The sequence below is a fragment of the Kitasatospora sp. RG8 genome, assembly GCF_017813315.1.
In the GTDB taxonomy this organism is placed as follows: Bacteria; Actinomycetota; Actinomycetes; order Streptomycetales; family Streptomycetaceae; genus Kitasatospora.
Window position 1 is genome coordinate 338,854 of sequence record NZ_JAGIYX010000001.1, and the last position, 55,653, is coordinate 394,506.

50 protein-coding genes are annotated in these 55,653 nt (G+C 74.8%); 20 read left to right on the forward strand and 30 right to left on the reverse strand.

The genetic code is table 11. The features are described from left to right. Nucleotides 1–54: 54 nt before the first annotated feature. The 4 genes from J5Y04_RS01495 (at nucleotide 55) to J5Y04_RS01510 (ending at nucleotide 5,275) form a co-directional block, all read left to right on the forward strand. Nucleotides 55–1,203, forward strand: a complete 1,149-nt coding sequence (locus tag J5Y04_RS01495; protein WP_209409981.1) for an MFS transporter — start codon at nucleotides 55–57, stop codon at nucleotides 1,201–1,203. After that, complete coding sequence (locus J5Y04_RS01500; RefSeq protein ID WP_209409254.1) at nucleotides 1,200–2,915, forward strand: IucA/IucC family siderophore biosynthesis protein; 1,716 nt, start codon at nucleotides 1,200–1,202, stop codon at nucleotides 2,913–2,915. Before J5Y04_RS01495 ends, J5Y04_RS01500 begins: the two co-directional genes overlap by 4 nt. Before the next feature lie 154 nt (nucleotides 2,916–3,069). Continuing rightward, on the forward strand, nucleotides 3,070–4,287 hold the full coding sequence (locus J5Y04_RS01505; protein WP_209409257.1) for a type III PLP-dependent enzyme: 1,218 nt from the start codon (nucleotides 3,070–3,072) through the stop codon (nucleotides 4,285–4,287). Nucleotides 4,288–4,477: 190 nt separating this feature from the next. Next, nucleotides 4,478–5,275 carry an inositol monophosphatase family protein gene (locus tag J5Y04_RS01510; RefSeq protein WP_245204091.1) on the forward strand — a complete coding sequence of 266 codons (798 nt, stop codon included), beginning with the start codon at nucleotides 4,478–4,480 and terminating at the stop codon, nucleotides 5,273–5,275. 58 nt (nucleotides 5,276–5,333) lie between these two features. Here J5Y04_RS01510 and J5Y04_RS01515 read toward each other — a convergent pair whose 3' ends face one another. The 4 genes from J5Y04_RS01515 to J5Y04_RS01530 form a co-directional block, all read right to left on the reverse strand. After that, nucleotides 5,334–6,521: a cytochrome P450 gene (locus J5Y04_RS01515; RefSeq protein WP_307852874.1), complete on the reverse strand. Its 1,188-nt coding sequence runs from the start codon at nucleotides 6,519–6,521 to the stop codon at nucleotides 5,334–5,336. A gap of 250 nt (nucleotides 6,522–6,771) precedes the next feature. Continuing rightward, entirely contained in the window at nucleotides 6,772–7,545 is a 774-nt protein-coding gene (locus tag J5Y04_RS01520; RefSeq protein ID WP_209409263.1) for a tRNA-dependent cyclodipeptide synthase, read from the reverse strand. Between the two features lie 501 nt (nucleotides 7,546–8,046). Continuing rightward, the gene (locus tag J5Y04_RS01525) at nucleotides 8,047–9,492 is read right to left on the reverse strand and encodes a pyridoxal-dependent decarboxylase (RefSeq protein WP_209409999.1); all 1,446 of its coding nucleotides are present in this window, start codon (nucleotides 9,490–9,492) and stop codon (nucleotides 8,047–8,049) included. A gap of 83 nt (nucleotides 9,493–9,575) precedes the next feature. Continuing rightward, on the reverse strand, nucleotides 9,576–11,042 hold the full coding sequence (locus J5Y04_RS01530; protein ID WP_209409266.1) for a diaminobutyrate--2-oxoglutarate transaminase family protein: 1,467 nt from the start codon (nucleotides 11,040–11,042) through the stop codon (nucleotides 9,576–9,578). Between the two features lie 159 nt (nucleotides 11,043–11,201). Here J5Y04_RS01530 and J5Y04_RS01535 point away from each other — a divergent pair, with 159 nt between their 5' ends. From J5Y04_RS01535 to J5Y04_RS01545, 3 genes are all read left to right on the forward strand, one after another. Beyond that, on the forward strand, nucleotides 11,202–11,828 hold the full coding sequence (locus tag J5Y04_RS01535) for a class I SAM-dependent methyltransferase (protein WP_209409269.1): 627 nt from the start codon (nucleotides 11,202–11,204) through the stop codon (nucleotides 11,826–11,828). Between the two features lie 28 nt (nucleotides 11,829–11,856). After that, a complete protein-coding gene (locus tag J5Y04_RS01540; RefSeq protein ID WP_209409272.1) occupies nucleotides 11,857–12,168 on the forward strand; it encodes a hypothetical protein in 312 nt (103 codons plus the stop codon). A 65-nt stretch (nucleotides 12,169–12,233) separates the two neighbouring features. Beyond that, on the forward strand, nucleotides 12,234–12,560 hold the full coding sequence (locus tag J5Y04_RS01545) for a DNA-binding protein (protein WP_245204095.1): 327 nt from the start codon (nucleotides 12,234–12,236) through the stop codon (nucleotides 12,558–12,560). 3 nt (nucleotides 12,561–12,563) lie between these two features. On the opposite strand, the gene J5Y04_RS01550 is transcribed toward J5Y04_RS01545, so the two are convergent. Both J5Y04_RS01550 and J5Y04_RS01555 read right to left on the reverse strand, forming a co-directional pair. Further along, nucleotides 12,564–13,289 (reverse strand): response regulator, encoded by a 726-nt coding sequence (locus tag J5Y04_RS01550; RefSeq protein ID WP_209409275.1) that lies wholly within the window; start codon nucleotides 13,287–13,289, stop codon nucleotides 12,564–12,566. Then, a complete protein-coding gene (locus J5Y04_RS01555; protein ID WP_209409278.1) occupies nucleotides 13,286–14,968 on the reverse strand; it encodes a sensor histidine kinase in 1,683 nt (560 codons plus the stop codon). Before J5Y04_RS01555 ends, J5Y04_RS01550 begins: the two co-directional genes overlap by 4 nt. Nucleotides 14,969–15,153: 185 nt before the next feature. On the opposite strand from J5Y04_RS01555, the gene J5Y04_RS01560 reads away from it, so the two are divergent. After that, complete coding sequence (locus tag J5Y04_RS01560; protein WP_209409281.1) at nucleotides 15,154–16,596, forward strand: cation:dicarboxylate symporter family transporter; 1,443 nt, start codon at nucleotides 15,154–15,156, stop codon at nucleotides 16,594–16,596. Nucleotides 16,597–16,810: 214 nt separating this feature from the next. Here the strand turns inward: J5Y04_RS01560 and J5Y04_RS01565 are convergent, their stop codons facing one another. Both J5Y04_RS01565 and J5Y04_RS01570 read right to left on the reverse strand, forming a co-directional pair. Then, nucleotides 16,811–17,767, reverse strand: a complete 957-nt coding sequence (locus tag J5Y04_RS01565) for a hypothetical protein (RefSeq protein WP_209409283.1) — start codon at nucleotides 17,765–17,767, stop codon at nucleotides 16,811–16,813. Nucleotides 17,768–17,812: 45 nt separating this feature from the next. Then, the gene (locus J5Y04_RS01570; protein ID WP_307852875.1) at nucleotides 17,813–18,472 is read right to left on the reverse strand and encodes an RNA polymerase sigma factor; all 660 of its coding nucleotides are present in this window, start codon (nucleotides 18,470–18,472) and stop codon (nucleotides 17,813–17,815) included. A 317-nt stretch (nucleotides 18,473–18,789) separates the two neighbouring features. Between J5Y04_RS01570 and J5Y04_RS01575 the strand changes: the two genes are divergently transcribed. Beyond that, the gene (locus tag J5Y04_RS01575) at nucleotides 18,790–19,164 is read left to right on the forward strand and encodes a hypothetical protein (RefSeq protein ID WP_209409287.1); all 375 of its coding nucleotides are present in this window, start codon (nucleotides 18,790–18,792) and stop codon (nucleotides 19,162–19,164) included. 172 nt (nucleotides 19,165–19,336) lie between these two features. Here the strand turns inward: J5Y04_RS01575 and J5Y04_RS01580 are convergent, their stop codons facing one another. The 7 genes from J5Y04_RS01580 to J5Y04_RS01610 form a co-directional block, all read right to left on the reverse strand. Next, nucleotides 19,337–19,927, reverse strand: a complete 591-nt coding sequence (locus J5Y04_RS01580) for an ATP/GTP-binding protein (protein ID WP_209410003.1) — start codon at nucleotides 19,925–19,927, stop codon at nucleotides 19,337–19,339. Nucleotides 19,928–20,090: 163 nt separating this feature from the next. Further along, a complete protein-coding gene (locus tag J5Y04_RS01585) occupies nucleotides 20,091–20,420 on the reverse strand; it encodes a DUF742 domain-containing protein (RefSeq protein WP_307852895.1) in 330 nt (109 codons plus the stop codon). 101 nt (nucleotides 20,421–20,521) lie between these two features. After that, nucleotides 20,522–20,932 carry a roadblock/LC7 domain-containing protein gene (locus J5Y04_RS01590; protein ID WP_209409293.1) on the reverse strand — a complete coding sequence of 137 codons (411 nt, stop codon included), beginning with the start codon at nucleotides 20,930–20,932 and terminating at the stop codon, nucleotides 20,522–20,524. Next, nucleotides 20,929–23,661, reverse strand: coding sequence for a nitrate- and nitrite sensing domain-containing protein (locus J5Y04_RS01595; protein WP_307852876.1), 2,733 nt, complete (start codon nucleotides 23,659–23,661; stop codon nucleotides 20,929–20,931). The genes J5Y04_RS01590 and J5Y04_RS01595 overlap by 4 nt, the downstream gene beginning before the upstream one ends. Nucleotides 23,662–24,004: 343 nt before the next feature. After that, complete coding sequence (locus tag J5Y04_RS01600; protein ID WP_209409296.1) at nucleotides 24,005–24,823, reverse strand: MHYT domain-containing protein; 819 nt, start codon at nucleotides 24,821–24,823, stop codon at nucleotides 24,005–24,007. A 376-nt stretch (nucleotides 24,824–25,199) separates the two neighbouring features. After that, nucleotides 25,200–26,564: a cytochrome P450 gene (locus tag J5Y04_RS01605; protein WP_209409299.1), complete on the reverse strand. Its 1,365-nt coding sequence runs from the start codon at nucleotides 26,562–26,564 to the stop codon at nucleotides 25,200–25,202. Between the two features lie 171 nt (nucleotides 26,565–26,735). Continuing rightward, nucleotides 26,736–27,803, reverse strand: coding sequence for an RNA ligase (ATP) (locus J5Y04_RS01610; protein WP_209409314.1), 1,068 nt, complete (start codon nucleotides 27,801–27,803; stop codon nucleotides 26,736–26,738). Between the two features lie 445 nt (nucleotides 27,804–28,248). On the opposite strand from J5Y04_RS01610, the gene modA reads away from it, so the two are divergent. The 3 genes from modA (at nucleotide 28,249) to J5Y04_RS01625 (ending at nucleotide 31,203) form a co-directional block, all read left to right on the forward strand. Continuing rightward, complete coding sequence (modA, locus tag J5Y04_RS01615; RefSeq protein ID WP_209409318.1) at nucleotides 28,249–29,100, forward strand: molybdate ABC transporter substrate-binding protein; 852 nt, start codon at nucleotides 28,249–28,251, stop codon at nucleotides 29,098–29,100. A gap of 29 nt (nucleotides 29,101–29,129) precedes the next feature. Beyond that, nucleotides 29,130–29,951 (forward strand): ABC transporter permease, encoded by an 822-nt coding sequence (locus J5Y04_RS01620; RefSeq protein ID WP_307852896.1) that lies wholly within the window; start codon nucleotides 29,130–29,132, stop codon nucleotides 29,949–29,951. Nucleotides 29,952–30,135: 184 nt separating this feature from the next. Next, entirely contained in the window at nucleotides 30,136–31,203 is a 1,068-nt protein-coding gene (locus J5Y04_RS01625) for an ABC transporter ATP-binding protein (protein WP_307852877.1), read from the forward strand. A 151-nt stretch (nucleotides 31,204–31,354) separates the two neighbouring features. On the opposite strand, the gene J5Y04_RS01630 is transcribed toward J5Y04_RS01625, so the two are convergent. Both J5Y04_RS01630 and J5Y04_RS01635 read right to left on the reverse strand, forming a co-directional pair. Beyond that, nucleotides 31,355–32,017 (reverse strand): response regulator transcription factor, encoded by a 663-nt coding sequence (locus J5Y04_RS01630; protein ID WP_245204108.1) that lies wholly within the window; start codon nucleotides 32,015–32,017, stop codon nucleotides 31,355–31,357. Further along, nucleotides 32,017–33,276 carry a sensor histidine kinase gene (locus J5Y04_RS01635; RefSeq protein ID WP_209409340.1) on the reverse strand — a complete coding sequence of 420 codons (1,260 nt, stop codon included), beginning with the start codon at nucleotides 33,274–33,276 and terminating at the stop codon, nucleotides 32,017–32,019. Before J5Y04_RS01635 ends, J5Y04_RS01630 begins: the two co-directional genes overlap by 1 nt. Before the next feature lie 205 nt (nucleotides 33,277–33,481). On the opposite strand from J5Y04_RS01635, the gene J5Y04_RS01640 reads away from it, so the two are divergent. From J5Y04_RS01640 to J5Y04_RS01650, 3 genes are all read left to right on the forward strand, one after another. Next, nucleotides 33,482–34,390 carry an ABC transporter ATP-binding protein gene (locus tag J5Y04_RS01640; RefSeq protein ID WP_209409343.1) on the forward strand — a complete coding sequence of 303 codons (909 nt, stop codon included), beginning with the start codon at nucleotides 33,482–33,484 and terminating at the stop codon, nucleotides 34,388–34,390. Further along, nucleotides 34,387–35,154, forward strand: a complete 768-nt coding sequence (locus tag J5Y04_RS01645; RefSeq protein ID WP_209409346.1) for a hypothetical protein — start codon at nucleotides 34,387–34,389, stop codon at nucleotides 35,152–35,154. The genes J5Y04_RS01640 and J5Y04_RS01645 overlap by 4 nt, the downstream gene beginning before the upstream one ends. A gap of 78 nt (nucleotides 35,155–35,232) precedes the next feature. Beyond that, nucleotides 35,233–35,973, forward strand: coding sequence for a hypothetical protein (locus J5Y04_RS01650; protein ID WP_209409350.1), 741 nt, complete (start codon nucleotides 35,233–35,235; stop codon nucleotides 35,971–35,973). Between the two features lie 103 nt (nucleotides 35,974–36,076). On the opposite strand, the gene J5Y04_RS01655 is transcribed toward J5Y04_RS01650, so the two are convergent. The 3 genes from J5Y04_RS01655 to J5Y04_RS01665 form a co-directional block, all read right to left on the reverse strand. Continuing rightward, nucleotides 36,077–36,790 carry an aminoacyl-tRNA hydrolase gene (locus tag J5Y04_RS01655; protein ID WP_209409353.1) on the reverse strand — a complete coding sequence of 238 codons (714 nt, stop codon included), beginning with the start codon at nucleotides 36,788–36,790 and terminating at the stop codon, nucleotides 36,077–36,079. Between the two features lie 230 nt (nucleotides 36,791–37,020). Beyond that, entirely contained in the window at nucleotides 37,021–38,112 is a 1,092-nt protein-coding gene (locus tag J5Y04_RS01660; RefSeq protein WP_209409356.1) for an inosamine-phosphate amidinotransferase 1, read from the reverse strand. A 484-nt stretch (nucleotides 38,113–38,596) separates the two neighbouring features. Further along, nucleotides 38,597–40,534 (reverse strand): ATP-binding protein, encoded by a 1,938-nt coding sequence (locus J5Y04_RS01665; protein WP_209409359.1) that lies wholly within the window; start codon nucleotides 40,532–40,534, stop codon nucleotides 38,597–38,599. Between the two features lie 159 nt (nucleotides 40,535–40,693). Here J5Y04_RS01665 and J5Y04_RS01670 point away from each other — a divergent pair, with 159 nt between their 5' ends. From J5Y04_RS01670 to J5Y04_RS01680, 3 genes are read left to right on the forward strand one after another with little or no spacing between them, the layout of a single operon-like run. Further along, on the forward strand, nucleotides 40,694–41,659 hold the full coding sequence (locus J5Y04_RS01670) for a CoA ester lyase (RefSeq protein WP_209409361.1): 966 nt from the start codon (nucleotides 40,694–40,696) through the stop codon (nucleotides 41,657–41,659). Beyond that, complete coding sequence (locus tag J5Y04_RS01675) at nucleotides 41,656–42,900, forward strand: aminotransferase class I/II-fold pyridoxal phosphate-dependent enzyme (RefSeq protein WP_209409369.1); 1,245 nt, start codon at nucleotides 41,656–41,658, stop codon at nucleotides 42,898–42,900. Before J5Y04_RS01670 ends, J5Y04_RS01675 begins: the two co-directional genes overlap by 4 nt. A 19-nt stretch (nucleotides 42,901–42,919) precedes the next feature. Continuing rightward, on the forward strand, nucleotides 42,920–43,465 hold the full coding sequence (locus tag J5Y04_RS01680) for a MaoC family dehydratase (protein ID WP_209409371.1): 546 nt from the start codon (nucleotides 42,920–42,922) through the stop codon (nucleotides 43,463–43,465). Between the two features lie 122 nt (nucleotides 43,466–43,587). On the opposite strand, the gene J5Y04_RS01685 is transcribed toward J5Y04_RS01680, so the two are convergent. From J5Y04_RS01685 to J5Y04_RS01700, 4 genes are all read right to left on the reverse strand, one after another. Further along, a complete protein-coding gene (locus J5Y04_RS01685) occupies nucleotides 43,588–44,583 on the reverse strand; it encodes a zinc-binding dehydrogenase (RefSeq protein WP_307852879.1) in 996 nt (331 codons plus the stop codon). Next, nucleotides 44,580–45,905, reverse strand: a complete 1,326-nt coding sequence (locus tag J5Y04_RS01690; RefSeq protein ID WP_209409374.1) for a peptide ligase PGM1-related protein — start codon at nucleotides 45,903–45,905, stop codon at nucleotides 44,580–44,582. The genes J5Y04_RS01685 and J5Y04_RS01690 overlap by 4 nt, the downstream gene beginning before the upstream one ends. Nucleotides 45,906–46,058: 153 nt before the next feature. After that, nucleotides 46,059–46,574, reverse strand: a complete 516-nt coding sequence (locus tag J5Y04_RS01695) for a hypothetical protein (RefSeq protein WP_209409376.1) — start codon at nucleotides 46,572–46,574, stop codon at nucleotides 46,059–46,061. A gap of 181 nt (nucleotides 46,575–46,755) precedes the next feature. Then, a complete protein-coding gene (locus J5Y04_RS01700; protein ID WP_209409378.1) occupies nucleotides 46,756–47,691 on the reverse strand; it encodes a hypothetical protein in 936 nt (311 codons plus the stop codon). Between the two features lie 297 nt (nucleotides 47,692–47,988). On the opposite strand from J5Y04_RS01700, the gene J5Y04_RS01705 reads away from it, so the two are divergent. Then, complete coding sequence (locus tag J5Y04_RS01705) at nucleotides 47,989–48,360, forward strand: YbjQ family protein (protein WP_148641848.1); 372 nt, start codon at nucleotides 47,989–47,991, stop codon at nucleotides 48,358–48,360. Between the two features lie 121 nt (nucleotides 48,361–48,481). Continuing rightward, nucleotides 48,482–49,654: an NAD(P)-binding domain-containing protein gene (locus J5Y04_RS01710; RefSeq protein ID WP_209409380.1), complete on the forward strand. Its 1,173-nt coding sequence runs from the start codon at nucleotides 48,482–48,484 to the stop codon at nucleotides 49,652–49,654. A gap of 129 nt (nucleotides 49,655–49,783) precedes the next feature. Here J5Y04_RS01710 and paaE read toward each other — a convergent pair whose 3' ends face one another. The 6 genes from paaE to def form a co-directional block, all read right to left on the reverse strand. Further along, complete coding sequence (paaE, locus tag J5Y04_RS01715) at nucleotides 49,784–50,926, reverse strand: 1,2-phenylacetyl-CoA epoxidase subunit PaaE (protein ID WP_209409401.1); 1,143 nt, start codon at nucleotides 50,924–50,926, stop codon at nucleotides 49,784–49,786. Next, on the reverse strand, nucleotides 50,927–51,499 hold the full coding sequence (paaD, locus tag J5Y04_RS01720; protein ID WP_374105933.1) for a 1,2-phenylacetyl-CoA epoxidase subunit PaaD: 573 nt from the start codon (nucleotides 51,497–51,499) through the stop codon (nucleotides 50,927–50,929). Next, the gene (paaC, locus tag J5Y04_RS01725) at nucleotides 51,493–52,521 is read right to left on the reverse strand and encodes a 1,2-phenylacetyl-CoA epoxidase subunit PaaC (protein WP_209409404.1); all 1,029 of its coding nucleotides are present in this window, start codon (nucleotides 52,519–52,521) and stop codon (nucleotides 51,493–51,495) included. Before paaC ends, paaD begins: the two co-directional genes overlap by 7 nt. 17 nt (nucleotides 52,522–52,538) lie before the next feature. Next, the gene (gene paaB, locus J5Y04_RS01730; RefSeq protein ID WP_030234269.1) at nucleotides 52,539–52,832 is read right to left on the reverse strand and encodes a 1,2-phenylacetyl-CoA epoxidase subunit PaaB; all 294 of its coding nucleotides are present in this window, start codon (nucleotides 52,830–52,832) and stop codon (nucleotides 52,539–52,541) included. After that, nucleotides 52,829–53,869, reverse strand: a complete 1,041-nt coding sequence (paaA, locus tag J5Y04_RS01735; protein WP_209409407.1) for a 1,2-phenylacetyl-CoA epoxidase subunit PaaA — start codon at nucleotides 53,867–53,869, stop codon at nucleotides 52,829–52,831. Before paaA ends, paaB begins: the two co-directional genes overlap by 4 nt. A 987-nt stretch (nucleotides 53,870–54,856) precedes the next feature. Continuing rightward, nucleotides 54,857–55,555, reverse strand: a complete 699-nt coding sequence (gene def / locus J5Y04_RS01740) for a peptide deformylase (RefSeq protein ID WP_209409410.1) — start codon at nucleotides 55,553–55,555, stop codon at nucleotides 54,857–54,859. Nucleotides 55,556–55,653 lie beyond the last annotated feature (98 nt).

A 55,653-nucleotide genomic window follows, 5' to 3' on the forward strand; every position in this document is an offset into this window, starting at 1 on the left:
TCCGGCAGCGGCACCAGCGGCCCGCGGAGAATCGGCCGGCGCCAGGTGCACGCGATGGCCGCCTGCTACTTCGTCGCCTCCTTCGCCGCGCTCGGCCTGCCGCCGTTCCTGACCGACATCCTGCCCGCGCTCGGCGACCCGCAGGGCCGCTGGGCCGGGGTGCTCTACGTCGTGCCGACGGTGTTCAGCGCGCTCGGAGCCCCGCTCTGGGGGCGGCTCGCCGACCGGTTCGGCCGCAAACGGCTGCTGCTGCGCGCCCAACTCGGGCTCACCGTCTCGTTCCTGCTCGCCGGGGCCGCCGACAGCCTGCCCGCGTTCACCCTGGCCCTCGTCCTCCAGGGCTTCCTCGGCGGCACCTTCGCCGCCACCAACGGCTACCTGGCCGCCGCGCTCGACGGCGCGCAGCTCTCCCGGGCGCTCACCCTGATGCAGGGCAGCGCGCGGGCCGCGCTGGTCGCCGCTCCGGTCCTGGTCGGGGCGCTCTCGCCGTGGATCGACCCGCACCGGCAGTACCTGCTGATGGCCGTGCTGCCGCTGGCCGCCGCGGTGCTGCTCTCGCTGCTGCCGGAGCCCGCACGGCCGGCGCGCGCCGCGGCCGGGGAGCCGGCCACCGCGGCGGCACCGGCGGCGGCCGGACGGGGCCCGCTCACCGTCCTCTACGCGTTCGAGTTCGCCTTCGTGTTCGCGACCGTCATCTCCTTCCCCTACCTGACATCCCTCGCGCAGGAGCGCCTGCCCGGCGTCTCCGGTACCACCACCGGCGTGCTGTTCGCCCTGCCGCACCTGTCCTACCTGGCGTTCGCCGCCCGCACCCACACCGTGTTCCTCACCCGCCCGCACGCGGGGATCGCACTCGGCTTCGGCCTCGTCGCCCTCGGTCTGGCCGGGCACGCCGCCGCCCACTCGCTGGCCGCGTTCGTCGCCGTCCGCCTGCTGCTCGGCGCCGGACTCACCCTCGGCCTGGTCTGCCTCTCGGTGCTGGCCGCCGAGGCCGCCCGGGGCCGGGAGCCGGGCCGGATGTTCGGCACCCTCGAATTCGTCTCCAAGGGCGGCGCCGTGGCCGCCGGCGCCGTCGCGGCGCTGGCCAACGGCCGGTTCGGCGCCGCCTCCCCCGTGCTGGCGGGCACCGCCGCCGCACTGCTGGCCGCGGTCACGGCCGCCGCACTCGCCGTCCCGTCCCGCAAGCGTTGGAGTCGCCGATGACCCACGAACTGCCCACCGCCGACCACGCGGTGGCCCACACCCTGCTCAACTGCCTGCTGCGCGAGGTCTCCGCGCCCGAGCACCAGACCGCCGTCGCCGACGGCCGCCTGCTGCTGCGCCTGCCCCGGCGCGGCGTCCTGCTCCGGATCGCGCTGCGCCGCACCTCGCTGCTCGGCGCCCACCGCTTCACCGGCCCGGTGGAGGAGGAACGGCCCGACGGCTGGTCCGAGGTGGACTGGCACGTGCTGGCCGGGTACGTCCGGGACGAGCTGGAGCTGCGCACCGGATCGGTCAACGAGGAGTTCCTGGACCAGCTGACGTCCAGTCACGACGTGGTCCGCGCTGGGCTGGAGGACCGCCCGGCGCCCGGCGCGGACCGCTACCTGGAGTCCGAGCAGGCCCTGCTCCTCGGCCACCGGTTCCACCCCGCGCCCAAGTCGCGCTCCGCCGAGCGCGGCGACTGGCGGTCGTACGCGCCCGAGTCCCGGGCGGCGTTCCGGCTGCACCACCTGGCCGTCCGCGAGGAGCTGGTCGCCGAGTCCTCGGCGGACCCGGCGGCGACCGCCCTGCTGGACGGACTACGCGAGGTGCCGGACGGCCACCGGCTGCTGCCCGCCCACCCCTGGCAGTACCAACTCATGGCCGGACACCCGCTGTTGCGCGGCGCACTGGAGAGCGGGGACGTCCTGGACCTCGGCCCGGGCGGCGAACCGTTCACCGCCACCGCCTCGGTCCGCACCCTGTACGGCGCGGGCGCGTTCCTGAAGTTCAGCCTCAATGTGCGGATCACCAACTGCCTGCGCAAGAACGCCGCCTACGAGCTGACCGGCGCCGTGGCCCTGACCCGCCTGCTCGGCCCCGCACTCGCCGACCTCGCCGAGCGGTTCCCCGGCGCCGCGATGCTGCGCGAGCCCGCCTTCCGCACGCTGGCCCTGCCCGGCGCGGACGGCCGCCCGGACCGCTCGCTCTACGAGGGGTTCGGCCTGATCGTCCGCGAGGGCTTCGCGGACGCGCTGCACCCCGGCGTCACGCCGCTGCTGGCCGCCGCCGTCGCCGACGAGCACCCGACCAGCTCGGCGCACGTCTCGGCGCTGCTCGGCCCGGACGCGGGCGTGCAGGAGGCGCTGGACTGGTGGACGGCCTACCTGCGCCTGCTCGTTCCGCCGGTGCTCGCGGCCTACTTCGACCACGGCGTGGTACTCGAACCGCACCTGCAGAACGTGCTGATCGGCGTGGACGCCGCCGGCCGGCCCGCCCAGGTGCTCTTCCGCGACCTGGAGGGGACCAAGCTCGTCCCCGACCGCAACGCCGCCCTGCTCGCCGCCCTGCCGCCCGAGGTGGCCGGCCCGATGGCCTACGACGCCGAACGCGGCTGGGACCGGGTGGTCTACTGCCTGCTGGTCAACCACGTCGCCGAGCTGCTGGCCGCCCTCGCCGACCGCCACCCGCAGGCGGAGGGCGCACTCTGGGAGGCCGTCCGGCGCGTCCTGGAGGAGTACGCCGCCGCCCACGGCCGTCCGCCCCGGCTGCGCGCCCTGCTCGCCGGGGTGCCGCTGCCCGCCAAGGCCAACCTGCTGACCCGCTGGGAGCGCCGCCCCGACCGCGAGGCCGGCTACGTCCGGCTGCCGTCCCCGTTCGCCCGCACCGTCCTCGCGGAGGCCGCACACCTGCCGCCGCAGGGCGCGCGGACGCCGGCCCGGAGCGCGCGGTGACCCCGCCCCGCCTCCACCGGCGGCCACCGCCTCCGCGTGCGCAGGATCCAGCGCCGGCCTTCGGCGGCCAACGGCCCCGCGCGCATGACGACTTGGAGGGTCCGACGATGGGAGTGTCCGATGACCTGGAGCAGCCGATGAAGTGGAGCAGTCGATGACCGAGGCCGTCCGCCGGCACGTCGCCGGGCTGGCGCCGGGGGCGCTGCCCGCCTTCGTCCACGACCTCGCGGCGCTGCGCTCGCACGCCGCCGCCGTGCGGGCCGCGCTGCCCGCACGCGTCGAGCTCTACTACGCCGCCAAGGCCAACCCCGACGCGCCGCTGCTGGCCGCCCTTCGTGACGCGGTCGACGGCTACGAGGTGTCCAGCGGGGGCGAGTTGGCGCACGTCCGGCAGGCCGTGCCGGGGGCGCCGCTGGCCTTCGGCGGGCCGGGCAAGACGCCCGCCGAGATCGTGGCCGCCGTCGACGCCGGGGTGCACCGCTGGCACGTCGAGAGCGAGCAGGAGCTGCACCGGCTCGCCGCCGTCCTGGCCGACGACCGGCCGCAGGCCTGCGTGGACGTGCTGCTCCGGGTCAACCTGCCGGTGGGCCCGGGCGCACTGGACGCGGTGGCGCTCGCCATGGGCGGCCGCCCGACCCCGTTCGGCCTCGACCCCGACCGCGCCGAGGCGTGCGCCCGTCTGCTGACCGATCCGCTCGGCCCGTTCGCCCCGCTCCACCGGCGGCTGCGGCTGCGCGGCGTGCACGCCCACCTGGCGAGCGGGCTGACGGCGGCCGGGCAACTGGCCGTCGCGGAGCAGGTCGTCGACTGGGCGGCCCAGCTGGCGCGACGGCACGCGTTCAGGCTGGACGAGGTCAACGTGGGCGGCGGCATGGCCGTCGACTACGCCGACCCGCAGGCGCGCTTCGACTGGGCGGCCTTCGGCGCGGGCCTGGCCGGGCTGCTCGACCGGCACCCCGGGCTGACCCTGCGGATCGAGCCGGGCCGCGCCCTGACCGCCTACTGCGGCTGGTACGCCACCGAGGTGCTGGACGTGAAGCAGAGCCACGGCGAGGACTTCGCGGTGGTCCGCGGCGGCACCCACCACCTGCGCACCCCGGCCACCCGGGGCCACGACCAGCCCTTCACCGTGCTGCCGGTCGACGCCTGGCCGCACCCCTGGCCGCGGCCGGCGGTCACCACCGGCCGTGCCACCCTGGCCGGCCAGCTCTGCACCCCGAAGGACGTCCTCGCCCGGGCCGCGCCGGCCGCGGAGGGCCTTCGGACGGCGGACCGGGTGCTCTTCGCGATGGCCGGCGCTTACGGGTGGAACATCTCGCACCACGACTTCCTGATGCACCCCCGTCCGGGGTTCCACTACCTGGGCGGGTGAGACCCGGCCCCGCCGGCCCCGTGCGGGCGGCGGCCGTGGCCCTTCTGCCGACAGATTGCGGAATCTGTCAGCAGAAGGGCCGCAGCCCCGGGCCGTCGGCCGCCGCTCCCCCGTCGGAGGGGGCTGCCGCAGGTCAGCACCGCACAGGCGTGCGAGAGTGGTAGCCAGCGAAGGGAGCGCGGACGTGCTGATGGACAGGGTGGCGGAGATCCTCGCCGAGGCGTCGGCCGAGGTGGTGGAGCCGCGGTTCCGGGCGCTGGCCGCCGGCGAGGTGATGGAGAAGGCCCCCGGCGAGGTGGTCACCATCGCCGACCGCGAGGCCGAGGTGATCATCGAACGACGGCTGCGCGAGCTCCTGCCCGTCCCGGTCGTCGGCGAGGAGGCCGTCGCCGCGGACCCCGGACTCGCCCGCGCACTGCACTCCGAGCCGGCCGTCTGGCTGGTCGACCCGGTGGACGGCACGGCCAACTTCATCGCCGGCCGCCCCGAGTACGCCGTGATGGCCTCACTGGTGCGCTCCGGGGAGACCGTCGCCGCGTGGATCTGGCAGCCCGAGACCGCCACCTCCTACACCGCCGAGCTGGGATCCGGCGCCTGGCGCAACGGCCACCGCCTCACCCGGACGCCCGCGCCCGGCGACCCCGCCGACTGGCGCGGTTCCGTCAAGAGCCGCTTCCTGAGCCCGGACCGGCGCCGGACGCTGGAGGCCAACGCCGCCGCGTTCGGCGAGATCTCCCCCGGCCGGCACGCGGCCGGGATCGAGTACCCGGACATCGCCGAGGGCGCCCTCGACTTCATCCTCTACTGGCGCACCCTGCCGTGGGACCACGCCCCCGGCTCGCTGCTGATCAACGAGGCCGGCGGCGTCTCCGCCCGCCTGGACGGCAGCCGCTACCGGCCGGAGGCGCCGGGCGGCCAGGACGGCCTGCTGGTCGCCTCCGACCCGGAGGCCTGGGAGCGCACCCGCGCCATCCTGATCGGCCGGTAGGCCCCGGCGACCGCCCCGTCCCGCCCCGGTGGCCGGCCGGCCACCGGGCCGCCCGGCCTCACCAGAGGACGGGCAGCCGCTCCGGCAGGCGCTTGATGAACCCGGGCCGCCAGGCCAGCTGCTCGACCGGCAGGGCCAGCCGCAGGCCCGGCAGCCGCTCGACCAGCGCGGTGACCGCGATCTCGGCGTGCGTGCGGCCGAGCGCCGAGGCCGGGCAGAAGTGGCGCCCGCCGCCGAAGGCCAGGTGCGGGTTGCTCGTCCGGTCGAAGTCGATCTTCTCCGGGTCCGGGAAGACCGCCGGGTCGTAGTTGGCGCCCTCGATCAGGACGAGGACCAGCTCGCCCTCCTTCACCTCCACCTCGCCGAGCCGCACGTCCGCCAGCGCGATCCGCGGCAGCGCGTCGCCGATCGACAGGTTGACCCGGAGCAGCTCGTCCACCGCGCGGCCGATCAGCGCGGGCTCCCGCCGCAGCCGCTCGGCCAGTTCGGGCTGGCGGGCCAGGTAGACGATCGCGTGCAGCAGGAACGAGGAGGTGGAGACGGCGCCCGCGCCGAACAGCGAGAGTGCCACGGTCGCCAGCAGCTCGTCACCGACCTGGTCCGAGACGTCGGGCGAGCGGCGCAGTTCGGCGAACCGGCCAAGGAGGCCGTCCTTGGGCTCGGGGTCGGCGCCCAGCCGGTCGAGCATGTAGCCGAGGTCCTTGTACCAGTTGGACGCCGCGCCCTCGAACGGCACCGGGCTGGTGATGAACGCGACGTCGATGCCGGCCATCAGCCGCCGCCAGTCCTCGGTGGGGATGCCGAGCAGCCGGCAGTGCAGGGCGGCGGAGTAGGGGTCGGTGAAGCCGTCGCGCAACTCGCCGGGGGCGCCCCGGTCGACCAGCGTGTCGATGAGCCGGTGCGCCTCGGCCTGCAGCCAGCCGTCCAACTCCTTGTCGGCGCGCGGCGAGAGGGTCTTCATGACGGCGTTGCGCAGACCGGCGCTGTTGACGTTGCCCATGTTGTTGACCACCTCGGGCGGGATGGTCAGCGCGTACTGGCGCGGGACGCCCGGGTTCGCGGTGTCCTTGAGGCTGAACCGCTCGTCCTCCAGCACCTGCTTGGCCAGTTCGTAGCTGCTGACCAGCCACGCGGGGTCGCCGGTCATGGTGCGGACCCGGGCGACGGGCTGCTCCTCGCGCAGCCGCCTCGCCTCCTCGGGCAGGACGTCGCCTCTGCGGGAGAGCGGGAAGGTCAGGTCGGTCACGGGTGTGCTCCAGGTACGGGAGGGCGTCCGGGGAACGCTGCGGGATGGGGAAGGCAGGGAGATGGGAAGGGCGGGGTGACAGGGGACACCGCGGGACGGCGGCGTGGTGGAACGGGAAGGGCCGCGAGAAGCACTGTGGGACGGGCAGCGTGGTGGGGAGGGAAGCGCCGCGGTGGGGCGGGAAGCGCCACTGCGGACGGAGCCGGCGCCGCAGGAGGGCCGCGCTGCGGGAAAGGGGCCCGGGACGGGCTCAGGCGGCGCGGGCCGGCTCCACGGCGGCCGCGGCCCCGATGCCGACGGGCCCGGACGGCGCCGCCGGGCGGACCACCGCGTACCCCTGGGCGGGCGCCGCACGCAGGCCATCGTCACGGCCGAACAGAACGGGGGTGAGCGGCAGTTGGAGGTGGTAGCAGCTGACCGACGAGGGCACTCCGAGCAGTGCCGGGGTGTCCAGGAAGAACGGCAGCTCGGCGGTGATGTACCGGAGCCCGGCGGCGAGTTGCGGCTCGTTCGGGGCCAGCCCCTCGTCCATCCGGGCGGCCAGGAAGCCCCGCGCCATCCCCTCGGCCGCCTCGCGGAACTCCCGGTCGGTGCCGAGCGCGTCGACGGCCTGCCGGTGCAGCCGCCGGTACACGGGGTGGCCGGCGAACTCGGAGAGCGCGTGCATCCGGACGCCGTCGGGCGAACCGGCCTCCTCGGCTCCGCGGGCGATCCGCCGGGCGGTGGCCTTGACCTCCTTGACGGCCCGGCGCTCGGCCCGTTCGGCGTCGTAGCCGAAGGCCTCGTACTGCGCCCCGACGTGCAGGTCGGCGTGGACGATGTCGATCCGTTCGAAGAACTCCCGCCCCCACCCGATGAGTTCGGCTATTCGACGGTGGCTGAAGTAGCTGTTTCCCGGACTGACACCGATCAGCAGGTGGTCGCCGCGCCGCCAGATGTCCCGGCAGCGGTCGGAGAACGGCAGTGCCTCGTACGTGTTCGTATCGATGGTGAAAGTGCTTTCGCCCGGGAGGGTTTCGCGCATGCCTTGCCTCCGCTTCGCAGGATTGTTCAAAGGATTTGGCCTCACGTGGTTCACGCGGTTTTTACCGGGGTTCACCGAAGTGCACGGCGGATAGGCGGAGTTCACCCGGCTGTAAGGGTGGGCTCACCGCGTGCGGATGGCGCGCGCCTGGTCAGACGGCCTGCACCGGAGAGCCGTGTGCTCTTGGTGGGGCGGTGACCACATGAAGTTACCGCCGCTCTTCGGGATCTCCGCAAGCCCTGCCGGGGGGTTGGCGAAATCTGATCTCCGGGCGGCTGGAATCGGCCTGTACTCCCACGGAAACGTATGTCCACGGAGGCTTTTCCGGGGCGGCCGGATATCCCCCGGACAGCATGTCACGCCAGTGTGGATTCCTCCAACATCCGGCCGCGGAAAAGGCGTTGGTTCTGAATGCGGCGCGCGGCGGGCGAGGGCGCCGTCCCGCCGACGCCCGCCGTCAGGCCGGCCCGCGGCGGGACGGCCGCCGTCCTCCGGCCGCCGCTACTCCGGCCGGATCTCCCGACCGGTGCGGACGACCGCGTGCAGCAGCTCGCCCACCTCGGCGGCGGTGGTGTGCGGGTTGAGCAGGGTCAGCTTCAGGCGGACCCGGCCCGGGCCCTCGCCGGGGAGTTCGGTCCGGCCGACCACCGCGCGACCGGTGCGGAGCAGCGTCCGGCGCACCTCGGCGTTGACCTCGTCGAGCACGGCCTGGTCCTGATCGCCGGGCGGGCGGTAGCGGAACACCACGGCGGTGAGGACGGGTTCCGCGTGCAGTTCCAGTTCGGGCTCGGCACGGACGGCTCCGGCGGCGTCCAGGGCCAGCTGGTGGCAGGCGTCGACCAGCCGGCCGAGTCCGGCACGGCCGAGCGTGCGCAGGGTGACGGCGATCTTGAAGGCGTCGGCACGCCGGGTGGTGCGCAGCGACCGGCCCAGCAGGCTGGGGTAGCCGGCCTGCTCGTCGTCGGCCGGGTTGAGGTACTCGGCGCGGCGGGCGAGCGACACGTAGGTCTCGGCGCGGCGGACCAGGAAGACCCCGGCGGCGGCCGGCTGCCAGCCGAGCTTGTGCCAGTCGAGGGAGACGGAGTCGGCGCGGGCGATGCCGTCGAGCAGCGGGGCGAGGCGGTCGGAGAGCAGCGCGCCGCCACCGTAGGCGGCGTCGACGTGCAGCCAGGCGCCGTAGCGGGCGGCGAGGTCGGCGGCGGTGTGCAGCGGGTCGATCGCGCCGGTGTCGGTGGTGCCCGCGGTGGCGACGACGGCGATCGGGGTATGCCCGGCCCAGCTGGTCTCGGCCAGGACGCGGGCCAGGCCGTCCGGGTCCATGCGCAGTTCGCGGTCGACGGGGACGGGGACGACGGCGCGTTCGCCGAGGCCGAGCAGGGCGGCGGCGCGCTGGACGGAGAAGTGCGCGGCCTGCGAGGCGATGATCCTGGGCGTGGCACCGGCCGGGAGGCCGTCCAGCTCCACGATGCCGTCGAGCTTCTGGTCGCGGGCCAGCATCAGGCCCATCAGGTTGGACTCGGTGCCGCCGGAGGTCAGCACGCCGGCCGCGTGGGCCGGGTCGTAGCCGACCAGGGCGGCGAGCTCGGCGAGCAGCGCGGTCTCCAGCGCGGTGGCGGCGGGGGCCTGGTCCCAGGAGTCCTGGGAGGGGTTGAGCGCGCTGACGGCGAGGTCCGCGGCGGCCGCGACGGCCAGCGGCGGGCAGTGCAGATGGGCGGCGCAGGCCGGGTCGGCGGGGTCGGCGGCGCCGAAGGTGAGCAGTTCGGTGAGGGTGGCGAGCGCCTGCGGGCCGTGCGCGCCGGCCAGCCCCTCCGCGACCCGGGCGGCGATCCCGGCCGGGTGGCCGGCGGGCAGGGGGCCGACGCGCCGGGCGGCCCCGGCGTCCAGCGCGTCCAGCACGGTGGCCAGCAGGGGGCCGAGCGCGGCCGGGCCCGCCGTGCCGCCGGCCAGCGCGTCGAGCGGCGCGGCCGGGTCGTCGGGGAGGCCGGACTCCTCCGGCTCCCCGGCGGGGCCCGGCCCGCCCACGGGCCCGCTCACCGGGCCCCCGCCACGCCCGAGGCCGCGCCCTGCGACGTGCCCTGCGCCGAACCCGACGTGGTGCCCGGCACGACCGGGACGTCGGCCCGGGCGGCGGCGGCGATGGCGTCCGCGAGCCGGTCGAGGACGGCGCCGGCCTGCTCGTCGGTGATGGTGAGCGGCGGCAGCAGGCGCAGCACCGCGTCGTGCCGGCCGCCGAGTTCGACGATCAGCCCGCGTGCGAGGCAGGCCTCGCGGACCCGGACGGCGAGGGCGGGCGCGGCCGGGCGGGCCCCGCAGCTGTCCGGTTCGGCCGTCGGGTCGACCAGTTCGACGCCGATCATCAGCCCGCGTCCGCGGACGTCGCCGATCACCGGGAGCTCTCCGGCCAGTGCGCGCAGCCGCCCGGTCATCCGGGCGCCGACCAGCGCGGCCCGCTCGGCCAGCCCGTGCGCGGCGACGTACCGGAGGGTGGCCGCGCCGGCCGCCATGGCGAGGGTGTTGCCGCGGAACGTGCCGGTGTGCGCGCCCGGGCGCCAGCCGTCGTACTCCGCGCGGTAGACGACGACGGCGAGCGGCAGGCTGCCGCCGATCGCCTTGGAGAGCACCATGGCGTCCGGGACGATCCCGCTGTGCTCGACCGCCCACATCGCGCCGGTGCGGCCGACACCGGTCTGCACCTCGTCCACGATCAGCGGGATGCCGCGCTCGGCGGTGATCCGGCGCATCGCGCGCAGCCAGTCGTCGGGGGCGGGGACGACGCCCCCCTCGCCCTGCACGGCCTCCAGGACCATCGCCGCGGGCCGCACGACGCCGCCCGAGGGGTCGTCCAGCAGCCGCTCGGCGTAGGTCGCGGCGAGCGCGGCGCCTGCCTCGCCACCGACCCCGAACGGGCAGCGGTAGCCGTACGGGTAGGGCAGCCGGGTGACCTCGCCACCGCCCGGCAGCGGCTCCTTGACGGCGACGTTCCCGGTCAGCGCGAGGGCTCCGGCGGTCATGCCGTGGTAGGCGCCGGTGAAGGCCAGGGCGCCGGAGCGGCCGGTGGCGGTCTGCATCAGCTTGAGCGCGGCCTCGACGGCGTCCGTCCCGGCGGGCCCGCAGAAGTGCACCCGGGCCTGTTCGGCGAACTCCCGGGGCAGGCTCTCGAACAGGGCGGTGGTGAAGTCGTCCTTCTCGGCGGTGGCGAGGTCCAGCAGGTGCAGCGGGGCGCCGCTGTCGAGGGTGCGGCGGATCGCCTCCAGGACGACCGGGTGGTTGTGGCCGAGCGCCAGGGTGCCGGCGCCGGAGAGGCAGTCGAGGTAGCGGCGGCCGTCGGCGCCCTCGACGGTCATGCCGTGGGCGCGCACCGGGACGATCGGGAACGAGCGGGCGTAGGTGCGGGCGGCGGACTCGCGGACGCGCTGGCGGCGCAGGATGGCGTCGCCGCCCTGGGCCTGGGCGGGGACGGCGGCGGGCCCGGTGGCGGGGACGGCGGCGAGCGTCAAGGCGGACTCCCGAGAAGTTAGGTAAGCCTAACTTTACTTCCCTGGCCTGGCCGGATGCGCCCCGGGGGGGCGAGAACCACCCGCGCGGGTGACCCGGATCCCGCCAGTCCAACGAGCGGCCGGGCCGGAGGTTACGGCCCTCGCGCTACCCTCGCCCCCATGTCCCCCTCCACCCCCGCCTCCCCCTACGAGGCCGAACTGGCCCGCACCCGCGCGTTCTTCGGCGCCCGCGCCGCCGACTGGGACGCCCGCTTCCCCGACGACGGCCCGCGCTACGCCGCCGCGATCACCGAGCTCGGCCTGCGGGAGGGCGACTCCGTCCTCGACGCCGGCTGCGGCACCGGCCGTGCGCTCCCCCTGCTGCGCGCGGCGACCGGCCCCTCCGGCCGGGTCCTCGGTGCGGACGTCACCCCCGAGATGCTGCACGAGGCGGCCACCCGCCACCCCGGCACCGCAACCCTGCTGCTGGCCGACTGCGCCCGCCTCCCGCTCCCCGACGCCACCCTCGACGCCGTCTTCGCCGCCGGCCTGATCTCCCACCTCCCCGACCCGGCCCGCGCCTTGCGCGAACTCGCCCGCGTCTGCCGCCCCGGCGCCGCGCTCGCCCTCTTCCACCCCGTCGGCCGCGCCGCCCTCGCCGCCCGCCACGGCCGCGAACTCACCCCCGAGGACCTGCGCGCCGAGCCCAACCTCCGCCCCCTCCTGACCGCCGCCGGCTGGCGACTGGACAGCTATACGGACACGAACGACCAGTACCTCGCACGGGCGACACGGGCCAACCCCTAGTTGACACCGCCGGTGGTAACCTGGCCGCATGTCCGAACCGATGGATGCGGCGCCGGCCTCGCGCCCGGTGAAGAAGTACAGCGTTTCGATGCCCGAGGACGTGGCCGAGGAGGTCCGCACCCGAGTCGGAAAGGGGTCGTTCAGCGCTTACGTCACTGCCGCGGTCAGACAGGCGATAGAGCGCGAGCGCCTTGCCGAACTGGTCGACGACTACGTCCGCCGCAACGGTGAGATCCCTGAAACCGCCCGGGCCCAGGCCGCCCGCGAGGCCGAGGAAGCAGAGCGGAGGTACGCTCAGTGGCTCGCCGAACAGGAGAGCAACGAGTCCCTGGCAAGCTGACGCCGGGAGCGCTGGTGCTCGACAGCGAGGGCCTCTCCCGCGCGGTCGCCGAAGATCCCCTCGTGATGGCCCGGATCGACCACGCCAAGACCCACGGCGCCAGGGTCGTCATCAGCACGCTCACCCTGATCGAGGCGATGAATCCGCAGCAGCCGCAGCCCCGTTGGGACTTCGTCGTCTCCCGGCTCAACGTCGAGGAGGTGACCCGGCAGTTGACCCACCGGGCCATGGAGCTCCTCAGGGCAGCCGGGCTGCACGGGCACAAGTACGCGATCGACGCCGTCGTCGCAGCCACCGCGATGGCGCAGCCGGGGCCCGTTCGGCTCCTCACCAGCGACGTCGACGACATGGCCAAGCTCTGCGACAAGCGGATCATGCTGATCCCCGCCTGACCCTCACCCGCCCCCGCCGCCCGTCCAGCGGTAACAGAGCTCCGGGCGGCCCACGTTGCCGTACTGGGGTTCGCGGGCGGCGAGGCCGCTGTCGACGAGGTGTTCGAGGTACCGGCGGGCGGTGATCCGGGAGACGCCGGCGGCGGCACCGGCGGCGGCCGCGGAGAGCCCGGTGCGGGCGTCGCGCAGGACGGTGGCGACGGTGTCCAGGGTGGGCGCGCTCAAGCCCTTGGGGAGGGCGGTGCGTTCGGGGGTGCGCAGGAGGGAGAGGGCCTGGTCGACCTCGTCCTGGCCGGTGGCCTCGCCGGTGCGGGCGAGGGTGTCGCGGTAGCGGGCGTACCGCTCCAGGCGGTCGTGCAGGGCGGCGGCGCTGAACGGCTTCAGCAGGTACTGGACGACGCCCGCCGAGACGGCCTGGCGGACCATCGCGAGGTCGCGGGCGGAGGTGACCGCGATGACGTCCGTGGTGTGGCCGGCCGCGCGCAGCGTGCCGCAGAGCTGGAGGCCGTGCCCGTCCGGGAGGTAGAGGTCGAGCAGGGTGAGGCCGACGGGGGTGCCCGCGGCGCGGGCGCGGTCGAGGAAGCGCAGCGCGTCCGCGCAGCTGTGCACCGTCCCGGCGGCCCGGAAGCCCGGCTCGCGCTGGACGTAGAGCGTGTGGGCGGCGGCGGCCACCGGGTCGTCCTCCACCACCAGGACGGAGATCTCGGGCCGGGACGGGGGGCGGGTCACGACGCCACCGCCTCGAACCGCCCGGGTACCCGGACCAGCGGCAGCCGCACGGTGAGCACCGCGCCGCGGTCCCGGCCGACCTCGACGGTGCCGCCGTTGCGCCGGGCGGCCTGGGCGACGAGGGCCAGACCCAGCCCGTGCCCGCGGCCGTCCTGCTTGGTGCTCCAGCCGCGCCGGAACACGTCGTCCACGGAGGCCGGGTCGATGCCGGCGCCGGTGTCGGCGACCCGCAGCAGCAGGTGCCCGCCGTCGCGGGGCGTGGCGTCGATCCGGGCGGTGACGGTGACCTCGGGCGGGTCGGGGCTCTCGGCGGCGCCGGCGATCGCCGCGTCCACCGCGTTGTCGACCAGGTTCCCGAGGACGGTGATCAGGTCGCGGGCGGAGAGGCCGGGCGGCAGCACGCCGTCGTCGATCCGGCTGTCCTCGGTGAGCGTCAACTCCACCCCGCGCTCGGCGGCCTGGGCGGCCTTGCCGAGCAGCAGCGCGGCCAGCACCGGCTCGCCGACGGCGGCGACCACGCGGTCGGTGAGCTGCTGGGCGAGGGCGAGTTCGGCGGTGGCGAACTCCACCGCCTCCTGGTGACGCCCGAGTTCGATCAGCGAGACGACGGCGTGCAGCCGGTTGGCGGCCTCGTGCGCCTGCGCGCCGAGCGCCTCGGTGAAGCCGCGCACGGAGTCCAGCTCCCCGCTCAGCGACTGGAGTTCGGTGTGGTCGCGGAGGGTGAGGACGCGGCCGAGGCCGGTGCCGATGGTGGAGGTGTTGAGCACCACGACGCGCTCGGCGGTGAGATGGACCTCGTCCCGGACCGGCTCCGCCCCGAGCACGGCCGCCACCAGCGCCTCCGGCAGCCCCAGCCCGTCCACCGGGCGACCCTCCAAGTCCCCGGTCAGCCCGAGGAGTTCACGGGCCGCGTCGTTGCAGAGCACCACCCGGTGGCGGCGATCGAGCAGCACCAGGCCCTCGCGCACCGAGTGCAGGGTGGCCTGGTGGTACTCGTACAGGTGGCTGAGCTCGGCCGGCCCCATGCCGTGGGTGTGCCTGCGCAGCCTGGAGTTGGCGAGGTAGGTGCCGAGCCCGCCGAGCGCCAGCGCGGCCACCGCCACCCCGACCAGGGCGAGCAGCGGCCCGCTCAGCTGCGCGGAGATGGACTTCACCGTGATCCCCGCACTGACCAGCGCCACCACCCGGTGCCGCTCGTCGAACACCGGGGTCACCACCCGGACGGACGGGCCGAGCGTCCCGGTGTACGTCTCGCTGCGGGTCTCCCCGGCGAGCGCCCAGTCGATGTGGCCGAGGAAGGTCCTGCCGATCTGCTCGGGCAGCGGGTGGGTCCAGCGCACCCCGGCGGTGTCCATCACCGTGATGAACGAGACCCCGGTGTCGGCCCGGACCTGTTCGGCGTACGGCTGGAGGACGGCGGTCGGGTCGGGCCCGGTGACGGCGGCCCGGACGGACGGCGAGTCGGCGACCGCCTCGGCGACGGCGGTGACCTGGCTGCGCGCCGCGGCCTCGGTCCGGTCGGCGGTGAACAGGTAGGCCAGCACGGCGCCGCCCGCCACCACGGCGGCGACGATGACCACCTGGACGACGAAGAGCTGTCCGGCCAGGCTGCGCACCAGCCGGCGCGGCGTGCCGGGCACCGGCCGACGGCGCGGCGTGGGGAGCGTGCGCGGGGACATGCCTGCCAGTGTGCACCACGGCCGGGCCCGGTCCGGGCGGCCTGCGGACCGCGGGGAGGGGCGGACCCGGCGCGGGCGCACGTGAACTCTATGAACGCAAACGTGACCCCCGTCACCCCGCGGCCCCATAGTCGGAGCGGCCCACCACCCGGGGCCGCCAGGACTGCATGGCGAAGGAGCCGCAGATGTCGATCACCGGAGCAGGACCGCAGGCGGGGGTCAGACGGAAGGACCGCACCCACTACCTCTATCTCGCGGTGATCGCGGCCGTGGTCGCGGGCGTGGTGGTCGGCCTGGCCGCACCGGGGTTCGCCGTGGAGCTGAAGCCGGTCGGGACGGGCTTCGTCAACCTGATCAAGATGATGATCAGCCCGGTCATCTTCTGCACCATCGTGCTCGGCATCGGCTCGGTGACCAAGGCCGCCAAGGTCGGCAAGGTCGGCGGCCTGGCCCTCGGCTACTTCCTCACCATGTCGACGGTGGCACTGGCCATCGGCCTGGTGGTCGGCAACCTGCTGGAGCCCGGCGGCGGACTGCACCTGACCGCCGCGCTGGCCAAGTCCGGGCACGCCCAGGCCGCCGCCGGAGCCGCCCAGTCCACCACCGACTTCCTGCTCGGGATGATCCCGACCACCATGCTCTCGGCCCTCACCGAGGGCAAGGTGCTGCAGACCCTGCTGGTCGCCCTGCTGGCGGGCTTCGCCCTCCAGGCGATGGGACCGGCCGGCACGCCCGTCCTGCGCGGGATCGAGCACGTCCAGCGACTGGTCTTCCGGGTCATGTCGATGATCATGTGGGTGGCCCCGGTCGGCGCCTTCGGGGCCATGGCGGCGGTGGTCGGGGCGACCGGCACGGCCGCACTGAAGAGCCTCGCCGTCATCATGATCGGCTTCTACATCACCTGCGCGCTCTTCGTGGTCGTGGTGCTCGGCACGCTGCTCCGGCTGGTCGCGGGCGTCAACGTGTTCACGCTGCTGCGCTACCTGGGCCGCGAGTTCCTGCTGATCCTCTCCACCTCCTCCTCGGAGAGCGCGCTGCCCCGGCTGATCGCCAAGATGGAGCACCTGGGCGTCAGCCGCCCGGTCGTCGGCATCACCGTTCCGACCGGCTACAGCTTCAACCTCGACGGCACGGCGATCTACCTGACCATGGCCTCGATCTTCATCTCGGAGGCGATGGACAAGCCGATGTCGCTGGGCGAGCAGGCCTCGCTGCTGGTCTTCATGGTGATCGCCAGCAAGGGCGCGGCCGGCGTCACCGGCGCCGGGCTGGCCACCCTGGCCGGCGGGCTCCAGTCCCACAAGCCGGCGCTGGTGGACGGCGTCGGCCTGATCGTCGGCATCGACCGCTTCATGTCGGAGGCCCGGGCGCTCACCAACTTCGCGGGCAACGCCGTCGCCACCGTGCTGATCGGCCACTGGACCGGCGAGTTCGACCGCGAGCGGGCCCGGCAGGTCCTGGCGGGCGAGGTGCCGTTCGACGAGCGGACGCTGGTCGACGCGCACGGCGCTCCGGACTCGCCCGCCGACCCGGCCGCGCCGGGGACCGCCGGCGCCCCGGACGCCGCCCCCGCGCTGCCGGGCGCCGTTCCGCCGCAGGGCGGCGCACCGAGCACGACGGCCGCCTGACCGCCGCTCCCCCGGCCACCACACTCCCCGGCCCGGCGCCGCAAGCCCAACCCCCCGGGCGGCGCCGGGCCGGGGTCCGTCCGCACCGGGCCGGGGGCCGTGCCCGGCCGCGCCCGGGTCCGCGTCGCACGTGGCCGGCGTCCGCGTTCGCGCCGGGCCCGGGCGTACGCGTCAGGGCCCGGGATCCCTCCCGCGCCGGGCCCGGGCGTACGCGTCAGGGCTCGTCCGAGCCGCTGACCGCCCAGCTCAGACCGGTCGCCGGATCCTCCATCGCGACGTGCACGTGCCGCAGGTCGTCCGCCGGGTCGCACCAGGTGAAGCACCGCATCCGGGCCACCAGGGCGTTCACCTCCACACGGTTCGGCCCCTCCCCGCCGGCCATCGCGCCGAGCGCCCGCCAGAGCGCCAGCCGGCCGTCCGCCGAGCCCTGCGAGCGCTCCGCGGAGCCCGCCTGGACCAGCACCGGATAGGCGATCGCGAACGGGAGGTACCCGCCGGTGACCCGTCGCCCCGGAGCCAGCTGCCCCGCCGCCTGCGGCGCCGGGCCCCGGACGCAGGCCACCTCCGCCCACTCCGCCAGCGCGGCCAGCGCCCGCGTCGCCCGTTGTCCGCGCAACCGGCCGCCCGGCTCGGGCAGCAGCACCGGGCCCAGGCCCTCCCGGGTGGCGGGGAGCGTGAGCAGTGCGCTGCGCGAGCCGCCACGCGGCAGGTAGTCGCGGACCCGGGTGCCCTCGCCCCAGCCCGCGCACTCCCAGGGTTCCAGCACCAGCGGGACGCCCTCCGGATCCGGTTCGGCGCCGTGGGAGAGGTCATCGCCGAGCAGCACCCGGGTGTGCGCGACCAGCCGTCGCACCCGCGCCGGGCCGAGCAATGGGGCCAGCCGCAGCCACGAGTGCCGGGTGGCCAGCACCTCCCACAGCGGCCCGGAGTCGTGGTCGGCCACCCCGGCGGCGGTCCCGGGGCCGCCGTCCGGATCGAACAGGCGGACGGCCACCTCGGGCGGCGCGGCGTACGCGATCAGATGGCCGAGCGGCGCGGTGACGGCCGCCGCCCGCTCCTCGCCCGCGCGCGCGACGGCGACGGCGCGGGCCTGCCGGTAGGAGCCCAGCAGTTCGGGCCAGCGGCCGTCCTCGACCAGGGTGCGGAGCCGGTGCTCCTCGTACGCGATCACGATGCGCAGCGTACGGGCCCCGGCGGCACATCAGCTGACATGTCGTCAGCCCGGTGCGTCGGGCCGGGGCGCCGGCAGCGTCACGTCGCTGCCGCCGTGGCCGCCACGGCCGCCCTCGCCGTCCCCTCCACCGGCCTCGCCGTCGGCCTCGCTGTCGACCTCCCCGTCGGCCCCGCCGCCGGCCTCCCCGTCGGCCCGCCCGCACGCGGGCCCGGGTTCGCGCCGGCCGGGTTCACGCTCGCGTTCGAGCAGGGCCCGGAGCCGGCCCAGCGCGCGACGGCGGGTGACGGCCAGCGTGGACCTGTGCACACCCAGCAGGGCGGCCGCCTCGTCGACCGAGTACCCGTCGAGGTCGACCAGCGCCACCGCGCGGGCCTGCTTGACCGTGAGGCAGCCCAGCAGCCGGACCACCTCCCAGTGCGCCTGCAACTCCCCCAGCCCGCCCCCGAGCGGATCCGTCCGGGCGCGCTCCCCCTCGAAGGGGTCCGGCACGACCAGCCGCCGGCGGTCCCGGCGCCACTGGTCGCGCACGAGGTTCGCCATCGTGGTGACCGCATAGGCATAGGGCTGCGGGTGCCCGAGGAACCGCCCGGGCCTGCGGGCGATGCGCAGATAGGCCTCGTGCACGACGTCCCCGGCCGCACAGGGACTCCCCACGAGGGAGACGGCCGCCCGGTGGAGCCGCGGCAGCATTTCCGTGAACACCCGGTTGAATTCCGCCGATTCCGGATCGACCGCCAGGGGCGCCGCCGCTCCGGGAGCAGCAGCGACGCCCGAATCCCGCCCACTCCGGCACCGGCCGGTGAATTCCATGCCGCTCCCCTCGGAAATCGGCACCCCGAAGGCACGGTTGACGATCCGATCGCCGACCGGCCTGTGACGCACATCACATCATAGTTCGTCATCTCACCGTGCGCAGTTATTCGTGTGCAATGCGTCATCTCCCGGGCGGGGCAGGGGAATTGCCGGAGTCTGCCGCCGCCCGGCCGGAGGGCAGGCACCACGAGCGAGGAGAGATCACCATGTCAGGTTGCATCGCCCGGAACACCGCCAGGCTCGGGATGGTGGCCGCGGCCGCCCTCGGCGTGCTCGGCACCACGACCCTGCCGGCCGGAGCCGCCGCACCGGCCGCCGACCAGAGCATCTCCGCCGGCCCGGCCGCCGCGGCGCCCGCGGTCGCCACCGCCTCGTACCACTGCACCATCACCGCCGACTACGGCTGGCGCTGGGAGGGCAACTGCCGGATCTACTCCGGCCAGCTGCGCACCATCACCTACTGCGCCAACGGCACCTCCACCACCGGCCTCTGGATCGGCGCCCGGCCCGAGCCGTGGGCGGTCTGGGGCAACTGCCCGGGCTCCCGCTGGACCAGGATCGTCTTCCAGAGCCGCGGCTGACCCGACTCACGACCGGCCGGGCCACGACCGGCCGGGCCGCCCGACCCGCCCGCGGCAGCACGCCCGGCCGACGGGCACCGACGGCGCGAGGGGTGCCACCCGTGCGGGTGGCACCCCTCGCGCCCTGCCGCGCAGGGCCGTCGGCACGCCCCGGGGCGCGTCCGGCTCCGAATCAGCCGGGGGGCGCCCCCGCGTCGGCCAACAGACGGGCGGCGTGCACCCGGCCGGCGTGCTCGACCAGGTTGATCAGCACCTCCTTGCCCGAGGCGCGGCGACGCGCATCGCAGAGCACCACCGGGGTGCCGGACTCCAGGTCCAACGCCCGGGCGACCTCGTCCGGCCCGTAGTCCCGGGTGCCGGCGAAGCGGTTGACCGCCACCACGAACGGGATGCCCCGGTGCTCGAAGAAGTCCACGGCGGGGAAGCAGTCCGTCAGCCGGCGGGTGTCGGCCAGCACCACCGCGCCGAGCGCGCCCTGCGCCAGCTCGTCCCAGAGGAACCAGAACCGGTCCTGGCCCGGGGTGCCGAAGAGGTAGACGGACAGCCCCTCGCGGATGGTGATCCGGCCGAAGTCCATGGCCACCGTGGTGGTGCTCTTCTGCTCGACCCCGCCGGTGTCGTCCACTCCCCTGCCGGCCTCGGTGAGCAGCTCCTCGGTGCGCAGCGGGCGGATCTCGCTGACCGAGCCGACCAACGTGGTCTTGCCGACTCCGAACCCGCCCGCCACCAGGATCTTCAGGGCGAGCACCGGGGAGTCCGCCAGAGGCTCCTCCTCGTCCTCGGGTCCGGGGCCGGGGCGGGGTCCGGGTCCGGGTGGGCCGTCCCCGTACAGGCGGTCCGCGGAGGAGCGCTCGCGGTGCGGCCGGTCGGTGCAGGGCCCGTCGGTGCTGGACCCGTCGGCGTGCGGGTGGCCGTGGTGCGGGTGGTCAGAGTGCGCGGAGTCCATGGACGACCTCCTGGAGGATGCGCTCGTCAGGGAGCAGTGCGGGCGGGACGGGGCGGCCGACCCGGATGTACCCGGCCGCCAGCAGGTCGCCGAGCAGCACCCGGACCACGCCGAGCGGCAGGTCGAGGCCGGCGGCGATCTCGGCCACCGGAAGGCCGCCGCCCCGGCAGAGACCGAGGATCCGGGCCTGCTCGGGCCCGACCGGCAGGTCCGGCGCGTCGGGGAACCCGGCGGGGTCCGGGACCTCGCTGACCACCAGCGCGATCAGGTCGAACTCCGGCCCGCTGGGCCTCGTCCGTCCCCGTGTCATCGCGTACGGGCGGACCAGCGGCCCGGCCTCGTCGTCGTACCAGTGCGAGCGGTGGGCGGCGGCGAGCGGGTTGCGGTGCTGGTGCGGACGCGGCACCGGGTTCACCGGCCGTCCGCGCTGCGCGGTGGTGTGAACAGGTGCTCGCCGACCCGGCGGACCAGTCTGGCCATCTCGTAGGCGACCAGGCCGAGGTCGGCGTCGGCGGTGGAGAACACCGCCAGGCAGGTGCCCTCGCCCGCGGCGGCCACGAACAGGAAGCCGTGCTCCAGCTCCACCATGGTCTGGCGGACCTCGCCGGCCCCGAAGTGCCGCCCGGCCCCCTTGGCCAGGCTGTGGAAGCCGGAGGCGACCGCGGCCAGGTGCTCGCCGTCCTCACGGCCGAGGCCGGCCGAGGTGCCCATGGCCAGGCCGTCGGCGGAGAGCATCACGGCGAACCGGATCTCAGCGACGCGCGAAACCAGCTCGTCGAGAAGCCAGTTGAGCTCTCCCGCGCGGTGGGTGGTGCCGATCATGGGCGCTCTCCTTCAGGGTGGTGCGGTGGGAGTGGGTGGTGCGGGGGTGGCGGTGTCCGGTCCGGACGCCGGCCCGGACGGCTGTCCGGCCACCGTCGCTCCGGGAGCCCGTCCCCTCGGTCGTCCGGGCCCTTGCCCCGGGCCCAGCCGGCCTGGAAGGCGGACATCGCGGCGCGGGCCGCCTCCGGGTCCCGGCCGGGCTCGCGCGCGCCGGTTAGGCGACGGCGGCCGGGCCGCGGCGGCGGGGCCTCGCGCAACTGCGGGACCAGGCTGGCCTGGCGGACCCGCCGGGGCAGTCCGTCCGGTTCCGCGGGCCCGGCCCGCCCGGTGAGCCTGGCCGGCTCCGCGGGTCCGGCGCCCGGCCGGGCGGTGGGGGCTGCCGCCGGGCCGTCCGCCCGGGCGCCGGAGGCCCGGAACGGGACCGGGCGCAGGACCCCGGGGTCGCCGCCCCGGGCTCCGAACGCCAGCAGCGCCCCGCCCTCCGACGACGGCCCGGTACCCGGCAGCCCGCCCGCCGGGGTGGACCCGGGCCTCACGAAGACAGGCCCGGGTCCGGGCCCGGACGGCACGGAGTCGGGCCCGGACGGCACGGACTCGGGCCCGGACGGCACGGAGGCGGGCCCGTCGGCATCAGCCACGTGGAAGGCGTGTCCGGTGTACCGGTACCCACCGGTCGGCCGTCCGGTGGGCCCACCCACCGCGGGTTCGACATCCAACTCCGCTACCACTGAAGGGCGTTCCCTGCGCCCCCGCGGGCCGTCACCGGCCAGCAGGACGGTGGGCAGCAGCACCACGGCGGTGGTCCCGCCGTAGGCGGAGGTCTGCAACGACACCCGGACACCGTGCCGCCGGGCCAGCCGGCTGACCACGAACAGGCCGAGCCGGTCGCTGTCGAAGAGATCGGTCTGCTCGGCCGCGGCGATCCGCCGGTTGGACTCGGCGAGCACCTCCGGCCCCATCCCGAGGCCGCGGTCCTCGATCTCCAACGCGTAGCCGTTGCCGACCCGTTCGCCCCGGATGTGCACCCTGGTGTGCGGCGGCGAGAAGCCGGTCGCGTTCTCGACCAGTTCCGCGACGAGGTGGGTGAGGTCGGCGACGGCCTGGCCGGTGACCGCCACGTGCGAGAACCGGTGCACCTCGACGCGGGCGTACTCCTCGACCTCGGAGACCGCGGCGCGCACCACGTCCAGCAGCGGGACCGGCTTGCGCCAGGCCCGGCCGGGGGCCGCACCGGAGAGGATGATCAGGCCCTCCGCATGGCGGCGCATCCGGGTGGTGAGGTGGTCCAGCCGGAAGAGGTCGGCCAGCTCGGCCGGGTCCTCGGTCCGCCTCTCCATGGCGTCCAGCAGGGTCAGTTGGCGGTGCACCAGCACCTGACTGCGCCGGGCGAGGTTGACGAAGACCCCGGAGACGCCGGAGAGCACCTCGGCCCGTTCGACCGCCGCGGTGACCGCCGCCCGCTGGACGGTGCCGAGCGCGCCGTGCACCTGGCCGATCTCGTCGCCGCCGTGGACCGGCGCGGACACCTCCGCGTCGATGTCCACCTCCTCCCCCGCGCGCAACCGCCTGATCGTGGCGGGGAGTTTGCGTCCGGCCAGCTCAAGTGCCGAGTTCCGCAGGCCGATCAGCTCGGTGACCAGCCCGCGCCCGATCTGCACCGAGATCACCAGTGAGGCCACCACGCCGACCAGCCCGAGCAGCACGGCCAGCCCGGCCGGGGTGAACAGGCCCAGCGCGTACGGGTCCTCCCGCTCGGACGCCGCCCGGCCCGCCGCGTCCTCGACGGCGCGCAGGTCGCTGGCGACGTTGCCGACCGTCACCGACCACCGGTCGGACGGGACGGCGGCCACCGCGGCGCGACCGTCGGCGGCGGCGCGGACCCTGTCCTCGTAGGAGGTGAGGTCCCGGTGGTCCTGGCCTCCGGTGACGGCGAGCAGGGCGGCGCGGTCCCCGGGGCGCAGATCGGCGGCCGAACCCTGCTCGAACTGGCGGCGGGCGAAGGCGGCACCGGAGAACTCCCGCAGTTGCTCCTCGGTGAGGCCGCCGGCGAGCTGGGCGGTGCGCAGCAGGGCGTCCTCGCGGCTGAGGAGTTCACGTGAGCGGGCGAACTCCAGCAGCACCCGGGCGTCCGAGGCGACCCGGTGGTCCTGCATCGGTGTGAGCGCGCCGGCCACCCCCAGCGCCCGGTCCACGGCGGCACCGTACGCGGCGTAGGCCTCGGGCCAGCCGACACGGCGGGCCAGCACCCGGCTGCGCAGCTCCGGCAGCCCGCCGGCGGCCGCGCCGAGCGCGTCGAGCCGGGCGACGGCCTCCGGGCCCAGTCCCAGGGCGTCGGCCCGGTTGTACCCCTGCCCGCCCTGCCCGCCCTGCCCGTTGTCGTTCTGACCGTTGTCACCCTGACCGTTGTCGTCCTGCCCGCCGGGCCCCTGGCTTCCCGGGGCCCGGCCGCCGCCCGCCCGGGTGTCGAAGAACAGCGGGGCGAGGGCACGGTCGGTCACGGCGGCGGCCTCGCGCAGGGCACTCTCCCGGGTGGCCCCGGGGGCGGCCAACACCTGTCCGGCGGCGGCGCGTTCGGCCTGGAGCCCGGCCACGGTCGCGCCGACGGGGGTGAGGACGGTGCGCTGGGCCTCGCGCAGTCGCATCAGCTCCCAGACGTCCTGGGCGGCGGTGACGCTGGCGAACCCCCAGAGCGCCAGGACGGAGACGACGGGGACCATCAGCAGCGCCACGATCCGCGCCCGCACGGTCCGGGGTCGCAGGCCGCGGAGCCCGCGCGGCCCGGGACGGGGGCTGCGGCGGTCGACTTCACGAGCCGGCCGGGCGGGCGGCCCGGCGTGGGCACCCCGGCGGGTACCGGGTGCGGTGCCGCGGCTTTCGCGCATGGGTGAGGAGCCTTTCGGGCGGGGTCGGTCGGTGAGGGGGATCCGTGCAGTGGAGCGGCGGAGGAGTCCGGCGAAGGTCCACGACGGCCGGCTTCCGGCCTCGGGCCTCGGGCCTCGGGCTTCCGACGCCGACGGCCGAATTCCGGCGGCCGGCGTCCGCGGACGGCCACGGCCGGGGCGGCCGGCCTGCTCAGGCCGCGCGGTGGTGCTCCCCCGGCGCCGGGCTCGCGGCCGTCGTCGGGAACTCCTCGATGGTCAGCTCACCCGCCTCCCGATAGGCGGCACGCTCCTGGGCCGTCGGGGAGAGGGCGACGAAGGCCGAGGTGAGGAAGAGGAAGGAGCCGAGGCCGACCGCGAGCGGAAAGACGAACTCCATCGGTGCGGCCCCGCCGAGCCCGCTCCGGACGGGCTCCAGGTGGACGTGGACGGCGGCCATGCCGGTGTAGTGCATGCAGCTCACCGCGAGGCCCATCACGAGCGAGGCGCCCACCGCGGCGTACACGTTGCGGATGGTCACGGCGGCCCAGAGGGCGGCGGTGGCGGCGCCGACGGCGATCAGCACGGAGAGCGCCACCGTGCCCGGGTCGTAGTGCAGGCCGCCGTGCAGTCGCAGGGCCGCCATGCCGAGGTAGTGCATCGCGGCCACGCCGAGGCCGGTGGTGAGCCCGCCCGTCAGCAGTGCCAGGCCCCGGTGCCGCCCGTAGCCGACGGCGACCGTCCCGAGCCCGGTGACCAGGACCGCGACCAGCAGGCTGAGCACGGTCAGCGGGACGTTGTAGCGCAGCTCCGTGCCGTCGACCGCGAAGCCGAACATGGCGACGAAGTGCATCGTCCAGATCCCGGACCCGATCGCGGCGGCCGCCGTGAGCAGCCAGTTCCGGCGCGAGGCTCCGGAGGCGGCGAGGCCGCGCAGGGTGCAGCGCAGACCCAGCGCGGCCCCGGCGCACGCGACCACGTAGGAGAGTGCGGGCGTGAGCCAGCCGGAACTGAAGTGGTTCATCGTGCCCATGGGACCTCCGGTCGACCGGTCGGGCCCGGGGCGGTGGACGCCGGGCCCGGGCTCCCTGGGCCGGGCGGACTCCGCGTGGAGGGCGTCGGGCGGTGACCGCTCCGGGCCGGTCGGGACCAGTCCGGGGGATCGATCACCCGTCATATGCCAGCCGCACGTGCGCTTCCGGTCCGGGGTGCGTGGGACGCTATCGGGGCCCCGAACGGGTTACACGAAGATGTGAAAAGCTGCCCGCGCCGTGCGGGCGCTGTGTTCGAATGGGTTGGTCCTGTGCCCGCGCGCCCCGTCCCGGGCGCCCGGTCCGGCCCCGGGCCCGGCGCGGTCAGCCCCGGGCCCACGGCCTGAGTACGGCGGGGAACGGACGGCGACGGCCCCGTCAGCGCGGCGCGACCCGAATCCGCATCGGGCTGTCCACCCGCAGCGTGATGCCCTGGCCGAGCGCCACCCGGCGATCGATCACCTCGAAGTCGAAGTCGCGCAACAACACTCCCAGGGCGAGCACCGACTCCAGCATCGAGAAGTGCTGCCCGATGCAGGCCCGCGGCCCGCCGCCGAACGGGTACCAGGCGTACCGGTGGCGTCCCTTCTCCCGCTCGGGCAGGAAGCGGTCCGGGTCGAACCGCTCCGGCTCCTCCCAGTGGTCGGGGTGCCGGTGGGTCGCCAGCGGCATCAGCAGCACCTGCGCACCGGCCGGGATGACGTGCCCGTCGATCACCGTCTCGTTCACCGCCCGGCGCCCCGTCGCCGAGGCCGCCGGGTAGAGCCGCATCGCCTCCTTCACCACCCGGGTGAGGTACGGCAGCGCGTCCAGGTCGGCAGCGGTCGGCTCGCGTCCGGCGAGCACCGACTCGGCCTCCTCCTGGGCCCGGCGCCGCTCCTGCGGGTGCCCCGCCAGCAGGTGGAGGGCGAAGGCGAGCGAGGTGGCCGTGGTCTCGTGGCCCGCCAGCAGGAAAATCAGCACCTGGTCGCGCAGCTCCGCGGGGTCGAGCTGCTCGCCGTCCTCCCCGCGCGCGAGGGTGAGCAGCGCCAGCAGGTCGTCCGACCTGCTCCCGGCGTCCGGACGGAGGGCGCGCTCGGCGATGATCCGGTCGCAGACCGCGTAGAGGTCCCGCTGCGCCCGGGCGCCGCGCCGGTTGGCGGGGGTCGGCCAGCCGCGCGGTGTGCGGACGGGCGAGAATCCGCGTCCCAGGATGTACTCCCCCAGTGCCGGGAAGCTGCGGCGCACGACGTCGACCGCCTCCTCCGCGTCGGCGCCGAACAGGATGCGGGAGACCGTGCGCAGCGCGAACCGGGACATCTCGTCGGCCGCGTCCACCACCCCGCCCGGCACCGTCCTCCAGCGCTCGGCCAGTGCCTGCACCTCCAGGGCGATCGCATCCGCGTAGCCGTCGACCCTGCGGCGGGTGAAGAGCGGCTGGATCAGCCGGCGCTGGCGCTGGTAGTCGTCGTCCTGGCTGGTCAGCAGGCCGTTGCCGACGCTGGTCCGCAGCTCGTCGTAGAAGGCGTGCTCCTTGCGGAAGTTGGCGGCCTCGCTGCCGAGCACCTGCTGGACGCCCTCCGGCGAGAAGATCAGGAAGAACTCGGCCCTCAGCCCGGGCGGCCCGGCGGTGATCCGGACGACGTCACCGTAGTCGCGCCGGGCCGCCAGGTAGGTCCGCAGCGGGCGGCGGGTCAGGTCGAACATCGAGCCGATCAGCGGGAGTCCGGGCGGGCCGGGCACCCGGGCGTTCGCGGTGGTCATCTGGGCCTCCTCCAGTGGCGACCCACCAAAGTAACTGACGAGTAGTCATCGGTGAAGGGCACGCCCCGGGGCGGCCGCGGTCCTCCCGCGGCCGCCCCGGGGCACGACGCCCCGTCCTGCCCCGCCTCGCCCTGCCCCTCCGGCCCGCCGGATCCGTCGGAGGCGGCCCGGTCACTCGTACTCGGTGCCGCCCTTGCGCGTCAGGTAGGCGTCGCCGACCACCTTGGCGATCGCCCGACCGCCCACCACCGGGCTCCAGCGCTCGGTGACCGGGCGGATCACCACGCCCTCGCGAACGTGCAGTTCGCGCCCGGAGACGGTCTCGCGCCCCTGGGCGAACGCCAGCGCGGTGTCCGGATCGAACGGCCCGCGCCACAGCTCGGGCACCACCGGCAGCTCGCCGTCCAGCAGCTCGGCGGCCGGCAGCCAGCGCAGCTGCCCCTCCACCACCGCCGAGACGTCGAACGCGGCGTAGCCGGGGAGCTCGGTGCGGCCGGACTCGCCGTAGGTGAGGTCCTGCACCCCCGCACCGAAGACCTCGCCGAAGACGCCGACCCGCTCGGCGCCGAGCCGCTCCGCCAGCCGGGCGGCCACCTCCGGTATGCCGTGGGCGCGCACCGCCCGCCAGTAGAGGTTGTGCTCGTCCTCGGCCAGGGCCAGCCCCTGGGCGCCGATGCCCTTGGACGAGACCTGCACCTCGCCGGTGGCGGCGTGGTAGGTGACCAGGCAGCAGCTGCCGTGCAGCTTCTCGGTCAGCACGACCGGCTCGCCGGGCTCGAAGATCCCGGGGAACCGCTTGAGGTTCTCGATGTCCACCCAGGGCAGCAGGTCGGGCGCGCGGACCACCTCGCCGTTCATGGAGGTGGGGATCGGCGGCCGCCACTTGGTGACGCCCAGCAGTTCGGCGAAGTCCTCACCGCTCTCGGCGGCGGCCGCCAGGTCGGTCCCGGCCAGCGCGCCGGGCCGGCAGACGATGCCCTGCGACAGCTCGCCGCGCAGCCGGACCGCCTTGACCCGGTCGGCCTTGCTCCCGGCCAGCCGTCCGGTCAGGCCGAGCTCCTCGATCAGCTCGGCGGGCAGCACGGCCTGTTCGGGGATGTACACGGCATGGTCCCCGGTCCGGTACGCGCCCTTGGCGACCACCGCACGGTAGAGGCCGACCTGGGCGAGTTCGAGGGCGTCCGCGTTCGGATGGGCCAGGATGATCAGCCGCTCGGCGGTGACGCGCAGTGTGGACATGGGTGTGCTCCTCCCCCTTCGGCCCGGCCGGTCGGCCGGCGATGCGTACAGGTCGTGCGCATGGGTCGCTCCCGCGACCGGAATGCGTACGGACGGCGACCACTCTGGCGCCTCGGGGCACCCGTGCGCGAAGGGTTTTCCGCCGGTCAGCGCCACGGCCGGGCCGGCGGCGGACGCGGCACGGCACCGGCGGCGAGCACTACGCGGGTCGGCGGCGGGCAGCACGCGGAGCCGGCGGCGGGCGCAGACCCGACCGGCCGCGACGGAGCGGCCCGCGCCCGGTGTTGAGCCTTTCGACAGCCGGCCGGCGACCGTCGGTGCTTCTCGCCTGTGCGATGTGACAGACGATTTTCCGCTGGTATTTGCGGCACTATGATCGCCGTAACGGCCGCAGCTGCGGCAGCGTCCCCGCGCCCCTTCCGGCGCGCCCAGGAGGGGAAGACCGATGAGCACCCGCACCACCCACCCCCGCAGACTCGCCGTCGCCGCCGCTGCGGCCCTCGCCCTCAGCCTCGGGGTCACCGCCTGCGGTAGCGACGGCGGCACCAAGGCGTCCGGGACCTCCACGAGCACCGCGCCGACGGGCGCCGCCACCGGCGAGGCCGCCGCCGCCCCGAAGGCCACCGGCGACATCACCGTGTTCGCCGCGGCCTCCCTCAAGGAGAGCTTCACCGACCTCGGCAAGAAGTTCGAGGCCGCCAACCCCGGCGCCAAGGTCAAGTTCAACTTCGGCGGCAGCTCCAGCCTCGCCACCAGCATCAACTCCGGTGCCCCGGCCGACGTCTTCGCCGCCGCCAGCCCGGCCACCATGAAGACGGTCACCGACGCGGGCGGCGCCACCGGCGAGCCCAGGACCTTCGTCAGGAACACGCTCACCATCGCCGTCCCCAAGGGCAACCCCAAGCACGTCGCCGCCCTCAAGGACCTCGCGGCCCCGGGCGTCAAGGTCGCGCTGTGCGCCAAGGAGGTGCCGTGCGGCGCCGCCGCCCAGACGGCGCTCAAGGCGGCCGCCGTCGACCTCACGCCGGTCACCCTGGAGCAGGACGTCAAGGGTGCGCTGACCAAGGTCGAGCTCGGCGAGGTCGACGCGTCGCTGGTCTACAAGACCGATGTGAAGGCCGATGCTGCGAAGATCGACGGCGTGGACTTCCCCGAGGCCGGCAAGGCCGTGAACGACTACCCGATCGCCGCGCTCGCCAAGGCCCCCAACAAGGACGGCGCCGCGGCCTTCGTCGCCTACATCCAGTCGCCCGAGGCGCAGCAGGTGCTGACCACGGCGGGGTTCCAGGCACCGTGAGCCGTCGCACCACCCGGTCGGCCGCCGGGGTGGCAGCCCCGGCGGCCGACGCGCCGCTCCGTCGGCGGCGCGCGAACCGCGTCCCGGTCACGCTGCTGCTCCCGGCGCTGCTCGGGCTGGCGTTCCTGATCCTGCCGCTGGTCGGGCTGCTGGTCCGGGCGCCCTGGAGCGACCTCTCCGAACAGCTCACCAGCACCGAGGTGTGGGACGCGCTGCGCCTCTCGCTGGTCTGCGCCACAGCGGCCACGGGGGTGTCGCTGGTGCTCGGGGTGCCGCTGGCCTGGCTGCTGGCGCGCACCGAACTGCCCGGCCGGCGGGTCGTCCGGGCGCTGGTCACGCTGCCGCTGGTGCTGCCGCCGGTGGTCGGCGGCGTGGCGCTGCTGCTGGTGCTCGGCCGGCGCGGCATCGTCGGCTCCTGGCTGGACTCCGCCTTCGGCATCACCCTGCCGTTCACCACCACCGGTGTGATCCTCGCCGAGACGTTCGTGGCGATGCCGTTCCTGGTGATCAGCGTGGAGGGCGCGCTGCGGGCCGCCGACCCGCGCTACGAGGAGGCGGCCGCCACCCTGGGCGCCTCCCGGCTGACCGCCTTCCGGCGGGTGACGCTGCCGCTGATCGCACCCGGCATCGCCGCCGGGGCCGTCCTGGCCTGGGCCCGCGCGCTCGGCGAGTTCGGCGCGACGATCACCTTCGCGGGCAACTTCCCCGGCCGGACGCAGACCATGCCGCTCGCGGTCTACCTGGCCATGGAGTCCGACCCGGAGGCGGCGATCGCGCTCTCGCTCGTGCTGCTGGTGGTCTCGGTCGCCGTTCTGGTCGGGCTGCGCGAGCGCTGGATGCCCACGCCGTGAACGCCTCCGCGTACACCTGCGCGAGCGGCCTCGTGTGCGCCCTGCCGCCACCATCACCGCTGTCGCCTTCGGTGGCAGCGGTGATGGTGGCGGTGGCGGCGGACGGGGCGGCACCGGCCGGCCTGCCGCTCCGGCCCGCGCACCGTGCCCCACTCGACCACGCCCCCCACTGGACGCCCACACCGTGACTGCCGACGCCCCCGCCCTCGACGCCCGGCTCCGGGTGGACCGTGCCGCCTTCAGCCTCGACCTCGCGCTCACCGCCGCCCCCGGCGAGGTGGTCGCCCTGCTCGGGCCGAACGGCGCCGGCAAGTCCACCGCCCTGCGCGCCCTCGCCGGCCTGCTCCCGCTCACCGGCGGCCACCTGCGGCTGGACGGCCGCGTCCTGGAGGACCCGGCCGAACGCCTGCACACGCCTGCCGAGGAACGCCCGGTCGGCGTGGTGTTCCAGGACTACCTGCTCTTCCCGCACCTCAGCGCGCTCGACAACGTCGCCTTCGGCCCGCGCTGCCAGGGCCGCCCCAAGCGCGAGGCCCGCGCCGAGGCGGCCGGCTGGCTGGAACGGATGGGCCTGGCCGAGCACGCCGCCGCCCGCCCCGGCCGCCTCTCCGGCGGACAGGCGCAGCGGGTGGCGCTCGCCCGGGCGCTGGCCGTCCGGCCCCGGCTGCTGCTGCTCGACGAGCCCCTGGCCGCCCTGGACGCCCGCACCCGGCTCGACGTCCGCTCCCAACTGCGCCGCCACCTCGCCGAGTTCGAGGCGATGGCGGTCCTGGTGACGCACGACCCGCTGGACGCGATGGTGCTGGCCGACCGGCTGGTGGTGATCGAGGGCGGGCGCGAGGTGCAGTCCGGCAGCCCGGCCGAGATCGCCCGCCGGCCGCGCACCGACTACATCGCCCGGCTGGTCGGCCTCAACCTGTACCAGGGCAGCGCGGAGGGCCACCTGGTCACGCTGGCGGACGGCACGGTGCTGGCCACCACCGAGGAACTGACCGGTCCCGCCTTCGTGGCGTTCCCGCCGTCCGCCGTGACGCTGCACCGGGAGGAGCCGCAGTCCAGCGCGCGCAACGTGTGGGAGCTGAAGGTCGCGGGCCTGGACCTGCACGGCGACCAGGTCCGCGCCGACCTGGCCGGTACCCTCCCGATGGCCGCCGACCTGACGCCCGCCGCAGCGGCCGAACTCGACCTCGCCCCCGGCGCCACCGTCTGGGCGTCGGTCAAGGCGGCCCAGACGCACGCTTACCCGGCCTGAGCCGGGAGACGGCGGGCGGGGGCGTGGCCGCCGGCGCGTACCAGGGGGCGGGCCCGAGCGGGGCCGGCGCCTGGGCCGGGGCGGGACCGGGCCTGGCGGGGGCGGGCCCGAGCGGGGGCGACGCGTGGGCCGGGCGTGGTCCGGCGCCGGGCTACTCCGCCGGCTCCACGAAGCCGGACTCGTACGCGGCGATCACCGCCTGGGTCCGGTCCCGGGCGCCGAGCTTCCCCAGCACGCTGCTGACGTGCGTCTTCACCGTCTGCACGCCGAGGAACAGTTGATCGGCGATCTCGCCGTTGGTCAGCCCGCGCGCCACCAGGCGCAGCACCTCGGCCTCACGGTCGGTCAGGGCGGCGCGCGCCATCGTGTCACGCGCCTCCCGGTTGCCCTGGCCGGCGGCGAGGCGGCGGATCGCGGTGGGGAAGAGCAGCGACTCGCCCGCCGCGACCAGCCGGACGGCATGGGCGATCTCGGCCGGCCGGGAGCGCTTCAGCAGGAAGCCGTCGGCGCCCGCGCGCAGCGCCTGGTAGACGTAGTCGTCGATCTCGAAGGTGGTCACGACCAGGATCTTCGGCGCCCACCCGCCCGGTGCGGCCGCGCCCCGGACCAGTTCGCGGGTGGCGGCCAGGCCGTCCGTCCCGGGCATCCGGACGTCCATCAGCACCACGTGCGGCCGCAGTTCGCGGGCCAGGGCGACCGCCTCGGCACCGTCGCGGGCCTCACCGACCACCCGCAGGTCGCCCTGCGCCTCCAGTACGGCCCGCAGCCCGGCCCGGACCAGCTCCTCGTCGTCGGCCAGCAGAATGTCGATCATCACGCGCCCAAGCGTAGGGGCACCCGCACCGCCAGCACCCACTCGCCGGACTCCGCCCCGGCGGAGGCCTCGCCGCCGAGCAGCACGGCGCGCTCCCGGATGCCGCGAAGTCCCTTGCCGCCCCGGCGCGGTGTGACGCGGACGGACGCGGCGGAGCTGCCCAGCGCATTGGCGCAGCGCAGCTCCAACCGGTCGTCCCGCAGGGTGACCCGGACGCTGATCGGTTCACCCGGCGCGTACTTGAGGGCGTTGGTGACGCCCTCCTGGACGATGCGGTAGCCCTCGCGGGAGAGCACGCCGGGCAGTCGTCCAGAGGGCACGTCGATCCACGCCTCGACCGGGCTGCCGGCCGAGCGCGCGGTGTCGAACAGCCCGGGCAACTGCTCGATGCCGGGGCGTTCCCGGGCGTCGCCCGCGCCGGGGGCGCCGGGGGTGGCGCCGGGGCCGCGGCCGGTACCCGGTTCGCCGGTGTCCCGGAGCAGGACGAGGGTGCGTTCCAGGTCCTCCATCGCCTTTCGCCCGGTCTCCTCGATGACTTCGAGCGCCTTGGCGACGAACGCCGCGTCCCCCACCTCGCGCGCCGCACCGGCCTGGATGACCGTCACCGTCAGGGCGTGGCCGATGGAGTCGTGCAACTCGCGGGCCAACAGGTTGCGTTCGAGGAGGCGTTCGGCCCGCAGCTCGGCGGCGGCCAGCCGTTCGGCCGGGGACGGCCCCAGCAGCCTCACCGCCATGGCGAGTTGGAGGCGGCCGGCCCAGACGATCAGCCAGCCGAGCGCGAACAACAGCACCGGCGCCGCCAGCGGGTACCACGACGTCCCCTCCCCGGCGGGGAGTTCGAGACCGCCCGGCAGCCGCGGTCCGGGGCGGAACACCAGGTCGAAGGCGGCCGCCGGCACCAGGACGGAGAGGATCCCGACGGCCGTTCCGAGGGCGGTCCGTCCGACCAGCCAGACCGCCGTCCGCCGCCGGTCGGCCCACGTCCGGGCGGGTTCGGTGGCGATGTCCTCCTCACGCTCCGGTATCAGCAGCAGCCGCGCCTGCACGCCCTCCGCCCGACGCATCGCCGGGAGCATCGCCACCAGCACCAGCAGCGCCGCGTCCGCCGGCACCGCGCGCAGCACGACCCCGCCGAGGCTGAAGCCGTACGTCCCCGGATAGACCATCAGCACGACGGCGGCGAAGATCCATCCGATGGCCAGGTGCAGCCACCGCGCGTAGGTGGCGCCGCTCAGCAGGGGCGCGAATATTCGGGGCATCCCGCCATCCTGCCAGGTCAGCGCAGTACGAGGCCCTCCCTCCCGAGAGGGAGTCAACTCCCCTCCCCGGCGGGATCCGCCGGGGAGGTCCGTTCCGGTCGAATGGGGTCATCGACAGCGGGACCGGCCGAACGGGCGGGCCCGGCAGGGAGAGCGGCCCGGCAGCGACCGGGCCCCGAGAGCGACAGGGACAGGGAGGGCAGCCGTGATCCAGGTTCAGGGCCTCACCAAGGAGTACGACGGGACGCGCGTGGTCGACGACCTCTGCTTCGAGGTCCGGCCCGGAGTGGTCACGGGCTTCCTCGGGCCGAACGGCGCGGGCAAGAGCACCACCATGCGGCTGATTCTCGGCCTGGACCGGCCCACCGCCGGGAGCGCCCTGGTGGACGGCCGCCCGTACGCCGAGCTGTCCGACCCTCTGCGGCAGGTCGGCGCCCTGCTCGACGCCCACGCGATGCACGGCGGCCGCACCGCCCGCGGCCAGCTGCGCTGGCTCGCCGCCAGCAACGGCCTGTCCGAGCGCCGGGTCGACGAGGTGCTCGCGCAGGTCGGCCTGGCCGACGCGGCCGACCGCAGGATCCGCGGGTTCTCGCTCGGCATGCGCCAGCGCCTCGGGGTGGCCGCCGCACTGCTGGGCGATCCGCCGGTCCTCATGCTGGACGAGCCGGTCAACGGCCTCGACCCGGAGGGGATCCGCTGGATCCGCACGCTGCTGCGCGACCTGGCCGCCGAGGGCCGCGCGGTCCTGGTCTCCTCGCACCTGATGACGGAGATGGCGCTCACCGCCGACCACCTGGTGGTGATCGGCCGCGGCCGACTGCTGGCGGACGCCGCCACGTCGGAGTTCATCGACCGGCACGGCCGCACGCGGATCAGGGTCCGCGCGGTGGACCCTGCCAAGCTGGACGCCCTGCTCCGCGGCTCCGCTCTGGCCGCCGAACCGGTAGACGGCGGCGCCTGGGAGGTCACCGGCGCCGAGCCCGAGCAGCTCGCCGCACTGGCGGCCGCCAACGGCGTGGTGCTGTACGAGATCGCCGTCCAGCAGGACTCCCTGGAGGAGGCGTTCATGCGGATGACCGCGGACAGCGTCGAGTTCCGGGCGGTGGCGACATGAGCACCCCGGCCGTGGCCGCCCCGGCCACCACCGTCGCGAACGTCCTCCGGTCCGAGCGGATCAAGCTCACCACCCTCCGCTCGCTCTGGATCACCCCGCTGCTGTCCGTCCTGCTCACCGGCGGCCTCACCGTCGCCGTCTCCGCCGCGCTCGGCGGCAAGGACCACAACCTCACCGACGACCCGGGCGTCGGCATCCATTACGGCCTCAACTTCGGCCAGGCGGCACTGGCCTGCTTCGGGATCCTGCTGATCGGGCAGGAGTTCAACACCCGCATGATCGGCACCTCGCTCACGGCGGTACCGCGTCGCGGGCGGCTCTACGGCGCCAAGCTCCTGCTCGGAGCGCTGGTCGCCCTCGGCGTCGGCCTGGCCGGGGCGGCCGGCTCCTTCGCCGGGTACGCCGCCTTCACCCCCGGCGAGTGGGACGGGCCCGCGTTCGTGCGCAGTGCCACCACCGCCGTGGTCTACCCGGCGCTGCTGGTGGTGCTCTGCCTCGGCCTGACCGCCATGATGCGCAACCTCAGCGCGGCGATGGGCGTGCTGGTGCCGACCGTCTTCCTGCTCTCCCCGCTCCTCGGCGGTCTGCCGGGCGTCCGCCACGTGGTCCAGTTCCTCCCGGACCGCGCGGGCCAGTACGCCCTGCGCTACGCCGACGACCCCCAGGTCGTGTACGGGCACTGGACCGGCCTGCTGATCATGACCCTCTGGGCCGCGGCGGCGGCGTACGGCGGCCTGCGCTCGATCCGCCGCTACCAGGCCTGAACAGGCTGGCCCGCCGCCGACCACCCCCTCACCGACGACCTCCCGCGCCCTGCGGCGCCGGGGAAAGGAGAGCTTCCGATGACCACCACCACCGCCGTGCTCCGGTCCGAGCGGATCAAGTTCACCACGCTCCGCTCCCAGTGGATCGCCCCGATCGTGGCCGTCGCGCTCACGGTCGGCATCACCCTCGCCGTCAACGCCGCGTACGGGGAGGTGGACCACACCCCGGGCGAAGACCCGGCGGGCGGGATCTACTACGGCCTGCTGTTCGGTCACGTCGCCGTGGCCTGCCTCGGGATCCTGCTGATCGGGCAGGAGTTCAACACCCGCATGATCGGCACCTCGCTCACCGCCGTGCCGCGGCGCGGGCGGCTGTACGGCGCGAAGCTCGTCCTCGGCGCCGGGATCGGGCTGCTGCTGGGCCTGGTCTCCACGGCGGGCTCGTTCCTCGCGGTCGCCGGCACCGTCGGCCTGGACCTCTCCGTCCCGGGCATGGGGCGGAGCTTCCTGGCCGGCGTGCTCTACCACCCGCTGCTCGTGGTGTTCTGCCTCGGCCTGACGGCCATGATGCGCAACTTCACCGCCGCCCTCGGCCTGCTCACGCCGATGGTCTTCCTCGGCACCACCCTGCTGGCGGCGATACCCGGGGTGCGCGAGGCGGGCCAGTTCCTGCCCGACCGGGCCGGCCTGTACGCGATGCTCACCCAGCCGGACCCGGCCGTCCACTACGGCCACTGGACCGGGCTGCTGATCATGGCACTCTGGGCCGCGGCGGCGGCGTACGGCGGTCTGCGCTCGATCCGCCGCTACGAGGCCTGAGCTCGGACCGCCCCTGCCGGCCGCCCCCGCCCGCCGACCGTCAGCCGACGGCCGACGGGGCGTGGGCGCGCCTCCGGGCAGGCCGCGGCCGAGCGCCTCCCGCTCAGCCGCGCAGGGCCGGGTGGTCCGCCACCACGGTGCTGCTCCCCGGGGCGATCTCCGTGAAGCCCGCGTCCTGGACCAGCGGCAGGCCACCGCCGACCAGCCCGACCCAGGCCTCCGGTGTCGCCGTACGGACCGCCAGCGCGAAGCCGGACTCGGCCCACTCCTTGCGCTGCGCGTCGTCCAGCCGCCACCAGGCGAGCTGGGCCGCGTGGCCGGTCTGGGCCATGGTCTTCCCCGCGCTCATCTCCAGCTCGGGGTTGAGCCAGAGCACCGGCACGCCGGCTTCGGCGGCGTCCACCGGGCCGGTCTCCTCCAGATCGGTGCCGGAAACCTGGAGCTTGGCGAGCTCCTTGGGCCAGCCGTCCAGCGGGATCGGCGGGAACACCCGCACCTCCGCCTCCCGGCCGCTCACCGTGAGCCCCGGCAGCTCGCAGGCCCGGCGCCACTCGCCGCCCCGGGCCCGCCGGACCACCTTGCGGATCCGGGCGTCCTCCCAGGCCGCCACCCGCTCCGCCCACTCGCCGTCCGGTCCGGTGACCCGCGGGTCGGCCAGCAGGGTGAGCACGGCCCGGGCCGAGGTCTCCAGTGCGTCGGTCCGCCCGGGCGGGGTGTCCCGCTCCAGCCGGACGACGAGCGGCAGCACGTACTGCGGCCGGGCGTCGCGGTCCTCGGGGGCAGGGTCAGGGACGGGGGCGTCGAACGGAGAAGTCACCCGTCAAGCATGCCAGCCCCCGTCCTCCGCGATCACGCCAGGTGAAGGTGGGAGCCCCGGGCGGACCGGGAGAACGGGCGGACCGCACCGCGGGGCCCGGGAGGACCGCACCGCTGGACCGGGCGGACCGAACGAACGGCGGCCCCGGGCGACCGGGCCGACCGGGCGGACCGGGCGGACCGGGCCGACCGGGCCGACCGGTGGAGGTGGGTGCCCCCGGCGGGCGCGGGTCAGGACAGGTAGTCCTCCAGCCCGCCGTCGCGCCGGATGTCCAGGGTCACGCAGTGGAAGCCCCCGCCGAGGACCCGCGAGTGGCGCAGCCGGTGCGGCAGGACGGTGATGCCCGCATGTTCCAGCTGCTTGATCAGGCTCTGCTGGCCGGACTCCACGATGGCCGTGTCGGGGCTGACCATCAACAGGTTCATGCTGATCCAGCTCTCGCTGAGCGCGTGCTCGGGCGAGGCCACGGCCGGCTCCGCGGGCGGGCACCAGAGGATGTCCCAGCCGCGCAGCGCCTCGGGCACCGTCTCGGGGCTGATCCGCTCCGGGTTGAGCAGCACCAGGCCAGGCCGGAGCAGGGCGATGGTGCTGTCGATGTGGGTGTACCCGTAGATGCCGCGCAGCGGGTGCAGCCGCAGGTCACCGAGCAGTCCGAGGGTGGACTCCAGCCACGTCAGCCCGAGTTCGTTGCCGCTGCGCGACACCTGGTAGAAGACGTCACGGCCGAGCCGCAGCACGTTGGCGGCGTCGAAGACCGGTTCGGACTCACCCAGCAGGGGCAGCCCGTCGGCGTCGAACTCGAAGAGCCCGTCGTCCAGCCGGGGGCGGGGGGCCGCCAACCACCGCGCCCCGCCCCGCAGGTACTCCTGGAAGAGGTCGCGCAGACCGAACACCTCGAAGTAGCGGTGGCGCATCGGGCTCGCCACCTCGATCACCGTCTCGCCGACGACCAGCGTGAGGTCGCGCGGGCAGTAGGAGTGGAAGCCGCCGTCGGCTCGCCAGTTCGGCGCGGCGAACTCTGCTGCGTGGTCGATGACTTCGGGCTGGCGCACGGTGACGCCGAGTCCGCGCAGGGTCGCGACCAGCGCATCCAGGTCCTCCTCGGTCTCCTCCACCACCTGCTGCGAGTACGCGCCGACCGGGATCGTGGCCAGCTCGGCCGCGCTGGTCTTCGGGAAGCAGGAGAGCCAGGACGAGGGATCGGACTGCTCGGGCAGCCGTGCCCCCACTGCGGTGCCGACCACCACCTCGCGGAGCGTGCTGAACTCGTCCCAGCTGTGCACCGGACGGGCCGGCGGGGCCGGGCTGGCCGTTTCGGACATGACTCCCCCTTGACACGGATTCGGGAATGGCGGGCCGCACGAGCAACGGGAACAGCAAGAACACGAAACAACGGAGCAACGGAACAAACGGGGACAACGGGAACTGCCGACGCATCGAAAACATCAGTAGCAGTCGCACCAGCCGTAACAGAAGAAACAGCAGAAACAGCCACGGCGGAGGACTTGGCGAAACAGCTGGAAGCAGCGCGAAAGCCCGCAGGAAGCGAATTCCGGAAACGCCGCTCCGGTGAGGGAAATTGGCCAGGATGTCGGAGAAACCGCCGGGCCGGCACCGGCCGACCGTGACGGGAGCTGAATCCACGGCCGGCCAGGCGAATTCGGAAGGTTGCCGGAGCCGGGATCGATCGCCAAGCTACCCGGCCGCCCGACGGCCGCGCAAGCAGGTGATCGACATTCCCGAGGCCGCCCGGCCGGCCCACCGGACAACCGGGCCGTTGTTCAACTCCCCCTGTTCCGAGGCCGATCAATCCCTCCAGCCGCGCCGGATCCGGTGGCCGCCCGCCAGGGTGAGCAACGCCCCGCCGGCCGCCGCCAGCCCGGCCAGCGCCAGACTCTGCCGCCGGACCCGCCGGCGGTCGTCGGCGGCCGCGCGGACCGCCGCCGACAGGAACGCCCGCTCGACCCCGCCCGACGCCAGTTCACCCGCCGCCACCCGCCGCCGGACATGGTCCAACCGGGCTCCCCGGTAGAGGAGTTCGGGATCCTTGTCGGCCGCCGCCCAGCTGCGCGCAGCCGCGGTGAGCCGCCGCTGCTCGCCGAGCGCCTCCCGGCCCTCGGCCAGCCAGTCCCGCAGCCGGGGCCAGGCCTGCGGCAGGGCGTGGTGGGACAGCTCCACGGTGTCCCGGTCCAGCACCACCAGCCGGGCGCGGACCAGCCGTTCGAGCAGGGCCGGCACCCCGGGATCGTCGAACTCCCCGCGCCCGACCGGCTTTCGCGCGCTGTCGCCGCCGGCGCCCGGGGCCGGTTCACCGCCGAGCCGTACGAACACCGCCCGGGCCCGTTCCCGGTCGGCCGCGCCCAGACCGTCGAACAGCGCCTCGGCCGTCCGCGCGAGCGCCCCTTCGAACCCGCCGGTGGCCTGGAATCCGGCCAGGGTGAGGGCGTTGCCGCTGCGCCGCCGCCACGTCTCCAGCAGTGCCGCCGACAACAGCGGCAGCGCGCCGGGCTGCTGGGCCACCGCGGAGATCAGGACCGCGAGCAGCGCGCCCTCGACGGTGCAGCCGGCCCGCAGCGCCGGCTCGGTGATGGCCCGGCGCAGCTCGTCCGGTGCGGGTGCGCCGACGGTCAGCACGGCGCCCCGGCAGGCCTCGGCCAGGGCGGGGTGCTCGGCCCGCAGCGCGTCGCCCTGGTCGGACCGCACCACCAGGACCACCCGGCACCGGAGGCCGTCCGCACCACCGGTCCCGCCCGCCTTCCGGCCCGTCCCCTCCGCGGCCGCGACCAGCGCGTCCAGGAACCGGGCCCGTTCCCGGGCGTCCCGGCACCGCGTCCGCAGCTCCTCGCCCTGGTCCACCACCAGCACCGGATCCGCGGCCCGCGCCCGCTCGTACCCGGCGGCCTGCAGTCCTGCGCGCACGCCCCGCGTCTCCCCGGCCCGCTGCCCGAGCCGGGCGAGCGCCAGCGCGTACGCCTCCATCGGCCGTTCGCCCGGGGTGAGCAGCGCCACCGGCACCGCACGGGCGCCCGGCCGCGCCGCGCCCGACCCCCTGCGCGGATCCCTCGCACCGCGAGGGCCGGCTCCGGTGCGGGCTCCGGCAGCGGAGCCGGGTCCCGCACCGGCGTTCAGGCCCGCGCCGCCACCGGAGCCGCCATTCCCGCCCAGGCCGCCCAGGCCACCGTTCCCGCCGGAGCCACCGCTCCCGCCCAGGCCGCCCATGCGGGCCAGCAGACCCGCCCTGACCAGCGAGGACTTGCCGACCCCGGACGGCCCGGTGACCATCACCAGGTTCCGCTCGCCCAGCAGCCCGACCAGCCGGTCCAGCACCGCCTCGCGCCCGTAGAACCGCTCCGCGTCCGCCGCCTCGTACGCCGCCGCACCCGGGTAGGGGGCACAGCCGGCGTCCTGGGCGCGCCGCCGGGCGGCGGTGTCGGCGGCCAGCTCGGCGGCCAGCAGCTGCCAGCGGTGCTGCCACTCGCGGACGTCGCCGCCGCAGGCCTGCACGTAGGCGAGGGTCACCGCGAGGCTGGGCAGCCGGCGCCCTCCGGCCGCCACCGAGAGACTGGCGGCCGAACAGTGTGCCCGGAGGGCCAGTTGGCGGTACGGCGGGGTACCGGCCCGTTCCCTGAGCGCCCGTAGGTCGCCGGCGAACCTCAGCAGCGGCCCGTCCCCCTGGTCGAGTGGACTCTCCCGACGCGGCACAGCAGCCCCCTTCTCCGTTGAAGTGGTGACCTTCCTGTCCATCCCCCCAAGATTCATCATGCGCAGGACAGTTGGCGCCAAACAATCGGGCCTTCGGGTCGGTTGTTCCGAGTTGATGTTCAATGTCCAGCCACACGGCGCCGAACAATGCCGGTGGGATAGAACCGGGAGCCGCAGCCTTCGCTGACTTCGGAGATTTCCATGAAGTTCACGCGCTACTGCCGTTCCCTGCTGTCCACACCCGCGATGGCGGTGGAGCGGTACGCCAAGAGCCACCAGTCCGGGGCCGATATCGCCATGGTCGACCTGGAGGACTCGGTCCCGCCCGCACGGAAGGAGGAGGCCCGCCGACTCGCCGAGGAGTTCTTCACCCTGCCGACCAGCAAACTCGCCCGGAGCGCGGTCCGCATCAACTCCCTCTCCGGCCCGGACGGTTTGCGCGACCTGATCGCCATCACCCGGTACCGGGTGAAGCCGGACATCGTGCTGATCCCGATGGCGGAGTCCCCCCGCGACATCGAGATCGCGGCCGGCACACTCGGACCGGACTGCCCGCAGACGGAGTTCCTCGCCGTCGTCGAGACGCCGCTCGGGATCGAGCACGCACCCGCCGTCGCGGCGGCCGGACACCGGCTGCGCGGACTGGTCTTCGGCTCCGCCGACTACGCGTTCGCGGTCGGTGCCGGGCTCTCCTGGGAGGCGCTGGCGCACGCCCGCGGCCGGGTGGTCAACAGCGCCCGCGCCGCCGGGGTGGAGGCGATGGACGCGCCGTTCTTCGAGGTCGCCGACGTAGCGGGGCTGCGCAGGGAGGCCGCGCTCGCCCGGGACTTCGGCTTCAGCGGCAAGATCGCCGTCCACCCTCGCCAACTTCCGCTGATCAACGAGGCGTTCAGCCCTGACGAGGCACTGCTGGAACGGGCCCGGCGAGTGGTCGAGGCGGGACGGGAGAACGGCCGCTCGGTCACCGTCGTGGACGGGGTGATGGTCGGCATGCCGTTCTTCGAGGCCTGCCAGCGCCTGCTCGAACAGTTCGCCCCGCCGGAGCCGCCACTGGTGCCGCCGCTGGTGCCCGCCCCGCCCGCACCCCCCGTGCCGCCGGCCCGGCCCGCCCCGGCCGGATCCCCAGCCCCGGCCACGCCGACCAACACCAGGGAGAAGCGACAATGACCGCAGACGCCGGATCGATCCAGGGCCCCCGCCGATACCGCAACACCGAGACGATGCTCGCCACCGCCGACCCGGTCTGGCAGGCGGCCGGTGCCAACGGCCTGATCGGCATCAAGGTGGACTCGGAGTCCAACAACCGGCTGATCGTCCGCGAGACCGGCCACGAGTTCGCCAACATGGTCTCCTGTGCGTACCTCGGCCTGAACAACCACCCCCAGGTCGCCGCCGGCGCCGTGGACGCGCTCACCGAGTCCCGGAGCACCTGGCTGGTCACCTCCACCACCCGGATCCGGCACAACCTGCTGGTGCAGCTGGAGGAGGAGCTGGGCGAACTCTTCGGCGCACACATCCTGCCGGGCGCCTCCTGCACGGCGTTGACCGCGGGCATCCTGCCGCTGATCGCCTCCGGCCACCTCGACGGCACCTGCGACGGCAGGGGCGGCGGGCCCCGGGTCATGGTCTTCGACCGGTTCTGCCACTTCTGCATGGCGTACGTGAAGCCGATCTGCGCGGACGAGACGCTGGTGCTCAACTGCCCGCACAACGACCTGAACTACCTGGAGGACATCTGCCGCAAGTACCCGCGGGTCGCCTACGTGGCCGACGGCGCGTACTCGATGGGCGGCGCGGCGGCCCTCGACGGACTGCTCGAACTCCAGGACCGCTACGGGCTGTTCCTCTACATCGACGACTCCCACTCGCTCTCCATCATGGGCGAGCGCGGCGAGGGCTTCGTCCGCTCCAGGCTGGAGATGAACCCGCTCACCGTCATCGCCGCCAGCCTCGGCAAGGGCTTCGGCACCGGCGGCGGCGTCGCGATGCTCGGCAACCGCGAACAGTTCGAGTTCCTGCACCGGCACGCCGGCCCGGTCGGCTGGTCGCAGAACGTCGCACTGCCGCTGGTGGGCGCCTCACTGGGCGCCGCCGCCATCCACCGGTCACCCGAACTCGGCGAACTCCAGGGCAGGTTGAACCGCAATATCGATCTCTTCGACGAACTCCTGCCGACCACCTTCGCCGGCAACGGCCTGCCGGTCCGCCGGGTCGACGTCGGTGACGCCGACCGCGCGGTCAAGCTCTCCGCCCAGCTCTTCGAACGCGGCTTCTACAGCTCGGCGGTGTTCTTCCCGATCGTCCCCAAGGGCGAGGCCGGCCTGCGGCTGATGCTGCGCGCCGACATGGACGAGCGCCTGATCACCGAGTTCGCCGGCCACGTCAAGGAACTCACCTCCGACCTCTGACACCTGGGAGCAGCGCATCATGGACGAACCCGAGACGGACGAACCCGAGCCGGCCGGCTACCGGTTGATCGGCGAGCGGCGCTACCGCGAGGTGGTCGGCCGCTACTACGAGGAGTTCACGGTCGGCGACGTGATCGAGCACCGCCCCGGACGGACGGTGACCGAGATGGACAACGTGCTGATGAGCATGCTCAGCATGAACGACGCCCCGCTGCACATCGACGCCGCGTACAGCGAACACACGCCCTGGGGGCGGCCGATCGTCTCCAGCCTGGTGACGCTCAGCATCGTCGGCGGGATGACCGCCCGCTCCACCAGCGGGCGGACCATCGCCAACCTGGGCTGGGAGAACATCCGGATGACCCACCCGGTGTTCGCCGGGGACACCCTCTACGCGGAGACGGAGACGCTCGCGAAGCGGCTCTCCAAGAGCCGCGCCGGTCAGGGCATCGTCAGCTGCCGCACCACCGGGGTCAAGTCCACCGGCGAGGTGGTGGTGGTCTTCGAGCGCAGCTTCCTGGTCCCGCTGCGCGGCCACGGCCTGGACGAGGTCGCGGGCTACTGAGCGGGGTCCGTGGGGCGGCGCCGCCCCACGGGCCTCCCTCAGGTCTCCCGTCAGGTCCTTCCCCGGGTCTCCCCTCGGGTCTCCCCTCGGCTCTCCCCTCAGTTCTCCTCCCGACTCTCCCCTCAGTTCTCCTCCCGGGCCTCCCGCCGCACGTCGACCAGCACCTTGCCCATCGTCTCGCGCGCACCCAACGCCCGGTGCGCGCCGGCGACGCCGTCGAGCGGGACGACCCGGTCGATCCGCGCGGCCAGCCGCCCCTCGCGCGCCAGCCCGAAGAGCCGCCCGGCGACGCCCGTGAACAACACCCGGTCGTCCAGTACGTGCTGGAGCCAGAACCCCAGCACGCCGGCCGAACCCCCGGCCAGCTCGTCCACCGTGAAGGACTCCTCCGGTCCGCCGCGGGCCCCGACGCAGAGCAGCCGCCCGAACGGCGCCAGCGCCGCCAGCCCGGACCGCAGCACCTCACCGCCGACGGAGTCCACGAAGAGGTCCACACCGCCCGACTCGCCGAGCCTGGCGGCCAGGTCCGGGCCGGCCGAGTCGAGCGCGGCGTCCGCGCCGAGCGACCGGACGAACTCCCGCTTAACCTCCGTCGACGCCAGGCCCACGACCCGACCGGCGCCCAACTCCCGGGCCAGCTGCACCGCCAGGTGCCCGACCCCGCCGGCCGCAGCCGTCACCGCCACCCGGTCACCCGGCCGCAGCCGTCCGAGCAGGGTCAGCGCGCCGTAGGCCGTGGCACCCTGTTCCAGCAGCGCCAGGGCCTGCTCGTCACCGACACCGTCCGGCACCTCCACCGTGAACGCCTCGTCGGCGCAGGCCACTTGGGCGTATCCGCCGCCGGAGCGGAGCAGTGCGACCACCCGCCGGCCGTCGCCGCGGCGCCGCCCGACCACATCCGCGCCGAGCACGGCGGGCAACGGGTTGCGCTGGTACTCGCCCTCACGGCAGTGCAGGTCCGCGTAGTTGAGGCCGGCCAGGGTGACGTCGATCAGCACCTGGCCCGGCCCGGCGGCCGGCTCGGGCACGGTCTCGGTCCGGAACTCCTCGGGCCCGCCGTAGCGGTGGATCACCGCCGCCCTCATCCCCGGCGGCCCCACGTCGTCGGTGTCCGTCACCGCGCGAAGAGTGCGAGCAGCCGGCCTTCCGCCACCCTGGCCGCCGCCGCGTCCTCGGCGATCACGCAGTACATCACCGAGCCGTCGGCCGGGCCGAAGTCGGCGCTGAACACCACGCCGGTGCGGGTCACCGGGTCGAAGGCCAGTCCGGCCCGCTCGACCGCCGCGACCGCCTCCGGGAAAGACGGCACGTGGAGGCCGGCCAGCTCCAGGATCACCCGGGCGGTACGGTGCCCGGCACCGACCAGCCGGGCGAACAACGCGTCGTGCAGGTGCGTCGAACCGGTCAGCCGGCCGTTGGTCTCGGTGAAGTACAGCTCGCCCTTGGGCGTGAGCAGGGCGTCCGCACTCAGCGTGCCGCGGTAGCCGAGCACCCGCAGCGACTCGCACAACCGGGCCGCCCGGTCGACGAGTTCGGCCAGGGTCCCGGCATCCGGGGTGACCGGCGGGGTGATCTCGCCCACCACCACCGGGTCCATCACCATCTCCCCGCAGCCCGAGAGCACCGATCCGTGCGCGCCGATCGCGAACTCCGCGTACAGCGGTACCGCGTCCGCGAAGTACCGCTCCACGACGACACGTTGGTTGCGCCCGCCGGTCAGCCAGTCCCAGCGCCCGGCGACGTACTCCGCGACCGCCGCCCGGTCCGCCAGCGGCACCACGCGCTGCGCACCGGCCGGGGTGACCTGCTCGTCCCGGCTGAGGACCTCGTTCCCGAAGCCCCCGGCCTGGTACTCGACCTTCATCATCACGCTGTGGCCCTGCTCCAGCAGGCCGTTGACCGCCGCCTCCACCTGCTGCGGCGAGGTGGCGACCGTCCCCGGCGGGACGGGCACGCCCGCGCCGGCGGCCAGCGCCCGGAACACCGCCTTGCTGTTGACCAGCGCGTTGCCGCCCTGTGCGGCGAACTCGTGGCCCGGCACGGCGTGTCCGGCGCCGAGCGCGTCGGCGAGGTCGGCCACGGCCGCGTTCGGCGAGATCGCCAGCACCCTCCCCACCGGCCGCCCGTCGAGCGCACGGCGCAGCTCCTCGCGGAAACCCGGGTCGGCCAGCCGGTCCGGGGTGAGGATGCCGTCGCCCTCGGCCCCCGACGGCGGTACGACCACCGTCAGGCTCTCCGCCCGGGTGCCGGTCAGCCCGGTGACGTACGCGAAGTACGCCGGGTCGGGCGCCCAGGGCAGCACCAGGACGTCGTCGTCCTCGGCGAACCAGAGCATCCGCTGGGCTCCGCAGCCGGCGAAGAGCCGCTCCAGCGGCGTCATCCCGGTGAGGTCCCCGACCATCTCCTCGGTGCGGTTGTTTCCGATGCACAACGTCGTCATCTGCCGAACTCTCCCCATCGCCGGTCGGTGCAGCGCTCCAGATGTAGCGCACCGGGGTTGTTCGGGTCCGGGGCTCGGTCATTGAACAAAAACGGTGAACAACACCCGGCGCAGGCGTCGGGGCAGGCGTCGGGGCAAGGCTCGGCGCAGGCCTCAGCGCAGGCGTTGCCGCAGTTCGTCGACGGCCGCGCGGATGCCGGCGCTGTACTCGTCCTCGGGCAGCGCGTCCAGGCTCACCACGGCGCGCTCCAGTTGGTCGCGCGCCTGGTCGGGCTCACCGAGCTTGAGGTGGTCGGAGGCCAGGTTGAGGTGCAGCGACGGGTAGAAGGCGCGGACCTGGAGGGCGGACTCGTAGGTCTGCGCCCGCTCGACGGTCAGCGAGTCGGCGGCGGCCAGCGCCCGCCGGTCCCACTCCAATTCGGCGCGCGGGTCGTCCTGCAGGTCGGCCAGGTAGTGGGCGAGGACACAGCGGTGGAACACGTCGCGTTCGCCGAGCGCCTCCCAGAGCCGCTCGAAACTCTCCCGGGCCTGCGCCGTCCGCCCTCGCTGCGCGGCCTGGACGCCGTCGAGGCCCAGCGCGACCCGGGCCAGCACCGGATCGTCGGCCGCCCCCGGTCCCCCGCCGGGCACCTCACCGCTGAACACCCCACTGCCTGACATATCGGACATGCCCGCAGCCTAACCGCCCGCCACACCCCCGTGCCGCACCCGTGCCACATCGACGACCGTACGACCAGCGGCGGCCGCAGAGCCGGCGGAAGCGGTGGGCGGCGGAAGCGGCGGTAGCGGTGGAAGCAGCGGAACCCGCGAGCCTCGGCCCTCGGCCCTCAGCCCGTGGCCTCAGCCTGCCTCAGCGCCGGTAACCGCGCTGCGGGTCCCGCTCCTCCGCGTCCTCGTACACCAGGAACCAGCCCTCCGGGTGGGTCGCCGCGAGCAGCAGCTCGGTGCGCTGCTCGGCGGTCAGCTCCGGGTCGCCGTCGTCCGGCCCGAAGACGCCGAACAGCTCGTCGTGACAGCCGTCCCAGTCGTAGTCGTAGAGGTCGGCCGGCAGGTCGCCCATCATGTCGGCGACCGATTCGGGCTGCGCGCCGAGCAGTGCACGGGCGTCCACCAGTGCCATCCGCAGGGCGATCTCCTCGGCCAGGCAACGCGGCAGCGGCCACTCGCCGAGCGCGAGGTCGTCGGCCAGGTCGTCGAAGGAGCGGGCCATCGCCCGGCGCCAGCCCCGGTGCAGGCGCCAGGTGCGCTGCGGCAGCCGGCCGAAGACGGTCCAGTCCGGCTCCTCGCCGTCGGTGACCGGCTCGTCCTCGTGCTCCTCCAGGTCGTCATAGGCGGCGTCGGCCAGACCCAGCAACTGGGCGTGGAGGAGGCAGGCGGTGCGCGGGGTGAGGGTCCAGTCGCCGGTCCCGCTGCCCTCCTCGTCGTCGCCGCCGCCGTCCAGCGGGAAGAGCTCCGCGAAGTCCGGCGCGAAGTCCTCGGTGACGCTGATCTCCAGCGTCCCGCCGATGGCCTCGACGCCGGGGATCGCGGCCACCAGCCGGTCCGGGTGGAGCAGTGCACCGAGAGCCGCGTTGGCGTCCTCGGCAACCTCGCGCAGCAGTTCGCGCCGCTGGCCGGCCGGATCGATTCCGGCGAAGTCCAGCTCCTCCACGGCCGCGATCGCGGCCGCACGCAACGCCGGCCAGTCGGTGATCCGCAGGCCCAGCACCACCGTCGCCTCGATCTCCTGCGCGCCGGAGTCCTCCGCCGCGCCCGGCCCCTGTGGATGATCGCTTCGCTCGCCCATGGGGCTACGGTACGGCTTTTCGGCCGCCCGATCACCGGTCTGTCCGAGCTTCCCCGTCCGACCCCGTCCTTCCCGGCGTTCTCCGGCCGTTCCTCCGCGCCTCCGCCGTCTCCTTCCGGGTGCCGCTCCATCCACCTCCGCCCGCCTCCGCCCTCCTCCGCTTCGCTCCGTCCTTCTCCTCCGGCCTGCTCCCGTTCCCTTCGCCCCCTGTCCTCCCTGCGACTCCCTGGGGCCTTCGACGGCACGCCCCGGCCACGCCTCTGGGCCCGGGTGCCGTCCAGCCCGCAGGATGGGCCCATGGCGAACATCGACGAATTCGGCGGCGGGCAGCGCCCGGACGCCCAGGTACTGGTCGTGACCACCAACGACATCCCCGGCTTCCGGGTCGACCACGTGATCGGCGAGGTCTTCGGCCTGACCGTCCGCAGCCGGCACATCGGCAGCCAGATCGGCGCCTCGCTCAAGTCCCTGGTCGGCGGCGAGTTGCGCGGGCTGACGAAGACCCTGGTGGAGAGCCGCAACGAGGCGATGGAGCGGCTGGTCGAGCAGACCAAGGCGCGCGGCGGCAACGCGGTGCTCATGTTCAGGTTCGATGTCACGGAGGCTGCTGACGTCGGAACAGAGGTCTGCGCGTACGGCACCGCCGTCGTGATCTCCCCGGCGACCTGAGCCGGCCACCCGGCCCGGCCACCTGACCCGGCCTGATCATCCGGTCTCCTGATCCGGCTGCCCGCCCGGGGCGCTTCACGGCAGCGGGAACAACTCCTCGGCCACCCGATGTTTCACCGGCGTGACTGTTTACGGTGCAACCAACGACGGTGCGGCCGACGCCGGAACCCCGGCCGACGGAACCCGGCGGGTCGACGTCCTGGTGGTGGGCGCCGGGCAGGCGGGCCTGTCCGCCGCCTACCACCTGCGCCGCCGCGGCTTCGCCCCCCACCGGGCGGACGCCGACGGCGGCTTCGTCGTGCTCGACGCCGATGACGCCCCGGGCGGCGCCTGGGCACACCGCTCGCCGTCCCTGCGGATGGCCACCGTGCACGGCTTCCACGACCTGCCCGACTTCGAACTGCCCGAGCCCGACCCCGACGCCCCCGCCCGCGAGGTGGTCCCGGGGTACTTCGCGGCGTACGAGGCGAAGCACGCGCTCCCGGTCGTGCGCCCCGTCCACGTCCGGGCGGTCCGCTCCGAGTCCGACCGACCCGGCTCCCGGCTGCTGGTCGAGACCGACGCGGGCACCTGGTCCACCCGGGCGCTGATCAACGCGACCGGTACCTGGACCCGCCCCTTCCTGCCGCACTACCCCGGCCACTTCGCGGGCCGTCAGTTGCACTACGCCGAGTACCGGGGGCCGGAGGAGTTCGCCGGCCGCCGCGTCCTGGTGGTCGGCGGCGGCGCCTCGGCGATCCAGGTGCTGTCGGAGGTCGCGGCCGTCGGCGAGACGGTCTGGGTCACCCGGACCCCGCCGGTCTACCACGACGGCCCGTTCACCCCCGAGTACGGCCGCGCGGTGGTGGCCAAGGTCGAGGAGCGGGTCCGCCAGGGCCTGCCGGTGCGCAGCGTGGTGAGCGTGACCGGGCTCGGTCCGTCCGTCGCCTACCGCCGTGCCGAGGAACTGGGCGCACTGCACCGCCGCCCGATGTTCGACCGCCTGACCGAGCACGGCGTCGCCTGGGGCGAGGGGCCCGGCAGCGAGGAGTTGCCCGTCGACGCGATCGTCTGGGCCACCGGCTTCCGGCCCGAGGTCGGCCACCTGGCCCCGCTCGGCCTGCGCTCCCCCGGTGGCGGCATCGCCCTCACGGGCACCGCCGCCACCGCCGACCCCCGCGTCCACCTGGTCGGCTACGGCCCGTCGGCCAGCACCATCGGCGCCAACCGGGCGGGCCGGGCCGCCGTGAACGCCCTCGTCGCACTGCTCGGCGAACCGGTGCAGGGCGCCGCCGTGCCGGCACAGCAGTCGTAGCCGCGCCCTCGACGGTCGTGGCCGCACCCGCTCGGCGGTCGTGTCCTGTGCCGGCACAGCCGGTCCTGGCCGTGCCCGCACAACCGGTGGTGGCCGTGCCCGCTCAGCTGGTCGTGGGGCCGTGCCCGCTCAGCGGTCGTAGTCGACCGTCACCCGGTCGGTGAGCGGGCGGGCCTGGCAGGTCAGCACGTAGCCGGCGGCGAGCTCCTTCTCCTCCAGCGCGAAGTTGCGGCGCATCTCCACCTCGCCCTCGGTGACCAGGGCGCGGCAGGTGCCGCAGACTCCGCCCTTGCAGGCGAACGGCAGGTCCGGGCGGGAGCGCTGCGCGCCGTCGAGGACGGAGCGGTCGCGCGGGAGGGAGAGCGTGCTGCCACGACCGTCGAGAACGACCGTGACCTCGCTGTACGCACCGTCCGCCGGCCCGTCCGCGGACTCCTCGGCGCGCTCGGCGACCGGCTCGTCCTCGGCGTGGAACAGCTCCTGGTGCACCCGCTCGCCCGGCACGCCCAGCCCGGCCAGCAGCTCCTTCGCCCCGGCGACCATCCCGAACGGGCCGCAGAGCCACCAGTGGCCGACGCGCTCCACGTCCACCAGCGCCTTCAGCAGCGCGCCGACCCGCTCCGGGTCGAGCCGGCCGCTGAGCAGCTCGGCGTCCCTGGTCTCCCGGGAGAGCACGTGCACCAGCTGGAACCGGCCGAGGTAGCGGTCCTTCAGGTCGGCCAGCTCGTCGGCGAACATCACGGTGTCGCTGCGCCGGTTGCCGTAGAGCAGGGTGACGGTGGAGGTGCGGTCGGCGGCCAACACCGACGCCGCGATGGAGAGCATCGGGGTGACGCCGGACCCGGCCGCCAGCAGCACGTGGTCGGCGGGCTCGCCCAGCTCGGGAGTGAAGAGGCCCGACGGGGTCAGCACCTCGACCTCCTCGCCCGGCGCGGCCTCGCGCACCAGCCAACGGGAGAACAGCCCGCCGGGCACCTCGCGGACCGCGATCCGCAGCGGGCCGCCGACGGGGGCGCAGATCGAGTACGAGCGGCGCTCGTCGGCACCGTCCACCACCCGGCGCACCGTCAGCGTCTGTCCCGGCCGGAACGCGAACTGGTCGGCGAGGCCGTCGGGCACCTCGAAGGTCACCGCGACGGCGTCCTCGCAGAGTCGCTCGACCGCGGCGATCCGCAGGTGGTGGAAGGCCGGACGGCGGGCGGGACGGGCCGCGGGGGCCGGAGCGGCGGGGGTTTCCACGGGGCGGGCCGTGCTGGCGGGACCGGCGGCCATTCAGATCTCCTTGACGCGTTCGAAGGGCTCGCGGCAGTCGCGGCAGCGCCACAGCGCCTTGCAGGCGGTCGAGCCGAAACGGGACAGCTCCTCGGTGTCGCTGCCGCCGCAGAGCGGACAGGCCACGAGGTGGCGGGTCGGGCCGAGGGCCAGCAGACCCGGGGACGTCCGGCGCCCGGCGGCGGGCCCGGGCGGGGCGATGCCGGCCTCGGCGAGCTTGCGGCGGCCCTCCGCGGTGATCAGGTCGGTGGACCACGGCGGGTCCAGCCGCAGCCGGACCCGGACGTCCGTGTAGCCGGCCGCGCGCAGCCGCCGGTCCACGTCGGCCGCCATCTCGGCGACGGCCGGGCAACCGGAGTAGGTCGGGGTCAGCCAGGCGGTCACGGTCCGGCGGCCGACCGCACCGCCCGTCTCACCGCCCGTCTCACCGCCCGCCCCGGCGCCCGTCCCGTCGTCGGCCGCGCCCACCTCGACCTCCGCAAGCACCCCGAGGTCGGCCAGCGTGAGCATGGGCAGCTCGGGGTCGGGGACGGTGGCCGCGATCTCCCAGGCGTCGCTCAGCACGGTCACCACGTCGCCCCCGGGTGTGCGCGGGCCACCACCTGGAGTTCGGCCAGCAGCGGGCCGAGCGCCTCGGTGTGCACGCCGTCCCGACCGGCCCGGCCGCCGATCGTGGCCAGCGCCGGCGCCTGCGGCACGGTCAGCCCGGCCTCGGCGAGGACGGCGGCCAGCTCCCGCAGCACGGGTTCGCGCAGCGTCGCCGGGTCCACGCCGACCCGCAGCTCCACCGGGTGGGCCGTGAACAGCTCCTCCAGCAGCGGCCAGACCGCGTCCAGCCCGTCCTGCATCCGCTGCGCCGAGTGCGGCGTGCCGTCGCCGAGCCGCAGCGTCCAGGCGGTGGCGTACTCGCGGTGGTAGGCCAGCTCCTTGACGCCCCGCGCGGCGACCGCCGCGAGCACCGGGTCGCGGTGCCCGGCCAGTGCCTCGTACAGGGCGCCGCGCGCGGTCGAGAAGAGCAGCAGCCTGGCGACGGAGTACGCGAAGTCCCCGTTCGCCGTCTCGACCAGGCGGACGTTCCGGAAGTCGTGCTCCTCGCGCCAGTACGCCAGGTCGTCCTCGGTCCGGCCGGAGCCGTCCGCCTGGCCGGCCCGGGTGAGCAGCTGGCGGGCCTGGCCGAGCAGGTCGAGGCCCAGGTTGGCGAGGGCGACCTCCTCCTCCAGCTCCGGCGCCCGGGTGCACCACTCGATCAGCCGCTGGGCCAGGACGAGCGCGTCGTCGCCGAGCATCAGGCAGTAGGCGGCGAGGTCGGCGCCGTCCAGCCCGGCCGGGACGGCCGTGTCCACACCGAGCAGCGGGTCCGCGAAGCCCGTCCCGTAGGCCCAGCGGCCCTCGCCCTCGGGCCCGGGGGACGCCTCGGAGAGGCTCAGGTAGAGGTGGTCGTCGTTGTGGGCGTCGTGGCTGACGTGGGCGCCGTGGTCGACGTGCGCGTCCTGGTCGACGTGCGCGCCGTGGTCGACGTCGCTCTCATGGCTGTCGTGGCGGCCGGTCACGGTGTCGTCGGCCGCGGTTTCGCCGGTCACGGTGTCGTCGGTCATGGTTCTGGTGCTCCCCGTCAGATGTGCGGGACATCCTCGGGGATGTCGTAGAAGGTCGGGTGGCGGTAGACCTTGTCGCCGCTCGGCTCGAAGAACGGGTCCCGCTCGTCCGGGGTGGAGGCGGTGATCGCGTCGGAGCGGACCACCCAGAGGCTCACGCCCTCGTTGCGCCGGGTGTAGAGGTCGCGGGCGGCGAGCAGCGCCATCCGGTCGTCGGACGCGTGCAGCGAGCCGACGTGGACGTGGTTCAGCCCGCGCCGGGGGCGCACGAACACCTCGTACAGCGGCCAGCCGGCCTTGGACTCGGTCACTTTCCGTTCTCCTGTTCCGCGTGGTGCCGGGCCTCGGTGCCGGGCCGGGATTCGGTACCGGGCTGGGCTCCGGTGTCGGACTGGGCCTCGGCGCGGCGCTTCCGCGCGTAGGCGGTGGCGGCCTCGCGGACCCAGGCGCCGTCCTCGTGGGCGGCGCGGCGGCGATCGATCCGCTGGGCGTTGCACGGGCCCTGGCCGTGGATGACGCGGGTCAGCTCGGACCAGTCCGGCTCCCCGAAGTCCCAGCCGCCGCGGTCCTCGTTCCACCGCAGCTCGGGGTCGGGGAGGGAGACGCCCAGGTGCTCGGCCTGCGGGACGGTCATGTCGACGAAGCGCTGCCTCAGCTCGTCGTTGGTGTGCCGCTTGATCCGCCACGCCATCGAGCGGGCGGTGTTCGGCGAGTCGCCGTCCGAGGGGCCGAACATCATCAGCGACGGCCACCACCAGCGGTCCACCGCGTCCTGGACCATCCGGCGCTGGGCCTCGGTGCCGCGCATCAGCGTCATCAGCAGCTCGTAGCCCTGACGCTGGTGGAACGACTCCTCCTTGCAGATCCGGACCATGGCGCGGGCGTACGGGCCGTAGCTGCACCGGCAGAGCGGCACCTGGTTGCAGATCGCGGCGCCGTCGACCAGCCAGCCGATCACGCCGACGTCGGCGAAGGTGAGGGTCGGGTAGTTGAAGATCGAGGAGTACTTCTGCCGCCCGGAGATCAGTTTCTCGGTCAGCTCCGCGCGGTCCACGCCGAGGGTCTCGGCGGCGGCGTAGAGGTAGAGGCCGTGGCCCGCCTCGTCCTGGGCCTTGGCGAGCAGGATCGCCTTGCGGCGCAGCGACGGGGCCCTGGTGAGCCAGTTGCCCTCGGGCTGCATGCCGATGATCTCGGAGTGGGCGTGCTGGGCGATCTGGCGGATCAGGGTGGCCCGGTAGGCGTCGGGCATCCAGTCCCGGGGCTCGATCCGCTGCTCGGCGGCGACGACCGCCTCGAACCGCTCCTCCTGCACCTGCGCGGGGACCGGCTCGGCCACCTCTGTTGTCACCACGGTCCCCTCTCACGTCCTGCGGCGCGCTCGCTGCCGCGTGCCGCCTGCTGTCGTGTGGCGCGGGCCGGGAAGCGGCTGGTCCGCCGCCGCCCACGCTACCGACTGACCGTTCGGTCGGTTCCATTGTGCGTGGTGAGGCGGCGGCCTGACAAGGGAATCAGGCCGCCGTCCGCGAAGCGCTCGGAACTCCTGGCCCGGTGCACCCCGGGGTCGCCCGGCAAATGATCTTCTCTTCCCGCCCGGACCGGGCCGGCCTGGGACGGGCCCGGCTCGTTGGGGCAGGCCCGTCCCGAGGGGGAGGGCGGCGGATCGAAAGGCGCGGGATCGGACGGGTCCGGGGCCACTGGACGGTCCTCCGGACAGGGCGGCTCGGCCGTCTGTTCGCGTCGCGGAGGTCCGAGAAGTGGACGGGCGGCGGAGCCTGCGGATCGGCGACCGGTCCACCGCCGCGAACGGGCGAACGGAGGTCCGCCACCGGACCGGGCGGTTCCGCCCGAGCCGGCGCAGCGAGGGTCCGCAGCCCGGTGCGCGCCCGGTTCGTGCACCGATACCGGCTCCCTCCGGCGGCTGCTTCAACTGGCCCCGCACCGGGAGGACGCCATCGACCGCCGGCCGGCCGGAGCCGACGCCCAGGGCTCCGCCCGGTCGAACACCCGGGCCGGACGGACGACCGGAGTGACCGGCGCGGGAGACCGGCAGCAGCCGGCGGGGGGCACCCGCGGGGTGCGCTACGAGCGGGGAGGGCCTCCGGCGGGGAAGGCCACCGGCGGGGAAGGCCAACCAGTCGGCCGGCCCGCGTCACGGCCGACGGCGAGGCCGGCCATCGACATTCGGCCCCGGGCGACACAAGGGCCGCAAGGCCACCGGGCACCGGACTCCACGACGCGGCATGACGCACCGAACCCGCTTCGACGCCCCGCCACCCGCCGCCCGGGCGGCCCCCGCTCGCATTGCCGATCCTGCGCGCCCGGGGCATCCGCTTGATCATTCGCCGGGCGACGCCCAGGCCGACGGCCTCAGGCGGGCCAGCTCCTCCGCGCGGGCGGCGCGCTTGGCAAACACCTTCTCCTTGCGGTCCTCCATCCGGCGCAGCGCGGTGCGGCGGCCGCGGTGCGAGAGCCGGTCGATGTAGAGGCCGCCGTAGAGGTGGTCGGTCTCGTGCTGGAGGCAGCGGGCGAAGTAGCCCCGGCCCTCCACCACCAGCGGGCGGCCCTCCAGGTCGCGGCCGCGCACGACTGCGAAGTCCGGACGCGCCAGCTCCAGGTAGGGGCCGGGTACGGAGAGGCAGCCCTCGTCCACCTCGGCGAGCCGGCGAGCGTCGGAGGGCAGGTCGTCCAGCTCGGGGTTGAGGATGTGGCCGACGTGCCGGACGCCGTCCTCGTCGAGGCAGTCCCAGACGAAGACCTGGAGGTCCACGTCGATCTGGTTGGCGGCGAGGCCGGCCCCCTCGGCCACCCACATCGTGGCGAACATGTCGTCCACCAGCCGTGACAGCTCCGGTGTGCCGAACTCGTCGTCGGTGACCGCCCGGCACCGGCGGTGCAGCACCTCCTCCCCGACCACGGTGATCCGCCGCACCTCCCCGCGCAGCGCCTCCGGCGGCACCTCCGGGTACGCGGCCACCCACTCCCCCTGCACCCGCACCGACCCGCAAAGCGCCTTCGTGGACGCCCGTTCGGTCATGGTCGTACTCCCCTCCGCTGGGTCTCTGGTTACGCCTATCCATACTTTGCAAAGTGTCACTTTGCAAATAGTTGGCGGGGGCGGTGACCGTGACCTGG

Excerpts from the sequence above, each read along its gene's own strand:
- J5Y04_RS01535 (WP_209409269.1), top strand. The coding sequence starts at position 11,202 with ATGTCCCCCTCCACCCCCGCCTCCCCCTACGAGGCCGAACTGGCCCGC.
- J5Y04_RS01650 (WP_209409350.1), top strand. The coding sequence starts at position 35,233 with ATGACCACCACCACCGCCGTGCTCCGGTCCGAGCGGATCAAGTTCACC.
- J5Y04_RS01665 (WP_209409359.1), bottom strand. The coding sequence starts at position 40,534 with ATGGACAGGAAGGTCACCACTTCAACGGAGAAGGGGGCTGCTGTGCCG.
- J5Y04_RS01540 (WP_209409272.1), top strand. The coding sequence starts at position 11,857 with ATGTCCGAACCGATGGATGCGGCGCCGGCCTCGCGCCCGGTGAAGAAG.
- J5Y04_RS01675 (WP_209409369.1), top strand. The coding sequence starts at position 41,656 with ATGACCGCAGACGCCGGATCGATCCAGGGCCCCCGCCGATACCGCAAC.
- J5Y04_RS01660 (WP_209409356.1), bottom strand. The coding sequence starts at position 38,112 with ATGTCCGAAACGGCCAGCCCGGCCCCGCCGGCCCGTCCGGTGCACAGC.
- paaC (WP_209409404.1), bottom strand. The coding sequence starts at position 52,521 with ATGACCGACGACACCGTGACCGGCGAAACCGCGGCCGACGACACCGTG.
- J5Y04_RS01505 (WP_209409257.1), top strand. The coding sequence starts at position 3,070 with ATGACCGAGGCCGTCCGCCGGCACGTCGCCGGGCTGGCGCCGGGGGCG.
- J5Y04_RS01510 (WP_245204091.1), top strand. The coding sequence starts at position 4,478 with ATGGACAGGGTGGCGGAGATCCTCGCCGAGGCGTCGGCCGAGGTGGTG.
- J5Y04_RS01700 (WP_209409378.1), bottom strand. The coding sequence starts at position 47,691 with ATGGGCGAGCGAAGCGATCATCCACAGGGGCCGGGCGCGGCGGAGGAC.
- J5Y04_RS01590 (WP_209409293.1), bottom strand. The coding sequence starts at position 20,932 with ATGATCGGCACCACCCACCGCGCGGGAGAGCTCAACTGGCTTCTCGAC.
- J5Y04_RS01575 (WP_209409287.1), top strand. The coding sequence starts at position 18,790 with ATGTCAGGTTGCATCGCCCGGAACACCGCCAGGCTCGGGATGGTGGCC.
- J5Y04_RS01645 (WP_209409346.1), top strand. The coding sequence starts at position 34,387 with ATGAGCACCCCGGCCGTGGCCGCCCCGGCCACCACCGTCGCGAACGTC.
- J5Y04_RS01705 (WP_148641848.1), top strand. The coding sequence starts at position 47,989 with ATGGCGAACATCGACGAATTCGGCGGCGGGCAGCGCCCGGACGCCCAG.
- J5Y04_RS01695 (WP_209409376.1), bottom strand. The coding sequence starts at position 46,574 with ATGTCCGATATGTCAGGCAGTGGGGTGTTCAGCGGTGAGGTGCCCGGC.
- modA (WP_209409318.1), top strand. The coding sequence starts at position 28,249 with ATGAGCACCCGCACCACCCACCCCCGCAGACTCGCCGTCGCCGCCGCT.
- J5Y04_RS01555 (WP_209409278.1), bottom strand. The coding sequence starts at position 14,968 with ATGTCCCCGCGCACGCTCCCCACGCCGCGCCGTCGGCCGGTGCCCGGC.
- J5Y04_RS01545 (WP_245204095.1), top strand. The coding sequence starts at position 12,234 with ATGGCCCGGATCGACCACGCCAAGACCCACGGCGCCAGGGTCGTCATC.
- J5Y04_RS01690 (WP_209409374.1), bottom strand. The coding sequence starts at position 45,905 with ATGACGACGTTGTGCATCGGAAACAACCGCACCGAGGAGATGGTCGGG.
- J5Y04_RS01680 (WP_209409371.1), top strand. The coding sequence starts at position 42,920 with ATGGACGAACCCGAGACGGACGAACCCGAGCCGGCCGGCTACCGGTTG.
- J5Y04_RS01670 (WP_209409361.1), top strand. The coding sequence starts at position 40,694 with ATGAAGTTCACGCGCTACTGCCGTTCCCTGCTGTCCACACCCGCGATG.
- J5Y04_RS01630 (WP_245204108.1), bottom strand. The coding sequence starts at position 32,017 with ATGATCGACATTCTGCTGGCCGACGACGAGGAGCTGGTCCGGGCCGGG.
- J5Y04_RS01585 (WP_307852895.1), bottom strand. The coding sequence starts at position 20,420 with ATGACACGGGGACGGACGAGGCCCAGCGGGCCGGAGTTCGACCTGATC.
- J5Y04_RS01560 (WP_209409281.1), top strand. The coding sequence starts at position 15,154 with ATGTCGATCACCGGAGCAGGACCGCAGGCGGGGGTCAGACGGAAGGAC.
- def (WP_209409410.1), bottom strand. The coding sequence starts at position 55,555 with ATGACCGAACGGGCGTCCACGAAGGCGCTTTGCGGGTCGGTGCGGGTG.
- J5Y04_RS01495 (WP_209409981.1), top strand. The coding sequence starts at position 55 with ATGGCCGCCTGCTACTTCGTCGCCTCCTTCGCCGCGCTCGGCCTGCCG.
- J5Y04_RS01635 (WP_209409340.1), bottom strand. The coding sequence starts at position 33,276 with ATGCCCCGAATATTCGCGCCCCTGCTGAGCGGCGCCACCTACGCGCGG.
- J5Y04_RS01610 (WP_209409314.1), bottom strand. The coding sequence starts at position 27,803 with ATGTCCACACTGCGCGTCACCGCCGAGCGGCTGATCATCCTGGCCCAT.
- J5Y04_RS01600 (WP_209409296.1), bottom strand. The coding sequence starts at position 24,823 with ATGGGCACGATGAACCACTTCAGTTCCGGCTGGCTCACGCCCGCACTC.
- paaE (WP_209409401.1), bottom strand. The coding sequence starts at position 50,926 with ATGGCCGCCGGTCCCGCCAGCACGGCCCGCCCCGTGGAAACCCCCGCC.
- J5Y04_RS01520 (WP_209409263.1), bottom strand. The coding sequence starts at position 7,545 with ATGCGCGAAACCCTCCCGGGCGAAAGCACTTTCACCATCGATACGAAC.
- J5Y04_RS01605 (WP_209409299.1), bottom strand. The coding sequence starts at position 26,564 with ATGACCACCGCGAACGCCCGGGTGCCCGGCCCGCCCGGACTCCCGCTG.
- J5Y04_RS01500 (WP_209409254.1), top strand. The coding sequence starts at position 1,200 with ATGACCCACGAACTGCCCACCGCCGACCACGCGGTGGCCCACACCCTG.